The sequence below is a fragment of the Jannaschia seohaensis genome (assembly GCF_900116765.1).
GTDB classification, from domain to species: Bacteria; Pseudomonadota; Alphaproteobacteria; order Rhodobacterales; family Rhodobacteraceae; genus Jannaschia; species Jannaschia seohaensis.
Genome location: NZ_UETC01000002.1, coordinates 108643 through 164633 on the forward strand (window position 1 = coordinate 108643; position 55991 = coordinate 164633).

Below are 55991 nucleotides of genomic sequence, written 5' to 3' on the forward strand. Positions count from 1 at the left end.
CGACCAGGATCGAGGTGCCGGTGATCATCGCGCTGGCATCCGAGGCGAGGAAGACCACGGCGCCCATGATATCCTCCACCTCGCCCACGCGGGGCAGCTTGATCTTCTCGTCAATCCAGGCGCGACGCACCGGATCGTCGAAGGTCGCCTGGGTCAGAGGCGTCAGGATGAAGGTCGGGCAGATCGTGTTGACGCGGATATTCTTCGGCCCCCACTCGATCGCCATCGCCTTGGTCATGCCCTCGACGCCGTGCTTGGTCGCGCAATAGACGGCCCGGTCGATCCCGCCGACATGCCCCATCTGGCTGCTGATCTGGATGATCGAGCCCCCGCCCTCCATCCGCCGCGCCACGCGCTGCGCCATGAAATAGGCGGCGCGCAAGTTGAGGCTGACGACGGCGTCGAAATCTTCGGGCTCGGTCTCGATCGAGGGCCCGTGCCGCGCCATTCCGGCGGAGTTGCACAGAATGTCGAAGGGCGCGCGCGCCTCCAGCGCGGCGTCCAGCGCGTCCAGGTCGGAGACGTCCAGCGCCAGCCCGTCGGCAGCATATCCGGCCTCGCGCAAAGCGGCCACGGCCGTCTCCACCCCGGCTTCGCTGCGCGCGGCGACGGTCACTTCGGCCCCCGCCTCGGCGAGCGCCGCGGCACAGCCCAGACCGATGCCGCGCGTGCCGCCGGGGACGAAAGCCCGGCGTCCCTCGAGCCGGAAAGAAGGCGTGCGGGGAAGGGTCATGGCGGGTCTCCGAACGAGGTGATGTGCAAGCGTATGCAATCACCGCCGGACTACGGGTTCAAGAGGTTTCAAAGAACTGGAGCATGGTTTGGCGCGTTGCGTTTCGTGTTTCGGCCCCAACCGCGGAACGGATATGACCAAACCGACCGAGATCATCGAGACCCTGGAGGAGAGCGCGACGGCCACCGAAGAGGTCAGCGCGGACCGGGTCGCCGGCCAACTCGGGCGCCGGTCGATCGGCGCGCTGCTCGCCATCCCGGCCGCATTTGAGCTGACACCGATCGGAGGCCTTCCCGGCGTGCCGACGCTTCTGGCCTCGATCGTGGCGGTCGTCGCGATGCAGATCCTGATCGGGCGTCGGAACCTTTGGCTGCCGGATATTCTGGCCCGGAGATCGGTCGGGGCCAGCCGCCTGGCGCAAGCCACCGACCGGCTGCGTCCTGCCGCCGAATGGGCCGACCGGCATCTTGGCGGCCATCTCCCATGTCTCGTGGCGCCACCCGCGCCGCGCTTCGCGGCGGCGGCGATCCTGGCGCTCTGCGCCACGGTGCCGGGGCTGGAGCTTGTGCCCTTCGCCTCCTCGATCCCGATGGGAACGATCGTGCTGTTTGGTCTGGCCCTCCTCGCCCGCGACGGGCGCGTCATGGCGCTGGCCTGGGCCTGCACGGCGGCCGCCTTCGGCACGATCTGGTGGCTCTGGCCCTGACGGTCAGAGCAGCTGCCGCATCCGCGCCAGCACATCCACGCCGAGCTGCGCCCAGATATCCAAGAGGTCCACCGTGACCCAGTTCTCCCGGATCAGCGCACCCTCGACCCGCCAGAAATCCAGCGACCGCATGGTGAGCGTCTGGCCGGCGGGCGCGATCCCCAGCCACCCATCCCCGGTCAATGTCATGCGCATCCCGGGCCACGCCGTGAAGGCGACGTAGTTGCCCTGAGCGAACAGGTGCCCCTGTTCCATCAAAGCGGCCCGGTCCGGCATCGCCGACAGGAAGGGGATCTGGTGATGATCGCGAAAGCCCCGGATCCCCCGCAGGTTCCCGATCCCGCCCGGCCCGTACCAGGAGCAGCGCGGATGCCAGAAGTCCGGGAGACGCATCGCCTCTTCGCCCTGCGGCGAGAGGTGCAGATGCGCCAGCATGTCCTCGACCACCGCGAGCGCGGCCGCCCCGTCCCCTTCGATGCGCAGGCCGTCCTGCGTCGGGGGCGCGGGGACCCTCCCGCGGGCGCCCAAAGGAGGACCCATCGGCCAGAGACCGGCCTGCGCCATCAGATCCGGCAAGTCCCAGATCGCCTGCACCTCCACCGCCCGGCCGTCCTCGATCCGAAAGAACTCGTGGTAGCGCAGCGCGGCCAGGCGGCCCGTCGGCCGGATACCCAGGAACGGCGCGGCGAACCGCCCCTGATAATGGCCCGCTTGCCCGATCCAATCCTGCCCGTGCCCGCAGATCCCCCGAACCGAAATATCGACCCGCCGCTCCACATCCGGCATCGCCGCCCAAAGCGGCGCGAGCGCCGCCTCGACAAGGCCGGCCCCACCGATGACATCCCCGAACGGATGAGACAGATGCACCACCGCATCGGGCGCGACCGCCGCCTCCACCGCCCCACGCATCTCACGCGCGGAGCAATCGCCAAGCGCCTCCAGCATGGATCCTCATCTTGCCAAAAATACCTCAGAGAGCGCGAGAGACAGCGTCTCTCGCAGGCCGTGCCGGGGCTCGATGCCCCGGCGCGGCCTCCCGCTACTCGGCCGCCTCGCGATAGGGCGCGCCCGCGCCATAGGGCACGTTCACACCGCCATAGCGCCGGACCCGCACGTTGCACTGCTCGGCATGGCCCACGAAGCCCTCCAACATGCAAAGCCGCGAGCCGTACTCCCCGATCAGCGTGGCCGCTTCGTCTGTGGTGATCTTCTGATAACTATGGGTCTTGATGAACTTGCCGACCCAGAGCCCGCCCGTATACCGCCCGGCCTTCTTGGTCGGCAGCGTGTGGTTGGTGCCGATCACCTTGTCGCCATTGGACACGTTCGTGCGCGGCCCGAGAAACAGCGCCCCGTAGGAGTGCATGTTCTCCAGATACCAATCGTCCCGGTCGGTCATGACCTGCACATGTTCGGACGCGATGTCATTGGCCAGGGCCAACATCTCGTCATGGTCCTCACAGAGGATCACCTCGCCATATTCCTCCCAGCTCACCCGCGCCGTCTCGGCGGTCGGCAGGATGCCCAGGAGGCGGTCGATCTCGGCCTGGGTCGCCTCGGCCAGCTTGCGCGACGTGGTCAGCATCACGGCCGGCGAGTTATAGCCATGCTCCGCCTGCCCCAGCAGGTCGGTCGCGCAGATCTCGGCGTCGACGGTGTGGTCGGCGATCACCATGGTCTCGGTCGGGCCCGCGAAGAGGTCGATACCGACCCGGCCGAAGAGCTGCCGCTTGGCCTCCGCGACATAGGCGTTGCCGGGGCCGACCAGCATATGGACCGGCTCGATCGTCTCGGTGCCGATCGCCATGGCGCCCACGGCCTGGATGCCGCCCAGAACGTGGATCTCATGGGCGCCGCCCAGATGCATGGCGGCAATGACGGCGGGGTTGGGCTTGCCTTTGAAGGGCGGGGTGCAGGCGACGATGCGCGGCACGCCCGCGACGCTGGCCGTGGCGACGGACATATGCGCCGAGGCGACCATCGGAAACTTGCCCCCTGGCACGTAGCATCCCACAGACTGCACCGGGATGTTGCGATGGCCCAGGATGACGCCGGGCATGGTCTCGACCTCGACATCCTTCATCGAGTCGCGCTGGATGCGCGCGAAATTGCGGACCTGCTCCTGGGCGAATTTGATATCGGCCAACTCCCGGTCCGACAGCTCGCCGATCAGCGCGTCGATCTCGGCCTGGCTCAGGCGGAAGCTCTCGGGCTCGTAATTGTCGAACTTGGCCGCCATCTCGCGGACGGCCACGTCACCGCGCGCCTCGATGTCCTTGAGCGCGGCCTCGACCGACGCACGCACTTTCGCGTCGTCCTCGGCGCGGTCGGCTTCGGATTTGGCGGTCTTGAGATGCTCGGCCATGCACTGTCCTCCCATTGCTGCGGCAAGGATAGGCGAGCCGTGCCGGACGCTCAAACAGTTTTTGCAATCGTATGCAAGTCGCCTACCCGCAGCCGCTCGCCGCCCAGCGTCAGAGCCCCTGCAACCAGGCCGTCAGCGTGGCGATGGCGTCCGGGGTGCGGCCCGGAGAGACGATCTCGCCCGCGATCACGTGTTCGGAGGGATCGTCGCCGGGCGACGGCGGCACCCGTTCCACCGTGACCGCTCCGCCCCAGGCGGCGGCGACGGCTTCGGTGGCTGCGGGCATGACGACCTGATCTCGGGGCGAGAAATAAAAGAGCGCCGGCATCCGGGCCGCGCCCCAATCGAGATCCTCCGCGTGATCCACCAGAGCCTGCATCGGCAGCGCCGCGACGGTGGGATAGCGCGTGGTCCAATGCTCCGCCTGCGCCGCGTTGATCGGCTCGAAGCCCCGCTGCTCCCCGGCAAGAACCGGCACCCAATAGCGCGCCGCGGGCCAGGAGAGTAGCTGCGCCGCCGGACCGGCCACCCGAAAGTTCGGCGAGACCAGCGCGACACCGGCCAGCCCCTCCCGCTCCGCAGCAAGCGCCCGATCCGCCGCCAGGATCGCGGCCAGGAGCCCTCCGGTCGAGGTTCCCACCACAACGACCCGGTCGCCCAGACGCCGGCCGATCGCCATCGCCTCGGCCACGTCCTCCAACCAGTCGCCCGCGCGCGGCTCCGCCATCGCCGCCCCGTCCCGCCCGTGGCCCGCGAGGCGCTGATAGAACAGGTTCGCGCCCAGCGCCGCGGCGGCGCGGTCGGCGACGGGGCGGATTTCCCAGAGGTTGGCCGAGAAGCCGTGCAGGTAGACGATGGCCAGATCGGTGCGTTGCCCGGGCGCGCCGGCCCAGATGATGCGCTTGGCGGAGCCGGGCCGCAGGTTGGGCACCTGGCTTTCGGTATCGGCCAGCCACCCGTCCAGATCCTCCGGCAGAGCCCCCGGATCGAAGGCGATCTCGGTATCGACCTCCTCATAGGGACCCACGACCCAGAGGGCAGCGACCGCGATGGCGAGTCCGATGAAGAGAAACAGAATTCCGCGCAGAACCGTGACCATGGCACCCTCTCTTTCCCCCAGGGCACAGGAGGGCGGCGCTCAGGTCAAGGCGCGATGCGGTCCAGCACCTCTTCGACGCTGCGTTCGATCAGCGCGATCTGGTCCGGCTCCGAGAAGCGGTGATCCGCGCCCTTGACCAGTGTCAGCCGGATGTCGGGCCCCTCGGCATGGGCCAGCAGGCGATGGGCCCAGGCCTCGGGCACGTCGGCATCGGCGGTTCCTTGCAGGAACCGTGTCGGCACCGGCAGCGGCAGGGGGCTGCGGAGCACCAGCCGCTCCCGCCCCTCCTCGATCAGGTGCTTGGTGATGACATAGGGCTCGCCATAGTCCGACGGCACCGCTACGCGCCCGGCTTCGAACAGGGCGACGCGCTGCGCCTCGTCGAATGAGGCCCAATAGCCGTCCTCGGTGAAATCCGGAGCCGCCGCGATGGTCACGAGGCCCGCGACGCGCGACGGATGCTCCCGCGCGATCAGCAGCGCGATCCAGCCGCCCATGGACGAGCCGACCAGCACGCAGGGCTGCGTGATCTCATGGGCGATCACCGCCAGCGCGTCCGCATACCAGGCGCCGATGCTCCCCGCCTCGAAGGTGCCCCCGGATTGGCCGTGGCCCGAATAGTCCAGCCGGAGGAAGGCCTGGCCCCGTGCCCGCGCCCAGGCTTCGAGGGCCAGCGCCTTGGTGCCCTGCATGTCCGATTTGAAGCCGCCGAGAAATACGACAGCGGGGGCCTCGCCCGGGGTGAATTCATAGGCGAGCGGGGTTCCGTCTCGGTCGATCATGGGCATGGCGGGTCCTCCTGGCCCGCAGATAGACCGCGAGGGCCGCACATGCAAACAGGTGACCTAGTAGTCACATGTATTGACAGGTGACCAATGAGTCACCTACAAGACCGATAATGGACACGATCTTCAAAGCCCTCGCCGACCCCTCCCGCCGCGATCTACTCGACGCGCTGCGGCAGGCCGACGGCCAGACCCTTTCGGAGTTGGAGGCCACCTTGCCCATCAGCCGCTTCGGCGTGGCCAAGCACCTGAAGATATTGGAGGAAGCAGGGCTGATAACGCGCCTCAAGCGCGGCCGCTACACCCATCACTACCTCAATGCCGTCCCCCTGGCCGAAGCGCTCAACCGCTGGGTTGAGCCGTTCGAGGTCGCGCCCGCGGCGTCCGGACTCCTCGCTCTCAAGGCCCGGCTGGAAGCGGAGGAAGAAGCGCCCGACGTGACCCATCACAGCTTCATCCGCTGCTCCCGGGACGCGCTTTGGCGGGCCCTGCGGATCGGCGCGCGCCGCCCACTGCGCCCCGGCCCGGACAGCGCCGTCATCGCTGCCGAGACGGGCACGCGGCTCGTCACCCGCCTGCCCCCCCTGGGCGCCCTGCCCGAGACCCGCGTGATCTATGACATCGCGTCCGAAGACGGGCATCAGCATCTGACCGTCGGCCATTATGGCCTGCCGCAACCTCTGCGCGCCCAGGTCGCCGAGAACTGGGCGCGCTGGTCCGCCGCGCTCAAGACCTTTTTGGAGACCGGCGAGGCCGTGGCTTTCCCCCGCCCCGGCTGAGGCATCCCGCCAAATCGAAACATGCAAGCCGTCCGCTCTCACGGGACGGCCACCGGATACCTGCGCCCAATCCATTGCAGACCCGAGATGACCCCAAAGCCCGATTATGTGCTACGCACCTTCATCAGGTGCAGTCAGGATGCACTCTGGGAGGCGCTGACCGCGCCCGAGGACGCCGCCTCCTACCACCCTTACACGCCCGAGGCGGTCCGCGATGGCGACGCGCTGGTCTACAAGCTGCCCGACGGCTCGGACATGCTGGTCTGCCGCGAAACCTCGGTGACCCCGAAGACACGGATCGAAGTGGAGTTCGCGCCGAAATGGGCCCCCAACATCCCCGTTTCGCGCTTCGTCTGGTCGATCGCCCCCGAAGGCGCCTTCTGCGCGCTCACGCTGGAGCATTACGACATCCCCGAGGGCGGCGAAGGCTATGCCGACGGCTGGGAGCGGCTGGTTGCCGGGCTCAAGACCTGGCTGGAGACCGGAACGCCGGCCCGCGTCGGAGAAACCGCATGACCGCGAAGCTCTGGTGGATGACCTGGACCGCGCTCCTCGCCGGGTCGCTTTGGATCCCCTACGTCGTCGGCGTGAACACCGCGCCGAAACCCGCGGGCTAGGACGATCCCTTCGTGACGCCGCCCAACCCGCTGGCCCATCGCCCCTGGGTCGCCCGCGCCTGGCGGGCGCATCTGAACCTGCTGGAGCAGTTCCTGCCGATGCTCGCGCTGGTGCTGATCGCGAACGCGGCCGGGGTCTCGACGGCTGTCACGGTCTGGGCGACGGGTCTGTTCTTCGGCCTGCGGCTCATCCATGCGGCGGGCATGATCGGCGGCTGGGCGCGCATGCCGGTGCGGCCGCTGATTTTCCTGGCGGGCTGGGGCTGCCTCCTGGCCGTGGGGCTGTCGGTGATCGCCGCAGGGTAGTCGTCGCGAAACAGTTTCCCGCGCCGATGCGTTGGCGTGGGAACGACAGGAGCGATGCGATGGTGAGAAAGACCCCGACCGGGCACCAGCCGAGGCCCCCTTCCCCCCGTCCGCCGCGCACCGGCAAGGAGACGACGCGGGAGGGCGACAAGACGAAATACGACACCCCGTCACGGGCGGAGGACGACTTTGCCATCGACGAACAGCGCGAGAAGCGGATCCGGGGCGACGAGACCCCGAAAGACGTCCACGTCCCGGATTGAAGGCTAAGCCCGGGCCGCCCGGTCGGGATCGCGCAACACCATCCGCATGATCGTCTCGATGTTGAACGCGAGCCGCTCGGCCAGGGCCTCGGGCGTCATGAAGGGCCGCTCGAAGAGATGCTCGCCCGTGTGCCGGTTGGTCAGGTAATAATAGCCGATCGCCGCGATGGTGATGTTGAGCTGCACCGGGTCGATCCCGTCGCGGAAATCGCCGGAGGCGACGCCGCGCGCCAGGATGCCGCCGATCAGCTCGGTCAGGCCGCGCGACGGCTCATTGAGGCGATCCGATTCGGCGATATGGCGGGCACCGTGCAGGTTCTCGCTGTTGACGAGGCGGATGAATTCCGGGTTTTCGAGGTAGTAATCCCAGGTGAAGCGCACGAGCGCCTCCATCGCGCGGGGCGGGTCGAGATGTTCGAGTTCCAGCGCCCGCTCCGCCGCTCGGATGTCGAGGTAGGCCGCTTCGAGGACGTGCCGGAACAGATCCTCTTTGGATCCGAAGTAGTGATAGATCATGCGCTTGTTGGCCTCGGCGCGCTCCGCGATTACGTCCACGCGGGCGCCGGCGAGACCAAGGCGGGCGAATTCCTCCTTTGCGGCCTGAAGGATGCGGGCCTGCGTCGCTTCCGCGTCGCGCACCCTCGGCTGGGCCGTTCCGTCCATCGCATCCCCTTTCCGGGCCTTCCGCCGCCCGACCATGCACCTGCTTACGATAGCGCCTCTAGCCCGGGCTTGACAGCGTGGCAAATTAGTAAGTAACCAGTTAGTGTATTTGGCAGCCGACGCGCTCGGGAGGCGAGCGGAGCCGCGCATTTGGGAGGAAGACATGTCGTTCATCAAATCGCTCATCGAGCGTGAGACGGTCACCCGTTGCAACATCCTGCTGGCGGGGGCCTATGGCATCCCGGCCGTGGCCGCGGCGCGCATGTTCGGCCCCTCGGCCGCGCAGGCCCAGACCTATGGCGACCCGACCATCGCCTGGTCCTACCGCAACCGCACCAACCCTACTGGAACGAGATCGTGTCCGGCGGCGAGGCCTTCGTCCGCTCGCTGGGGAAAGCTCCACTCCCAACCCAGCGAGACCACCGCGCGCATCTGCACAGGCGCGGCGTTCTTGAGCCCATCGACCAGCGACAGGACCAGCAGGCCATGGGCCACCCCACCGCGGACGCCCATCGCGCCGGCCGCCGCGTCGTCCATATGGATCGCGAAGCGGTCGCCCGAGAAATCGGCGAAGGCGTCGATATCCGCCGCCGTCACGATGCGGCGCCCGCTCCGCCACCAGGCGCCGACGGGCAGATCGTCCCAGGCATCGTCTCCGGGGGCCAGCTTCACGGGGTGGGCGCGTCCTCGCGCAGCAGCCCCTTCGCCTTGAGGTCGGACCAGAATTCGGCCGGGATCGGGTGATCGAACCAAGCGAGGTTCTGATTGAGTTGCTCGACCGTCCGGGTTCCGGCGATGAAGCTCGGGATCGCCGGATGGGCGACGACGAATTGCAGCGCGGCGGCGGGCAGCGGCACGTCGTACTCGGCGCAGACGGCCTCGATGCCGCGGACGCGCTCCATGATCTCGGCGGGCGCGGGGGCGTAATTGTATTTGGCCCCCTCCTTCGCCCCCGTCGCCAGGATGCCGGAGTTGAAACCGCCGCCCACGACCACCGCCGCGCCGCGTTCCTCGCAGAGCGGCAGGAACTCGTTCAGCGCGTCTTGCTCCAACAAGGTGTAGCGGCCCGCCAGCAGGAAGCAGTCGAAGTCGCGCTGCTTGAGTGCCTCGTGGCAGACCTCCCATTCGTTGACGCCCACGCCGATGGCCTTGACCACGCCCTCGTCGCGCAGGCGAGAGAGCGCCTTCCACGACCCGTCCATCGCCTGCTTGAACACCTCGGGCTGTTCGTCGCCCCGGGTGAAGACGTCGATATCGTGGATGAAGCAGATATCCATCCGCTCCAGCGCGAGGCGCTGGAGGCTGTCTTCGAAGGCGCGCATCGTGCCGTCATAGGTGTAGTCGAACTCCATCACGAAGGGCGCGGCGTTGGTCCAGGGCGCGAAGTCGATCTCCGACCGTTTCGCCGGGACCAGACGGCGCCCGACCTTGGAGGACAGCACGAACGAGTCGCGGTCCTTCCAGCGCAGGCTTTGCCCGGTCCGAAGCTCGGACAACCCGTGCCCATACATCGGCGCCGTATCGTAGTAGCGCACGCCGGCGTCCCAAGCCGACTGGAACATCGCGTCCGAGATCGCCTCGTCGATCTCGCGAAAGATGTTGCCCACCGGCGCGGTGCCGAATCCGAAGGCCGTGACCTCCAGATCGGTGCGGCCGAACTTGACCTTCTCGGACGGTTTCATGGCGTGCCCCTAAGTAACCACTTGGATACTTATGGAAGCACGCCGCGCCTGTCCAGCCCTTTCGGCGGCTTGACGGGAAGCGAAGCAGAGCGCGTGAGTAACGATATAGTTACTCAGGGGAGAGCCATGAATCTGACCGATATCCATCTCCAGGTCCGGGATATGGCGCGCGATTTCGCCGAGGGCGCGATCCGCCCCATCGCCGAGGCGCTGGATGCGGAGGAGCGGTTCCCGGCGGAGCTTTATGCCCAGATGCGAGAGCTCGGGCTGTTCGGCATCGGCGTCCCGGAGGAGATGGGCGGCCCCGGCTTCGACACGCTGACCTACGCGCTGGTGATGGAGGAGCTGTCGCGCGGCTATGCCTCTGTCGCCGATCAATGCGGGTTGGTGGAGCTGATCACCACCCTGCTGGTGCGTCACGGCACCGACGCGCAAAGGAACCGCTGGATGGCCGATGTGATGACGGCCAAGACCCGCGTCGCCTATTGCATCACCGAGCCCGAAGCCGGCACCGACGTCTCCGGCATCCGCACCGAGGCGGTGCGGGACGGCGACGGCTGGATCCTGAACGGCGGCAAGATCTGGATCCATAACGCACCGGTCGCCGATCTGGGCTTCGTCCTGGCCCGCACCGACCGGGAGGCGGGCCATCGCGGCATGTCGATCTTCGTCGTCGATCTGCACGCGTCGGGCCTGGAGCGCGGCCCCAAGGAGCACAAGGTGGGCCAGCGCGCCTAGCAGGTCGGCGCGCTGACCTTCACGGATGTGCGGCTGCCCGCCGATGCGCTGCTGGGGGACGAGGGGCGCGGCTTCCACATGATGATGAGCGTGCTCGACAAGGGCCGCGTCGGAATCGCCGCCCTGGCCGTCGGCATCGGCCAGGCCGGGCTGGAGGCAGCCGTGGACTACGCCGCGCAGCGCAAGCAATTCAAGCGACCCATAGCCGAATTCCAGGGCGTGCAATGGCTGCTCGCCGACATGGCCGTCGATGTCGAGGCGGCCCGGCTGCTGGTGCATTCGGCGGCCACCAAGATCGACCGGGGCGAGGACGCGACCCGCGCCTGCTCGATGGCCAAGCGCTTCGCGGGCGACATGGCGGTGGCGCGCTCGGCGGACGCGGTGCAGGTCTTCGGCGGCTCCGGCTATATCCGGGGCTTCGAGGTGGAACGGCTCTATCGCGACGCGAAGATCACCCAGATCTACGAGGGCACCAACCAGATCCAGCGCATGATCATCGCGCGGGAGCTGATCAAGAACGGGGCGCGGGCGGCGTGACGGGGGGCGCTCTGGTCACCGGCGCGGGCCGGGGCATCGGGCTGGCCTGCGCGCGCGCTCGCCGCGAAGGGCTTCGCGGTCGCCGTCAACGGGCTGACCGAGACGGATGTGGCCGATGCGGTCGCGACACTTCGGGCGGAGGGCGCCCGCGCCATGGCTCTGCCCTTCGACGTGGCCGAGCTTGCGGCGCATGAGGCCGCGCTCGACCAGCTGGAGGCGGAACTCGGGCCCCTCACGACCCTCGTCAACAATGCGGGCGTGGGCGTGATGGAACGGGGCGACCCGCTGAACGCCTCCGAAGCGTCCTGGGACCGCTGCCTGAAGGTCAACGCCAAGGCCCTGTTCTTTCTGACCCAGGCGGTCGCGAAGCGCCTGATCGGGCGGGAGGGATTGCGCGTGATCGTCTCGATCACCTCGTCCAACGCGAGCGCCGTGGCGGTGCCGCGCTCCGAATATTGCGCCTCCAAGGCCGCCGCCGCGATGGCCACCGCCGCCTGGGCCGCGCGGCTCGGCCCCGAGGGCGTGCAGGTCTACGACGTGCGCCCCGGCCTGATCGCCACCGACATGACCGCCCCCGTCATCGCGCAATACGAACAGCGCGCGAAGGACGGCCTGACCCTCATCCCCCGCGTGGGCCAGCCCGAGGAGGTAGGCGAGATCGTCGCCACCCTCGCTACGGGCGGCCTGCCCGACACGACCGGCGCCCTCGACTACATCCTGACCGGCACGCCCCTGACGGCCACGCCGCTCGGTCCCGACCCAGTCCGCGTCTGCTTTTCGGCGGCGCATGTCGTGGCCGATCCCTTCGCCGACGACATCCATGCCATCGACTGGGAGGCGACGATGGCCTTTCGCCGCCATCTGGACGGGCTGAGCCTGGGTATCGCCGAGGCGATGGACACCGCGCAGCGCGGCATGGGCCTGGGCTGGCCTCAAGCGCTGGAACTGGTCCGCCGCACCCGCGCCGAACTACCCGACGCGCTGGTCTTCAACGGCTGCGGGACGGACCATCTGGGCCCGGCGGAGGCGCGCGGCCTCGATGACGTCCGCCGCGCCTATCTCGAGCAGGTCGCGGCCATCCAGGCCGCCGACGCCCGGATCATCCTCATGGCCTCCCGCGCGCTGGCGAAGCTGGCCCAAGGCCCGGACGATTATGTGCGCATCTACAGCGAGGTGCTCGCCGCCTGCGACAAGCCAGTGATCCTCCACTGGCTGGGCGAGATGTTCGACCCGGCGCTTGCGGGCTATTGGGGCACGGAGGGTTTCGCCCCCGCGCTCGACACCGTGGCCGGGATCATCGAGGCCAATGCCGCCAAGGTGGACGGGATCAAGATCTCGCTGCTCGACGCCGAGAAGGAGATCGCCCTCCGCAACCGCCTGCCCGAGGGCGTGAAGATGTATACAGGCGACGACTTCAACTATCCCAAGCTGATCCAGGGCGATGTCGAAAGGTTTTCCCGCGCGCTGCTCGGCATCTTCGACCCGCTCGCCGTCGCCGTGGGCCGCGCCGTGGGACAGTTGGGCGAGGGCGACGTCGCGGGCTTCCGCGCGACGCTTGACCCCATCGTGCCGCTGGCGCGCCACATCTTCCGAGCGCCGACGCAGTTCTACAAGACCGGGGTCGTGTGACTCGCATGGCTCAACGGCCACCAGGACCATTTCGCCATGATCGACGGAGCCCAGGCCAAGCGCCCCCTGCACTACTTCGTCGATTGCTTCCGTCTCGCCGATCGCTGCGGCGTCCTGGCCGACCCGGACCTGGCCATCGACCGCATGACCCGCCTCATCCGGACCTACATGTGATTACCCGCGACCGCCTCGCCCTGAACACCGCGACGCTCGGCGCCAATCTGGGCCAGGGCGCCGGTTGGTCGCCGGAGCGCACCGTCGATGCCTGCGCCGCGCGGGGCTTTGGCGGCATCGTCTTCTGGCGGCAGGAGCTGAAGGGCCGCGCCCAGGCCATCGGAGAGTACGCCCGCGCCGCCGGGCTGCGAGTCGATGGGCTGTGCCGCACGCCCTATCTGACGGGGCCGGATGCGAGCACCGATGACGAACTGGCCGCCTCGCTCGACGAGGCCGCGGCCCTCGGCGCGCCGGTCCTGACCATCGTAACCGGCGGCACCGAGCCCGGTACGACCGGTTTGGAGGACAGCCGCAAGCGCCTCGCCGACCGCCTGCGCCCCGCTTGCGCACGGGCCGAAGCCCAAGGCGTCCGCCTCGCGCTGGAGCCGCTCAACCCGATGTTCGGCGGCAACCGGACCGTCATCTTCACCGTCGCCGACGCCGTGGAGCTGGCCGAGGCGTGCCACCCCGCCCTCGCCATCGCCGTCGATGTCTACCACGTCTGGTGGGACCGCACGCTCGCCCCCGCCTGCGCCCGCGCCGGGGACCGGATCGCCGGGCTGCATCTCTGCGACTGGCTGCGCGACACCTCGGATATATTGCTCGATCGCGGCATGATGGGGGACGGCGTGGCCGACATCCCCGCCATCCGGCGCGCCGTCGAGGCGGCGGGTTATACCGGCCCGTGCGAGGTCGAGATCTTCTCCCGCGACTGGTGGTCCCGGGATCCGGGCGACGTCCTCGATACCATCCTCGACCACCTACCGGAGTGCTGACATGGACCTGACCCGAACGCCGCCCGTCGTTACCTACGATGCCGCCGCCGCCCTGCTCGCCGCCGCGCTGGCCCATGCGCGGGCGAATGGCTGGACGGTCGCCGCCTGCGTGGTCGACACGGCGGGCGTCGTGGTCTCCGCCGGACGGCTCGACGGCGCCCCGCCTCCGGTGCTGGAGATGGCGACCGACAAGGCGGTGACCACGATCCTGGGCAAAACCACCAAACCTGGGCAAAACCACCAAAGCCTTCATGGGGCGGATGCAGGACCCGGCCCTGGCGGGCGGCCTCGCCAGCCGCACGAAGCTCCCGGCCTGGGAGGGCGGGCAGCCGATCCGCCTGAACGGCGCGCTCGTCGGCGGCATGGGCGTGTCGGGGGCGTCCGGGCATCAGGATTCGGATTGCGTGGCGGTCGCGCTCGCGACGCTGGGCTTCGACCCCGCCTGAGCGCGGCGCAGCGCTGAGTCCTCAGGCCTCCCCCCCTCAGGCCTCCCCGGTACCGCGGAAGCCTTGCGCCACGACGAATTTCTCCGAGCTGTCCGACCGGCTCGCCCCGGGCTTCACATTGGCGACCTTGGTGAAGCGGCGCTTCAACTCGGCCTGAAGCTCCCCTTCGGCGCCCCCGGCCAGAACCTTGGCCACGAAAGTGCCGCCGGGCGAGAGCACATCGAAGGCCAGCGCCGCCGCCGCCTCGCAGAGCGCGATGATCCGCAGGTGATCCGTCTGCTTGTGTCCCGAAGAGGCCGCCGCCATGTCGGACATGACCACATCCGCCGGGCCGCCCAGCCATGCCTTCACCTTGTCGTCGGCGCCGTCCTCCATGAAGTCGAGCACATGGATCTCGGCCCCCGCGACCGGATCGACCTCCTGCAGGTCGACGCCGATGATCTTGCCCTGGGGCTTACCCGGCCGCGACCCATCCGCGTTGATGCGCGGCACCGCCACCTGCAACCAGCCGCCGGGCGCGCAGCCCAGATCGACCACCCGCGCGCCAGGCACGAGAAAGTGGTATTTGTCGTCCAGTTCCATGATCTTGAACGCCGCCCGGCCGCGATAGCCCTCGGCCCGCGCGCGCTGGACATAGGGGTCATTGAGCTGCCGCTCCAGCCAGAGCTTGGAGCTGAGCTTGCGCCCGCGCGCGGTCTTGACCTTGACGGTGAGGTCACGACGGCCGCGGCCGGAGGTGTTCTTGGGAGCCTTCGCCATGATGAGCGAAATAATGCGCATCGCATCAAATCGGAAGCCTTCGACACGGCTCGGCTGCGCATATGCCCTATTTTCCGCAAGCGACGGGCGTATATGGGGGCCAGTTCAACTCTCCAGAGTCGCCTCATGGCCCAGCCTAGCCCATCCGCCCCCGCCCGACCCACGCCGATCGTTCCCAAGGATGCGCCCCCCTCGGAGCAAAGCGCATTCGCGCGCCCAGCCCCCGCAGCCTGCGGCCGCGTCTACGAGTAGGAGTAAACCTCCAGGCGAGCGCGGCTTCGGCGGCATGCGGCGCGTGCGCCCATTGCCGCCAGGCGCAGGGTCTCAGGTCGACCGGCGCGCCGCGCGAAGGGCCGCGAACGCGCCCAGCCCGGCAAGCAGCAAGGGCAACCCGGCCGGCAACGGAACCGCCGAGAGGTCGGCCGCCGCCGGGGTGATGGCATCGGCGGCCTCCTCAAAGCCGCTCGAGGATGGCGTGCAGTCGTCACAGGTCAATACGTCGATGCTTTCCGTCAGGAAACCTGCCCCCCGCCCCGGGGATCGAGACGAGGATATCGAAGTCGAACGGGGCCGTGAATGGCGCGCCGGGAATGTCGCTGATCGCGAAGACGCCTGCCGCCAAGCCGCCGACAAAGTTCGGCACGAGCATCCCTCCGACCGAGCTAGAAAGAAGCGACGCGCCGGAGAAATCTAATGTGTTCAGCGTGTTGCCCCAATCGAAGACGAGCTCGTTGAAGGAACTATTGACCGACGATATCGACGCCGCGATGCGAAGCAGGTCGTCGGCATCGTCGAATTGCGCTTCGATAGCGGAGAATGTCAGCGCAGACGCGGTCGAGGCAGACATGAGCCCCGCGACAGCCACAAGCGAGAGCCGCTTCATCATCGGACGTCGTTTCCTTATTCATAAACGGCAACGCATCTCGGTCCCGGTGTTCCCAGGGCGAGCAAGCCAGTGGAGCGAACACTGCCCTTCGCCCCATAATGTGATCAACCCTCAGAGCGGCCCGTCGTCCAGAACCCCATCCGCCGACATCTGCGCATAGAGCAACCCCTCGCGCAGGCCCCGATCCGCCACCGACAGCCGATCGGTCGGCCAGACGCGCAGCAGCGCCTGGAGGATCGCCGCCCCCGACATGATGAGCGCGTGGCGCCCACGCCCGATCCTCGGATCGTTCCGCCGCCCCTCGGGCCCCATGCTCAGATAGCTGCGGATCACGCGGTCGATCTGCTCGGTCGTCATGCGCAGCCCGTCGACCTTATTGCGGTCGTAGCGGCGCAGGTTGAGATGGGTCGCCGCGACCGTCGTGACGGTGCCCGAAGTGCCCACGATCTGAAACCCCGGATCACTGTCGCCCGCCGCGTCCGCATAGGGTGAGAACTCGGCCAGGCATTCCTCGAAATGCCACGACATCAACGCAAAGCGCGCGGCATCGTCGGTCACGTCGCGGAACTGGTCCTTGAGCGTCGCCACGCCCAGCGGGATCGAGATCCAGTCGACCACCTTGGCGCCGGGGAAGGGGTCGTTCTCTCCGGCCTGGAAACCGGTATGCAGCCGCATGATGGCCCGCGCCCGGTCGTGGCTGGGCACCCGGGTCAGGTCGATCCAGACCAGCTCGGTCGAGCCGCCGCCGATATCCACCACCAGGAGCTGCTCAGTCTTGCGCGAGACCAGCGGCGCGCAGGAGACGACGGCGAGGCGCGCCTCCTCCTCCGGCTTGATGATCTCCAGCGGAAGGCCGGTCTCCCGCTCGACCAGACGGATGAACTCTTCGGCGTTGGTGGCGCGGCGGCAGGCTTCGGTCGCGACGAGGCGCATGCGCTTGACGTCATGCGTCTCCAGCTTGCGCCGACAGATCTTGAGCGCGCCGATGGTGCGCGCCATCGAGGCGCGGCTGAGCCGGCCGGACTGCTCCAACCCGTTGCCCAGTTGCACCGACTTGGAAAAGCTGTCGACCACGTGCAGTTGCGCGCCTTTGGGCTGCGCGATCAGCATGCGACAGGAATTCGTGCCCAGATCGAGCGCGGCATAGAGCTCAGCCGGATCCGGGCGGTCATGGGTCGGCGAAATCGGGGCCGGACCCCGTAGATCGTGCCGTGGCGCGCGCGGGGCCCGGCTGATTTTCGCCGGGTCTTCCGGTGGCATCAGGGCCTCCGATCGTTTCGTTTTGTCTTATGTTATCCCGCGCGTCGGCCGCGCGGCAAGAAACTTCATCATGGACATGAAGAATTCGACGGCCCGCGCCCCTTCCGCCCCCTGCCCCGACCTGTCAATCAGACCGCGTGTCGTCATCGGACGAATGGAGGTCGGTCGGCGGCACACTTGAGCCCGCGCGCATCCGTAAGGGGCGAGTAAGCTCGTGCAGGGAAGGGTTGGCACATGGCGCAAATCACCGTCGTTTACTGGAGAGACATCCCCGCGCAGGTTCTGGCGGGCAAAGGCCGCCGCGCGGCCAAGGTTCAGTTGAGCCCCCGGTTCGAGCACGCCATCGACCGCGCCGCCATGCGGGCTGGCGCGGCCGAGACCGACGCCTATCTCGCCGACTGGCGCAAGGTGTCCGAAGGCGAGCGCGAGGGCACCGACGCGGAGGCCGCCGCCGCCCGCGCCGCCGAGTTGGAGGCCGAATGGATTCCCGAGAGACTGCGCGACGCGGCCTTGGCCGGTGGCATCGAGACGCGGGGCGCCGCCTGATGGCCGTGCTCGGCTTCGCGCGCCGCGCGCCCGCGCCCGCCCCGACCGACGCGACCCTGGCGCACTTCCTGCAAGGCGCCTCGATCGAGGTGATGCCCCGCACCGCCGAGAAGGTCGACGACTTCCGCACGATCCTGCCCCGCGGCACGCGCGTCTACATCGCCCATATCGACGGCACCCCGATCGAGGACATGGTCGCCACCGCCGCGCGCCTTCGGGCCGAGGGGATGAACCCGATGCCCCATTTCCCCGCCCGCATCATCCGCGACCGGACGACTCTGGCCGACTGGGTCGCCCGCTACCGCGGCGAGGCCGACGTGGACCAGGGCTTGATCCTGGCGGGCGGCGTGGCCGAGCCGGTGGGCGATTTCACGACCTCCATGCAGCTGCTGGAGTCGGGCGCCTTCGACGGCTTCCGCCGCTTGCACGTGGCGGGCCACCCCGAGGGCAATCGCGACATCGACCCCGATGGCAGCATGAAGAACGTCTCCGAGGCGCTTCTTTGGAAACAGAAATTCTCGGAGCGGACAGATGCGGAGATGGCAATCGCGACGCAGTTTTGCTTCGAGGCCGATCCCGTGATCGCCTGGGCCGAGGGCATCCGCGCCGCGGGCGTCCACCTGCCCATCCATATCGGCGTGGCGGGGCCGGCCAAGCTCCAGACGCTCATCAAATTCGCCATCGCCTGTGGCGTAGGCCCGTCCCTGCGCGTGCTGCAACGGCGGGCGGCGGATGTGACCAAGCTGCTTCTGCCCTTCGAGCCGACGGAGTTCCTCTCGGCCATCGCCGCCCACAAGGCCGCGAATCCCGACTTCCCGATCCACGCCGCCCACATTTTCCCGCTGGGCGGGATCAAGACCTCCGCCACCTGGCTCGACACCCACTCCAAGGATCAAGAATGACCCGTACCGTCCTGGAATCGAAGACGAAGACTGTTGTCATCGGCTTCGATGAACCGTTCTGCGTGATCGGCGAGCGGATCAACCCGACCGGCCGCAAGAAGCTCGCCGCCGAGTTGGAGCAAGGCGACTTCTCCACCGTCGAGAAGGACGCTCTGGAGCAGGTCGCCTGCGGCGCGATGGTGCTCGACGTCAATTCGGGGGCCGTCTTCACCAACAAGATGGCCGAGGATCCGCGCTACGCCGACAACAACTTCGTCGAGCCGCCCCTGATGAAGGCGCTGATCGAAAGGGTGCAGGCCATCGTCGACGTGCCGCTCTGCATCGACAGCTCCGTGCCCGGCGCGCTGGAGAACGGGCTGGAGGCGGCCGAGGGGCGGCCCCTGCTGAACTCCGTCACCGGCGAGGAGGAGCGGCTGGAACTCGTCCTGCCGCTGGTCAAGAAATACAACGTGCCGGTCGTGGCGATCTCCAACGACGACACCGGCATCAGCGAGGACCCGGAAGTCCGCTTCGCGGTCGCCAAGAAGATCGTGGAGCGCGCCGCCGATCACGGCATCCCCGCCCATGACATCGTCGTCGATCCGCTGGTCATGCCGATCGGCGCGATGGCCACGGCGGGGCAACAGGTCTTCACCCTGGTCCGCCGTCTGCGCGAGGAGCTGGGCGTCAACACCACCTGCGGGGCATCGAATGTCAGCTTTGGCCTGCCCAACCGGCACGGCGTCAACGCGGCCTTCCTGCCCATGGCCATCGGCGCGGGAATGACCAGCGCGATCATGAACCCGGTCCGCGCGCAGGAGATGGAGGCGATCCACGCCGCCAACATGCTGATGAACCACGACCCAAATGGCGGCGCCTGGATCGGCTTCACCCGCGTGCAGGAGGCGATGAAGGACGGGCTGACCTTCGCCGAGGCGGCGACGGCGGCCCGGGCCTCGGGCGCGCGCTCGGGCGGGCGGCGCGGCGGACGGCGGCGGGCGTGAGCCCGAGCATTAAGGGAAACTTAACACTGATGCTCCTAGTCTTGGCTCATGAGCTATGTCGGACATGTGGGCGCCACCGACGAGACGTGGCTCCGCGGGCATCTTCATGGGCCCGCGGCGCAGGTGGGAGGCGTGCTCTGCCTCACCGCCGCCGAGGTCGAGGAGAAGATCGGCCGCAAACAGCTGGAGCGGGAGGTGCGTCAACGCCGCTTCCGCATGGTGCAAGCGGGTCATCAGATCCTGATCGTCTGCTCTCCCGTGCCGGTGCGTTTGCTGGTCTGACCGGTCAGAGCAGCCGGGTCGCGCCATGACCGACCCGCTCGTCGTCTTCACGCCCTCGGGCAAGCGCGGGCGCGTGCCGGCGGGAACGTCTGTCCTGGACGCGGCGCGCCGCCTGGGCGTCGATCTCGATTCGGTCTGTGGCGGACGCGGGATCTGCTCCAAGTGCCAGGTCGCACCCGGCGAGGGCGCCTTTCCCAAACATGGGGTCACGGTCGCGCCAGACGCGCTGAGCGAATTCAACGCGGTTGAGCGCCGCTACGACGAAAAGCGCGGCCTCAAGCCCGGGCGGCGCCTGGGCTGCCAAGCCTGCATTCAGGGGGATGTCGTCATCGACGTGCCGCCCGAAAGCCAGGTGCATAAGCAGGTCGTGCGCAAGGCCGCCTCGGACCGCGCGATCACGCTGGACCCGGCGACACGGCTGCATTTCGTCACCGTGGAAGAGCCGGACATGGACGCGCCCTCCGGCGATCTGGAGCGGCTGCGCGCCGCGCTGAAGGCGCAATGGGATCTCGACGGCCTGTCGGTCCCCCTGCCCGTGCTGCAAGGGCTGCAACCGGCCCTACGAAAGGGCGGCTGGGAGGTGACGGTCGCGGTCAATCACGACACCGGTTCCATCGCCGCGATCTGGCCCGGGCTGCGCACCGCCGCGCCGCTGGGTCTGGCCGTCGACCTGGGCTCGACCACCATCGCCGCGCATCTCTGCGACTTGGGCACCGGCGCGGTGCTCGCCTCGGGCGGCATCATGAACCCGCAGATCCGCTTCGGCGAAGACCTGATGAGCCGGGTCAGCTACGCGATGATGAACGCGAATGGCGCCACCGAGATGACGGCCGCCGTGCGCACCGCCTTGGGCGCCTTGGCGGCCGAACTCGCCGCCGAGGCCGGAATCGCCCCCGCCGACATCGTCGAGACGGTGATCGTCTGCAATCCGGTCATGCACCACCTGCTGATCGGCGTGGACCCGGTCGAACTGGGTCAGGCGCCCTTCGCGCTGGCCACGTCCGACGCGCTGCCTTTGGAGGCAAGCGATCTGGGCCTCGACGCGCTGGCCCCCGGCGCGCGCGCCTATCTCCTGCCCTGCATCGCGGGCCATGTCGGCGCCGACGCCGCCGCCGTCGCCCTCTCCGAGGCGCCCGACCAAGCCGACGAGATGACCCTGATCGTCGATGTCGGCACCAATGCCGAAATCCTTTTGGGCAACCGCGACGGCCTGCTCGCCTGTTCGTCGCCGACCGGCCCCGCCTTCGAGGGCGCGCAGATCAGCAGCGGCCAGCGCGCCGCGCCCGGCGCCATCGAGCGGGTGGAGATCGACCCCGTCACCAAGACACCCCGCTTCCGCGTGATCGGCTCGGATATCTGGTCGGACGACCCGGCCTTCGACGCCGAGGTCACGGGCATCTGCGGCTCGGGCATCATCGAGGCGGTGGCCGAGATGCGGCTTGCGGGTCTGCTGGACGCGGGCGGCCTGATCGGCTCGGCCGAGCAGACCGGGACGGAGCGCTGCATCGCCGAGGGGCGCACCCATTCCTACCTGCTCTGGGAGGACGGGGACCGCCGCATCCTGGTCACGCAGGGCGATGTCCGGGCGATCCAGCTGGCGAAATCCGCGCTCTATGCGGGCGCGCGGCTGCTGATGGACGAGGCGGGGGTCGACAGCGTCGATCGCGTGACGCTGGCCGGGGCCTTCGGCGCGCATATCTCGCCCAAACACGCGATGGTGTTGGGCATGATCCCGGATGCGGACCTGACCAAGGTCGGCAGCGCGGGGAACGCGGCGGGGCATGGCGCGCGGATGGCGCTCTGCGACCGGGGGCTCAGGACGCGGATCGAGGGGCTGGTGCGGCGGATCCAAAAGGTCGAAACCGCCGTGGCCCCCCGCTTTCAGGAGCATTTCGTGGCCGCCAACGCCATCCCCCACGCGACCGCGCCCTTCCCGCATCTGGGGCCCCTGCCCCAGGTGAGCTTCAACCAGGCGAGCGGCGGACGGCGGCGGCGGCGCGGCTGAGGCCGGCTCACAGCCGGATCACGGGGCCGCCCGCGGCCTCCGCATCCGCCTCGTCATGGGTGACCAGCAGCACCGGGATGCCCGCCGCGCGGGCCCGGCCGAAGACGAGATCGCGGATCTGGCGGCGCAGGCCCGTGTCCAGCTTCGAGAAAGGCTCGTCGAGCAGCAGGGCGCGCGGCGCCGAGAGCAGCACGCGCATCAGCGCCACCCGCGCCGCCTGCCCGCCCGAAAGCGTGGCTGGGTCGCGGGGACCGAAGCCGCTGAGCGAAATGTCGGCGAGGGCGCGGTCGACAGCCGCGCGGCGCTCCGCCCGGGGGCTGCCGGGCGGCAAGCCGAAGGCCAGGTTCGCCGCCACGTCGAGATGCGGGAAGAGCAGCGGATCCTGATAGAGGATCCCTACCCGCCGCGCCTCGGGAGCAAGGCCGCCCAAGTCCCGCCCATCCAGCGTCACGCGCCCTTCGGCGTGAAAACCGGGGGCGAGATCGCCCATCACATAGGAAAGGAGCGTCGATTTGCCCGATCCGCTGGGCCCCATCAGCGTCACCACCGTGCCGGGGAGGACGGTCGCATCGACCTCCAAAAGGCGGCGTCGGCCCTGAAAGACACGGACCCGGTCCAGGCGCAGACCGTCAGCCATGACGCAACCCCCGCCGGTTCCGCCAGACCAGCGCCGGGACCAGAAGCGCCAGAGCGAAGGGCAGGAAGGCCGCCCCCGTCTGCCCAAGCCCCCAGACCCCGATGGCCCGCCGGTCGCCCCCTGCGGCGAGCGCCACCGCCTCGGTCGCCAGCGTCACCACGCGCCCGCCGCCCAGCAGCAAAGTCGGCAGGTATTGCCCGACGCTGACGGCCATGCCCACCGCCGCGGCCGTCAGGACGGGCGCCAGCAGCATCGGCAGCCGCAGCCGCCAGAGCACCGCGTCCGGCGACGCGCCCAGCCCCGCCCCCACTCGCGCCAAGCGCCCGTCCCAAGCCCGGAACGGGCCCGCGAGCGAGAGAAACACGTAAGGCAGCACGAAGACGACATGGCCCAGCGCCACCAGAGTCCAGCTCGGCCCCAGGCCAAACGCGGCCGCGGCGGTGACCAGCCCCGGCAGGAACGCGACCTGCGGGATCAGGAGCGGCAGGTAAAGCAGCCAGAGCGCCCGCTGACCCACGGTCAGGCCAAAGCGGTGCTCCGCCTCCAGGCATCCCACGACCAGCAGCAGCGACAGGGCGGTCGCGGCCGCGGCCAGGGTCAGCGTGTCGCCCGCGACCGACAGCATTTCCGGGCCGAAGCGCATCCAGCTGCGCGCCGTCAGGGCATCCGGCCCGAGTTCAGGAAAGCGCCAGCCCGCCGCCACCGACCAGAGCGCGAGCGCCGCGATCCCCAAAAGCACCGCCAGGGCCGAAACGACGCCCAAGACCAGCCCCGCGGCGCGGGCGGACCGCTCCGGCAGGCCGCGCCCCGCCCAGACCCAGGCACAGCCCAGCCGCGCCACGGCCCGCTCGCCCCCCCACCAGACCGCCAATGCGCCCAGCACCAGCGCGAACTGGATCGCCGCGCCCGCCGCGGCGACTGCCCGCTGCGACAGGTCCGGCTCGGCCATCCAGCGCGTGACCTGCACCGACAGCGTGGGCGGCACGTTCGGCCCGAGGATCAGCGCGACATCCACATTGGTCATCGCATAGACCAGCACCACCAGTACCGGCAGGCGCACCTGGGCATAGAGCGCGGGGAAGACCGTCTTGAGCCAGCCCGCGATGCGCCCCTGGCCGAGACTGCGCGCCACGGCCATGCGGCGCCGCTGGTCGGTCTGGCCGAGAGCCGCGAGCATCATCAGCAGCAGGAACGGCAGTTCTTTGGCGATCAGGCCCGCCGTCAGCGAAAGCCCCCAGGGGTCCTGGAGGATCAGCAGGTCCGGTGGCCTGTCCCACCCCAGGACCAGCGCCGGCACCCGTGCGATCCAACCCGACGGCGCGATCAGAAAGGCGAGGCCCAGCGCCGCCGCGGCATGGGGCACGGCGAGCAGCGGGGAGAGCATCCGTTCCAGCCAGACGAAGGCCCGCGTGCCCTGCCAGCCCGCCAGGATCAGCGTCGCCACCAGCAGCGCGCCCAGCGTCGAGAGCAGACCCGACGAGACCGAGACCGCCATCGCGCGCGTCAGGCCCGGCCAGTCCAGCACCGCGCGAAACGGCTCGGCCGAGAGCCCGGTCCCGACCGCCCCCAAGCCGATGGCCGGCAGCACCGTGCCCAGCAGGCCGACCGCGACCGGCAGCGAGAGGACCGCCGCCGTCAGCAGGGGAAGGGGACGCAGCATGGGCGTGGTCCTAACGGCGCGCGGGGGCCGGCGGGGTCAACCCCGCCCTACGAGGGACGCAGCGGCTGTCAGGTAGGGCGGGGATTCCCCCGCCATGCCCCCGCACGCCCACCCGCTGCTCAGTTCGCCACGCCGTAGCGCGCGACCCAGTCGGCGGCCAGCCGCTCGGCCCAGCTCGGATGCGGCTCCGGCAGGGCCTGGCCCAGCTCCTCGGGACTCAGGGTCGCCACGCCCAGATCGAGGGCCTCGAAGGCGGCGCGGTCGGCCGGATCCAGAGCGTCCATGTCCAGGACCGTGCCATAGCCCAGAACATCCGGCATCTGGGCGCGCAACTGCGCCTCGGGCGAGAGCAGCGTGTCGGCCACCACCATCGCGCCGGCCTTGGCGTTGGCGTTGAACGGGATCGCCACGAAGGAGGCGTTGCCGAGCGTCCCGTCCTCCAGCACGTAGGTGCGCGCCGTGGACGGTAGTTCGTAATTCGCGATGGCGGCGGTGGCCTCGCCGGGCGAAAAGCTGATGGCGATATCGACCTCGCCATCATTCATCAGCTGCAATTGCCGCGGACCCGTCTGCGGATAGGCGCGGCCCTGGCGCCAGAGCACCGGCGTCAGCGCATCCATGAAGTCCCAGAGCGGCGCGGAGATCTCGGCGTAATCCGCGCCCACCGGCCCTTGCAGGACGCCCGGATCCTCGACCAGTTCGATCAGCATCTGCTTGAGGAAGGTCGTGCCGAGGAAGTCGGGCGGCTGCGGAAAGGTGAAGCGGCCCGGATTGGCCTGGGCCCAGTCCAGCAGGGCCTCGGCCGAGGCGGGGGGCTCTTCCAGGCGCGCGCTGTCATGGATGAACACGACCTGCGCCATGGCCCAGGGGCTCTCGTAGCCGTCGGTGGGGATGGTGAAATCGGTGGTGACGGTCTTGCCCTCGACATCCACGAAGCGCCAGTTCGGCAGGTCCTCGGCGAAGGGGCCGAAGAGCAGCTCTTCGCGCTTCATCGATGCGAAATTGGCGCCGTTGATCCAGATAAGATCGACCGACCCGCCCTCGGTCTTGCCGGCCTGCCGCTCCGACAGGACCAGGCTGACCGCATCGGCGGTATCTGCCAGCTTCACATGCTCCAGCGTGACGCCCTGCTCGGCCACCTGCTCCCCGACCCAGGCGATGAAATCGTTGGTCGTGGTCGATCCGCCCCAGGCATGCCAGTAGACGGTCTGGCCCTCGGCCTCGGCCAGGACGGCCTCCCAGTTGGCGGGGTCCGGCTCGGCGAAAGCGGGGGTCGCGGCGAGGGCGGCGATCAGGGGCAGGCGCATGATGGCGTCTCCTAGTCGGTGAAGACCGCGCGGGCGGCAAGCACACGGGCGGTGGCGGTGAAGAAGCAGAGGGTGCCGAAGGTCCAGGCCAGCGGCGCGAACCACGTGGGCAGGAGGCAGAGCAGGACGAAGAACAGGATCGTCTCCGTCCCTTCCAAGAGGCCATTGGAATAGTAGAGCGATTTGGAGCCTTGGGCCGAGGTCTCCAGACCCCGCTTCTCGGCCATGGTGGCGTAGCCCAGGAAGGACGTGCCGTTGACGTAGAAGCTGAGCAGCAGGAACGCGGCGGGCAGCGCGTTGGCCGAGTCCAGGACGGCGAAGGCAAAGGGGATCGCGCCGTAGAACAGGAAGTCGGACCAGATATCGAGATAGCCGCCGAAATCGGTCTTGCGGGTGGCGCGGGCGATCGCCCCGTCCAGCCCATCGGCCAGGCGCGACGCCAAAAGCGGGATCAGCGCCCAGCCCGGCGCGCCCAGGGCGACGGTTGCGGCGGCGACGAGGCCAAGCGCCAGTCCCGTCAACGTCACCGCGTCGGCCGTCGCCCCCCGCGCCGCCAGGGCGCGGCCCAGCCGGTTGAGCGGCGGATCGATCAGACGGCGGGCGGTGGCGTCGAGCATAAGGCGGCTCCAACATCGTGACGGGTTCCCCCCTGCCCCAGGTCGAGCCGCCCGCGCAACCGCCCCCACGGGAACGTGACGGGTCAAGCGGGGAGCGGGCGCTCCGGGATGCGCGTCAGCGCCAGGGCCGAGATCAGGACCATCGCCGCCGACACGCCAAGCGACAGGCCCAGCCCGCCCAACTGAAAGCACAACCCCGACAGGACCGTGCCCATCAACCGCCCGGCGGCATTCGCCATGTAGTAGAACCCCACATCCATCGTCACCCGCTTCGCCCCCGCGAAGTGCAGGATGAGATAGGAATGCAGCGCCGAGTTCACCGCGAAGGCCAGCCCGAAGGCCATCAGCCCGACCAGCACCGGCCAGGCCTGCCCCGGTATGGCCGCATGCGCCGCCGCCGTGCCCGCGACCAGCGCGGCCAGGATCCCGGCCCAGGCCAGGGCCTTGCCGACCGAGCCCTTCCCCAGCAGACGCGGCGTCGACGCCTGCATCGCCCCATAGCCAATCACCCAGAGCGCCATGAAGCTGCCGGTGACGAGGAAGGCGGCGCGCTCCGCCCCGTCCTCGGCCAGAGTCGCCGACAGCCAGATCGGCAGAGCCACAACGAACCACACGTCGCGCGCGCCGAACAGGAAGGTGCGCGCCGCCGACAGCCAGTTGATCCGGGGATCGGAGGACAAAACCTCCCGGAACTTGGTGCCCTTGACGCCGCCCGACAGGCCCGCCGGCAAAAAGGCCAGCACCGCTATGAGCACCGCCATCAGCACGCCCGCCATCGTCCCAAGCGCCGCCTCAAAGCCCAGCCCGGCCAGGAGCCCCGCGCCCACGAAGAACCCCAGCCCCTTGATCGCGTTCTTGGAGCCGGTCAGTGCGGCCACCCATTTGAACAGGCCGCCCTCGGGCACCAGAAGCTTGACGGCGGATTTGGACGCGGTCTTGGCCAGATCCTTGGCCACGCCCGACGCGCCCTGCACCAGCATCACATAGAGAACCGACGTCCCCACCGCCCAGGCCGGGTCCAGCCGGGTCAGCGCCACCAGCGCCACCACCTGCAATCCCAGCCCGAGATGCAAAGTCAGCGCGAGCCCGAACCGCGCCGCGAGCCAGCCCGCGCTCAAGTTCGTCACGATGCCCGCGATCTCATAGAGGACGAACAGCCAGGCCAGTTGCAGGGGCGAAAAGCCCAGCGTGTAGAAATGCAGCAGCACCAGCATCCGCAGCGCGCCATCGGTCAGCATGAAGGCCCAATAGGCCCCCGTGACCGCCGCATATCCCTTCATCGAGGTCACGCGCTGTCCTTCTGCGCCAGCATCCGCACGATATCGGCCATCCGGACCGCATAGCCGAACTCGTTGTCATACCAGACATAGAGCTTGAGATGCGTGCCCTGGATCACGACGGTCGAGGGCGCGTCCACGATGGCGGAGCGCCGGTCGTTGAGGAAGTCGGACGAGACCAGCGGCCGGTCCTCGACACCCAGGATTCCTGCCATCTCGCCCGCCTCAGCCGCGCGGAAGGCGGCATGGACCTCGTCCACCGTGACCTCCCGCGCCATCTCGAAGGCGCAATCGGTCAGCGAGGCGTTCAGCAGCGGAACACGCACGGCATGGCCCATCAGGCGGCCCTCCAGATCGGGGAAGATCTGCATGATCGCCTTGGCGGAGCCTGTGGTCGTCGGGATCAGGTTGCTCAGAGCGGAGCGCGCGCGGCGCGGATCCTTATGGGGCCGGTCCACGATCGTCTGCGTATTGGTCACGTCGTGGATCGTCGTGAAGCTGCCATGGCGGATGCCGAACGCCGCCCGCAGGACCGCGACAACGGGCGCGAGGCAATTGGTCGTGCAAGAGGCCGCCGTCAGCAGCCGTTGCGAGCCGTCATAGAGCCCATGGTTCACGCCATAGACGAGGTTCAGCGCATCGCCATCCTTGACCGGCGCGCTGACGACGACGCGGGGGATGCCGGCGTCGAAATAGGGTTGCAGCCTGGCGCCGGTCTTGAACACGCCCGTGCAGTCCAAAACGGCGTCGACGCCCGCGAGGGGCAGATCCTCGATGCGGCGGTGGGCGGTCAGCGGCAGGCGGGTCTCTCCTGCGATCAGCGCGTCCCCCTCGGCCCGCACCGGACGGGTCCACCGGCCGTGGACGCTGTCGAACTCCAGCAGGAGCGCGTGCTGAGCGGCATCGCCCGCCGCATCGTTCACCCCCACGATCTCGACACCCTGCGGCCGGTCCAGCAGGTCGCGCAAAACCAGCTTTCCGATCCGGCCCAGCCCGTTGAGATACACTTTCATGCCGCACTCCCTCGCTCACGTCGGGGGCGCGCTAGCCGCGTCGTGTAACGGTTTTGCGACGCCACCCCGCCGCCCGACCCGGCCCAGCGGCACGAGGCGAGCCGTGTCCCTCTATCCGAACGCTTGCGCCAGCGCGAGGCCGCAGCCGTTGCTTGAATGTCGGACATTCGAACCGCGCTGGACTCCGCCAGGCTGCCTCAGATCCGCGACGGCAGGGTCATTTGTCAGACATTCGATGGCCCGCCCGATAGGTGCGAAACACGGACCGGTCGCGCAATAATCATATGCGAAATTAAATCAATGGACCCAAACCGAAGAAATTCGTCAATCCTACGTTATTTCAATATATTGGGGATAGCCCCTCATCTGACCCCACCCCCCTTTGCTCGTTGACCGGTGCGGGGCACAGCACCTCCACTCGGCATTAACGGGACATGCGACCGCGCTGCGACGGGTTTCGGCAAGGGGCCGGGCCGAGCGGGACGCATCGGGGGGCGATGAACATGACGCAAAGCGATACCATGCAGGCGGACACGGTGCTCAGGGGCGGCACCATCTGGTGCGGGCTGGGCCTGCCCCGGGTCGAGGCCGTCGCCATGGCCGATGGCGTGATCCTCGCCACCGGCACCGACGCGGAGATCGCCGCCCATATCGGCCCCGACACCCGTGTGATCGATCTGGAGGGCCGCCTCGCCACGCCCGGGCTCAACGACGCGCATATGCACCTCATCCCCTACGGCACCGCCATGGCCGAGGTCGATCTGCGCCCCACCACCGTCGCCACGCTCGACGGGCTGCTGGGCGCGCTCCGCGACCGGGCGGCGACGCTCGCGCCCGGCGAGTGGGTGATCGGGCGGGGCTACGACCATTTCCGTCTCGACACCGGCCGCCACCCCTACCGGGAAGAGCTGGACCAGGCCTGCCCCGACCATCCTGTCTACATCGTCCGAACCGACGGGCATCTGGCCGTCGCCAATTCCCGCGCGCTGGCCCTGGCCGGGATCGACGAGGACACGCCCTCGCCCCCCGGCGGGCTGATCGAGCGGCAGAACGGCAAGCTCACCGGCCTCGTGGCCGAGACCGGGCGCGAGCCGCTGATGAACGTCCTGCCCCGCGCCTCGGTCGAAGCCCTGGTCGAGAGCATCGAGCGCGGCGGCGCGGACCTGCTGTCCCGCGGGATCACCTCGGTCATGGAGGCCGCCGTCGGCATTCGCGACGGCTGGACCGAAATGGAAGCCTATCAGGAGGCCCATGCGACCGGCCGCCTGCCCGTCCGTGTCTACGCCACGCTGATGGGAGATAAGACCCGGTCGATCCTGCCCGAGTGCATGGCGGCGGGACATGTCTCGGGCACTGGCGACGACCGGCTGCGGATCGGGCCGGTGAAGATCTTCACCGACGGCTCGGCCGGGGGCCGGACAGCCGCCATGACGAAGCCCTATCTCGGCGGCGATCCGGACGATCTGGGCCTGCTCTGCCTCTCCGACGAGGAACTCGACCGGATGGTCATGGAGGGCCACGAAGCAGGCTACCGCTTCGCCATCCACGCCATCGGCGACGCGGCGATCGAGCAAGTGTTGAACGCCTACGAGAAGGCCCTCGCCACCCATCCCGACCCCGACCGCCGCCACCGGATCGAGCATTGCGGCTGGCTGCGCCCCGACCAGATGGCGCGGATGCAGGCGATGCATGTCCTGCCCGCGCCCCAGCCCGCCTTTCTATACTATTTCGGCGATCTCTACCTGACCCTGATCGAGCGCGAGCGCGTCACCGCCAGCCACCCGATGCGCACCTGGATCGATGCCGGGCTCAAGCCCTCCGCCTCGACCGACTGCCCGGTGGTGGAGATCGACCCCTTCGCCAATCTCTACACCATGGTCACGCGCAAGACCTCCCAGGGCACCGAACTCGGCCCCGAGCATTGTCTGACCATCGAGGAAGCGCTCGACGCCTACACCCACGCCTCCGCCTACGCGGCCCATGAAGAGCAAATCAAAGGACGGCTCGTGCCCGGCCAACTGGCCGACATCGCCGTCTTCGACACCAACCTCCTGACCTGCGCCCCCGAGGAGATCCTGACCGCGCGGTGCGACCTGACCGTGCTGGGCGGCGCGGTGGTCTACGAGCGGCAGGCCGCGCAATGACACGGCCTGTCCCCCTCCAAGCCCCCCCGCCGACTTGCCTCGAGGCGCACCAGGCTCCTCTTCTTCCCTGTTCAAATATCCCGGGGGTCCGGGGGCTGGCCCCCGGCCCCGTCCTCTCAACCGGCGCCAACGGTTCCAAGAATGGAGAACCGGCCCGATGCTGACCCAGATCGTAAATCGCTTGCTGATCTCGATCCCGGTGCTGTTCGGAGTTCTGCTTCTCGGCTTCGGCCTGCTGATCCTGGTGCCCGGCGATCCGGCCATCGTGATGGCCGGCCCGACCGCCACCCCTGACGTTGTCGACAAGATCCGCGCTGAGATGGGCCTGGACGAGCCGGTCTATGTCCAGTTCTTCAGCTATCTCGGGCGCGTTCTGCAAGGCGATCTGGGCCGCTCGCTGATCTCCAACAAGACCGTCGTCTCGGAACTGCTCGCCGCCATCGGCCCCACGGCGGAGCTGATGGTCGCCTGTCTGATCTGGTCGGTGCCCCTAGGCATCGCGCTGGGCACGCTGGCCGCCGTGTTCCGAGGCGGGCTGATCGACCGGACGATCATGGCGATCTCGGTGGCGGGCGTGTCGCTCCCGATCTTCTTCATCTGCCTGATGATGATCCAGTTCGTCGGCGTGAAATGGCAGCTTCTGCCCTTCATCGGCCGGGGCGGTCCGCTCTGGACGGTGGATGGGCTGCGCCATATCGCGCTCCCCGCGCTGTCGCTGGGCGCGATCTTCATCGGGCCTGTCGCGCGGATGACACGCTCCTCGGTGCTGGAGGTGCTCAAGCTTGACCATGTCCGCACCGCCCGCGCCAAGGGGCTCAGCGAGACCCGGGTGATCCTGCGCCACGGGCTCAGGAACGCGCTAATCCCGGTGGTGACGCTGATCGGCCTTCAGGCGGGCTATCTGGTGGGCGGCGCCGTCGTGACCGAGAGCATCTTCTCCTATCCCGGCATCGGGCGGCTCGCGGTGGGCGCGATCCTGAGCTCGGATTTCCCGCTGGCGCAGGGGGCAATCCTGATCCTGGCGCTGGGCTTCATCCTGATCAACATGATCGTGGACATCCTCTACGCACTGCTCGACCCGCGGGTGCAGACATGACGGCAGCGACGGAGCAGACCGAAGCGCAGGTCCTCGACGCGCCGATGCCCGTGCAGCCCTGGTGGCAGAGGCTGCTGCGCGATCCGGCGGCGCTGGCCGCGGCGCTGGTCTTTCTGGCCATCGTGCTCTGCGCGCTTGCCGCGCCGCTCATCTCGCCGCACGACCCCTTCGCCAGTTCCCGCGCGGTGATGCAGCCGCCGGTCTGGGCCGAAGCGGGCAATTGGACCCATCCGCTGGGCACCGATGGCCAGGGGCGCGACATGCTCTCGCGGCTGTTCTACGGCACCCGGCTGACGCTGATTATCGGTGTGGTTTCCGTGGCGGTCGGCGGGATGCTGGGCTCGCTTCTGGGCCTGCTCGCCGCATTCAAGCCGGGACTGGACCCCTGGGTGATGCGGCTGGTGGACGTGATGCTGTCCTTCCCGGCGATCCTGCTGGGTCTCGCGCTGGTCGCGGTGCTGGGTCCCGGCGCGGGACCGGTCATCGTGGCGCTGGCGATTGCGACGATCCCCGACTGCGCCCGCATCGCCCGCTCCATCGCGGTCTCGGTGATGAAGCAGGAATATATCGAGGCGGGCCGCGCGCTGGGCCTCTCGGACATGGCGCTCTTCACCCGCTATCTGCTGCGCAACTGCATCTCGTCGATCATGATCTTCATCTCGCTGCGCTTCGGCCAGATCATCCTGATCGGCGCGGCGCTGTCCTTTCTGGGCCTGGGCGCGCGCCCACCCACGGCGGAGCTCGGCATGATGGCCGCGCAGGGCCGCGATTTTCTTCTCTTCGCGCCGCATATCGCGGTGATCCCCTCGGTGCTGATCTTCGTGATCGTGCTCTCCGCCAACATCCTGGGCGACGCGCTGCGCGACGTGCTCGACCCCCGTCTCAGATCCTGACCCAAGAACCGGCAAACCGGCGCCCCATCCACAAATCAATAGGGAAGACCAAGACCATGAATAAATTGATGACGACAACGGCGGTCCTGCTCATGGCCGGAAGCGTCGCGGCCCAAGAGATCACCATCGTCCGCGAGGTCGACAGCAACAATTACGACCCGCACAAGACGACCTCGCGCGCGGCCTCCGAGGTGCTGTTCATGATGGGGGACACGCTGGTGTCGCTCGCCCCCGACATGCAGACCATCCAGTCTGGCGTGGCTGAGAGCTGGGAGATCAGCGAGGACGCCACCACCTACACCTTCAAGCTGCGCGAAGACGTGCAGTTCTGCGACGGCAAGCCCCTGACCGCCGCCGATGTCGTCTATTCGATCAACCGCTGGATCGACCCCGACACCAACTCTCCGGTCGCCTGGCGCGCGGGCGAGGTCGAGAGCGTCACCGCGCTCGACGACTACACCGTCGAGTACAAGCTCAAGGCGCCTTTCTCGGAACTGCTCTACCAGCTCACCCAAAGCTTCGGGACGATCATCGACCAGGCCAATGTCGAGGCGCTGGGCGAGGATTTCGGCATCACCGGCTTCAACGGCACGGGCCCGTTCTGCTGGGCCGAGTGGACGCCGCGCGACAAGATGGTGATCACCCGGCATGAGGCCTATACTTGGGGCGCGCCGTTCCATTCCAATACCGGCCCCGCCTCGATGGCGCAGATCACCTGGCAGATCGTGCCCGAGGAGAACACGCGCACCGTCGCCATGCTGACCGGTCAGAGCGACGTGACCCAATACATCCCCGATATCGCGCTGGAGCAGCTGCGCGGCGCGCCGACCGTCGATGTGGTGCAGTCCGACCTCGCCTTCTGGACCTATTTCATGGGCTTCAAGATCGACAAGGAGACGGTCAGCGACCAGGCCGTGCGCGAGGCGATCAACCTCGCCGTCAACCAGGAGGCGATGGCCGAGGATCTGTTCTTCGGCGCCGTGCAGCCCGCCTATTCCTATGTCAGCCAGGAGGCGCTGGACTGGAACAGCGACGTCGACGACATCCTGCTGAAATACGACCCGGAGCGGGCCAACGCGATCCTCGACGAGGCCGGCTGGGTGCGCGGCGATGACGGCATCCGGTCGAAGGACGGCGTGCGGCTGGCGCCGACCGCTTACGTCTTCGCCGGCTCCACCTGGTCCAAGATCTCCGAGGCGGTGCAGGCCTATCTGCGCGAGATCGGCGTAGACATGCAGATCCAGGCCTTCGACGCCACAGTGGCCTGGGGCAAGCTCGCCACGCAGGAGTTCGACATGTTCGGCATGTCCTTCCCCTACGTGTCCTCGGGCGATGCGCTGAACCTCTATTTCCGGTCGCAGAACATGCCCTCGCCCAACCGCATGAACTGGGACGATCCGAAGACGGACCAACTGCTTCTGGCGGGCGCCACGGCGACCTCCGATGCGGACCGGGCCGCGGCCTATGGCGAGGTCTTGCAGATGGTGCACGAGGCCGCCGTCTGGCTGCCGCTCTATCACGAGCCGATGGTGATCGCGCAGTCCTCCAAGCTGGAGCCGGTCGTGCCACACAACATCTACGGCGCCGGGCTCTACAAGGGCCTCGACCTCAAGTTCGCCGAGTAATCCCCTCGTAGGGCGGGGATATCCCCGCCCTACCTCAAAATTCGAGAGCCGCCACCATGCCCGCCACCGTCATCCGAAACGCCGCCTGGATCGTCGCATACGACGCCGAGGGCGACTGCCACACCTACCTGAAAGACGGCGATGTCGCCTTCGACGAGACCGGCATCCTCCAGGTCGGCGGCACCTATGCGGGCGAGGCCGCGACCGAGATCGACGGGCGGGACCGGCTCGTCTCTCCGGGCCTCGTCAACATCCATTCGCACCCCTCGTCCGAGGCCATGAACAAGGGCTTCCTGGACGAGTTGGGCTCCAAGCGCCTGGGCATGTCCTCGCTCTATGAGTTCATGCCCCTCTTCCGCTGCGACGACGAAGGCCGCGAGGCCTGCGTCAACGTCACCTATTCCGAGCTTCTGAAATCCGGCGTCACCACGCTGGTCGACCTCTCGGTCGCCTGGGACGGCTGGATCGACGCCTTCGCCAATTCGGGCCTGCGCGGCATCGTCAGCCCGATGTATCGCTCCGCCTCCTGGGGCACCAAGACCGGCCGCTTCGTCGAATACGACTGGTCCGAGGACGGGGGCCGCGCCGCGATGGAGCAGGCCGTGGCCACCGTCGAAGCCGCCATCGCGCACCCCTCTGGCCGCCTGTCGGGCATGATCTCCCCCAGCCAGATCGACACCTGCACGCCCGACCTGATCCGCGACAGCTTCGCGCTCGCGCAGGAAAAGGGCCTGCCCTTCCAGATCCACGCCGCGCAATCCGTGGTGGAGTTCAACGAGATTACCCGCCGCCACGGCGTCACCCCGCTGGAATGGCTCGACAGCCTTGGCGTGCTGAAGCCCGGCGCGATCATCGGCCACGGCATCTTCCTCAACGATTACGGCCATGTCTTCTGGCCCGAGGCGGACGATTTCGGCCTGCTACAACGCTCCGGCGCGGCGGTCGCCCACTGCCCGACCGTGTTCCAGCGGCGCGGGATAACGATGAACACGGTGGGCCGCTACATCCGCGGCGGCATCCCGGTCGGCATCGGCACCGACACCTACCCGCACAACATGCTGGAGGAGCTTCGGACCGCGCTCTATCTCAGCCGGGTCATCTCCAGGAACCCCTACGACATCCGCACCTCGGACATCTTCGACGCGGCCACGCTGGGCGGCGCGAAGATCCTGGGGCGGGACGATATCGGGCGGCTGGCGGTGGGGGCCAAGGCCGACCTGTTCCTGGCCGACCTGAAGGATCCGCAGATGATGCCGGTCCGCGACCCACTGCGCTCGCTGATCTACGTGGCCGCCGAGCGGGCGGTGCGCGACGTCTTCGTCGATGGTGCCCATGTCGTGCAGGACGGCGAGACGCCGCAGATCGACCTCGCCTCCGCGCTGGAGCGGCTGGAGGCCGCGCAGCGCCGCGCCGAGGCCGCGTTCCAAGGGCTCGACTATGCCGACCGGCGGCATGACGAGGCCTCCCCTTACACCTACGCGAAGAAGGGCTGAGCCGTGACCGACGCACCCCTCCTGGACGTCGAGGATCTGGCCGTCGAGTTCCATGTCGGCGGCACCGTGCAGCGCGCGGTGCAGGGCGTGTCGCTGAGCCTCGCGCGGGGCCGCACCCTGGGCGTGGTGGGCGAGTCGGGCTGCGGCAAGTCGGTGACCTCGCTGTCGATCATGCGTCTCGTGCCGCAGCCGCCGGGCGTTTACGCCGGCGGCGCGATCCGCTTCGACGGGCGCGACCTGCTGACCCTGCCCGAGGCGGAGATGCGCGCCCTGCGCGGCGGCCGCATCGGCATGATCTTCCAGGAGCCGATGACCTCGCTGAACCCGGTCTATACCTGCGGCGCGCAGATAGAGGAGAGCCTTTCGGTCCATTCCAACCTCTCGCCCAAGGCCGCGCGGGAGCGCGCGATCGAAATGCTGGACCTCGTCGGCCTGCCCTCGCCCCGGCAGCGCGCGGACGACTATCCGCATCAGCTCTCCGGCGGGCAGCGGCAGCGGGTGATGATCGCCCTGGCCCTGGCCAACGAGCCCGACCTGCTGATCGCGGATGAGCCAACCACGGCGCTCGACGTGACCATCCAGGCGCAGATTCTCGACCTGATGGGCGACCTTCGCGGACGCACCGGGGCCGCCGTGATGCTGGTCACCCATGATCTGGGCGTGGTGGCGCAGACCTGCGATGACGTGGTCGTGATGTATGCGGGCCGGGTGGTGGAAAAGGCCCCGACAGCCGCCCTCTTCGCCGATCCGCAGCACCCCTACACGGTCGGTCTGATGGCCGCGGTCCCGCGCATCGACACGGCCGTGGACCGCCTGACCACGATCCCAGGCAGCGTTCCGCCGCCCTGGTCCAAGATCACCGGATGCCGCTTCGCCTCCCGCTGCCCGCTGGCCAGCGAGAAATGCCGCACCCAGGATCCGCCGCTGCGCGACCTCTCGCCCGGCCACGGCGTGGCCTGCTGGCACGCGCCGATCGAGGCCGCGGCATGAGCGCGATGCTGCAGGTCGAGGGGCTGACCAAGCACTTCCCCATCCGCCGCGGCGTCCTGCGCCGGGTCGCGGGCACGGTTCAGGCGGTCAACGACGTGAGCTTCACCGTCGGCGAGGGCGAGACGCTCGCCGTGGTGGGCGAGTCGGGCTGCGGCAAGTCCACCATCGGCCGCGCGCTGCTGCGCCTGCTGGAGCCCACGGCGGGGCGCGTGACGCTGGACGGGACCACGGTCACGGACCTCGCGCCCGACGCGATGCGGGCGATGCGGCGCAAGATGCAGATCATCTTCCAGGACCCGTTCGGATCGTTGAACCCTCGCATGACCGTGGCGGAAACCCTGGCGGAGCCGCTCCTGCTGCACGAATTGGCCACGCCGGGCGACGTGCAGGACAAGGTGGGCGCGCTGCTCAGCACCTGCGGGCTGCAGCCCTGGCACGCGGGCCGCTTCCCGCACGAATTCTCGGGCGGGCAGCGGCAGCGCGTCGGCATCGCCCGCGCGCTCGCCACGAGGCCCCGGCTGATCGTCTGCGACGAGCCGGTCTCGGCGCTCGACGTCTCGGTGCAGGCGCAGATCGTGAACCTACTCAAGGATTTGCAGGCGGAGTTCGGGATCGGCTACGTGTTCATCAGCCACGACCTCGCCGTGGTGCGCCACATGGCCGACCGGGTGGCGGTCGTCTATCTCGGCCGCATCGTCGAGGAGGCGCGGGCCGACGCGCTCTTCGCCCATCCGCGCCATCCCTACACCCGATCGCTGATCGCCGCCGCGCCGCGCCCCGATCCGACCCAGCGCAATGTCAGCGCGCCGGTCGAAGGCGATCTGCCCTCGGCGCTGAACCCGCCGTCCGGCTGCGCCTTCCACCCGCGCTGCCCGCTGGCTCAGGATCGCTGCCGCACGGAGCGGCCCGCGCTGCGCCAGGTCGGCACCAGCCGGGTCGCCTGCCATTTCGCCGAAACCTCCGAGGCGGGGGACAGCCGCCCCGAGGCCGCGCCCTCCGAGGCGCTGCGCCGCCGCCTCGCCATCCTCGACGCCGCCAGAGCCAAGGAGACCGCATGAGCCCCAAGGACGCCCCGACCCAGATGAACGGCGCCGAGAGCGTCGTGCGCAGCCTGCATGGGGCGGGCGTCGATGTGTGCTTCGCCAACCCGGGCACCTCCGAGATGCAGTTCGTCGATGCGCTCGACCGCACCGGCCTGATGCGCTGCGTGCTGGGCCTGTTCGAGGGCGTGACCACGGGCGCGGCCGACGGCTATGCGCGCATGGCCCGCAAACCCGCTGTCACTCTGCTGCATCTCGCGCCTGGTCTCGCGAATGCGGGGGCTAATATGCACAACGCCCGCAAGGCGCGGGCGCCGATGGTGAACCTGGTGGGCGACCACGCCATCCGCCACCGCGGCTATGACGCGCCACTGACGGCGGATGTCGAGGGCGCGGCGGCGCCCTTCTCGGACTGGGTTCGCACGGCGCAGGACGCGGGCAGCTTCGCCGCCGACGCGATGGACGCGCTGGGTGCGGCCATGTCCCGGCCCAACAAGGTCGCCACCCTGATCGCCCCCGCCGATATCGGCTGGGATCCGGGCGGACGGCTCGCCGCCCCGCCCCCTGCCCCGGTCTATGCGCCGCTGGAGGAGGGCGCCGTCGCCCGGGCCGCCGGGATGCTCGGCCCCGATTGCGTGATCCTCGCCTCCGGCACCGTGCTGGAGACGCCAGAGGCCGTTGCCCAGCTCCAGGGCATCGCCGCGGCCACCGGCGCCACGCTGCGCGCGCCCACGTCTAACCGCCGGTTTGACCGGGGCGCGGGCCGGGCGCCGATCCAGCGCGTGCCCTACCCGATCAACATGGCGCTGGAGGCGCTGGCCCCGTTCCGCCGCGCCATCCTGATTGAGGCCGTCCCGCCCGTGGCCTTCTTCGCCTATCCCGGGCGACCCAGCCTGCTGCTCCCGGAGGGCTGCGAGGTCCACACGCTGACGGGCCGCGACGGCGACGGTCCTGCCGCCGTGGCGGCCTTGGCGGACCGGCTGGGTGCCGCGCCGCTCGTGCAGGACACGCCCCTGCCACCCGCGCCGCAGGCCGGCCCCATCACCGCCCCCGCCATCGCCGCCGCCATCGCCAATGCCCTGCCGGAGGGCGCCATCGTGGTCGATGAGAGCATCTCCGGCGGCCGCGACATCTGGGGCGCCACCCTGGGCGCGGCGCCGCATTCCTGGATCGGGCTGACCGGCGGCGCGATCGGCGACGGCATCCCGATGGCGCTCGGCGCCTCGGTCGCCTGCCCCGACCGGCCGGTGGTGGCGCTCCAGGCGGACGGCTCGGCGATGTACACGATCCAGGGCCTCTGGAGCCAGGCGCGCGAGGGCTGCAACGTCACCACCGTGGTCTTCGCCAACCGCACCTACGAGATCCTCAAGACCGAGCTTGCCGCCGTCGGCGCCAATCCGGGGCCGTCGGCCTTGAACATGCTGGACCTGGACCGGCCGGGGCTCGATTTCGTGTCGCTTGCCCGCGGCATGGGCGTGCCCGGCCAGCGGGTCGAGGACGTGGCCGAGCTGATGCGCGTCCTGCGCGCCGCCGTGGCGGAGCCCGGCCCCTACGTGATCGAGGCTGCGATGTGACCCGACGCCGCCTCCCCCACCCAAAGGGTCAGACAACCGACAGGAGACCGACAATGACGATCAGACTGACAGCCGCGCTCGCCGCCTGCACCCTGGCCGCGCCCGCCCTGGCGCAGGACAGCTACACCGTCGCGCTCGACGGCACCTTCGCGCCCCACGCGATGCCGTCCATGTCCGGAGGCGTCGAGGGCTTCAACGTCGATCTCGCCAACATCATCGGCGAACGGCTGGGCGTCGAGATGGACATCGTCGCCACCCAGTTCTCCGGCATCCTGCCGGGCCTCGCGGCGGGCACCTACGATTTCGTCGTGGCGCCGACCACCATCACCGAGGAGCGGGCCGGGAACGTGCTCTTCTCCGAGGGCTATCTCAACACCGACTTCCAGTTCGTCGTCGCCGCGGGCACCGATCCCGTCGAGACGCTGGAGGGCTTCGCGGGCCAGACGATCGCGGTGAACCGAGGCTCGGTCTATGACAGCTGGGCGCGCGACCTCGCCGACGAGATCGGCTGGACGGTCGAGAGCTATGGCACTAACACCGACGCCGTGCAGGCGGTAGTCTCGGGCCGGGCCTTCGCCAACGTGGCGGGCAACACGGTCTCGGCCTGGGCCGCCAAGCAGAACCCGGCGATCGAGCTCTCCTATCTCTATTCCACCGGCCTCGTCTGGGGGATGCCGTTCCAGAAGGGCGACGAGGAGCTGCGGGCCACCGTCGAGGCGGTAATCGAGTGCCTGAAGGTCGATGGCACCATGACCATGCTCAGCGAGAAATGGTTCGGGGTGACGCCGGCCGAAGGCTCGGCCGCGGTCACGCCCCTGCCCGGCTGGGGCCAGCCCGGCTTCGAGGGCTTCGTCGAGGACGACCACGAGCCCGGCTGCTGATCATGGCGCGATCCCCCGAAACCACACCGACCCTGGAGGTCCGGGCATTGCACAAGGCCTTCGGGTCCGAGCCGGTCCTTCGGGGGATCGATCTGAGCGTGGCGCGCAGCGAGATGGTCTTCGTGCTCGGGCCCTCGGGCTCGGGCAAGTCGACCATGCTGCGCTGCTGCAACCGCCTGGAGGAGCCGACCTCCGGCGAGATCTTCATCGAGGGCGACCGGCTGACCGGCCCCGGCGTGAACCTCAACGCCATGCGCCAGCGGGTCGGCATGGTGTTCCAGTCGTTCAACCTCTACCCGCATCTGACGGCGATGGGGAACGTCACGCTGGCGCTGCGCCGCGTCCAGAAGAAGTCGCGTGCCGAGGCCGAGGCCATCGCCGCCGAGGCGCTGGACAAGGTCGGACTGTCGGACCGGGCGCGCCACCATCCCGGCCAGCTGTCGGGCGGGCAGCAGCAGCGCGTGGCCATCGCCCGCGCGCTGGCGCTGAAACCGACGGTGATGCTCTTCGACGAGCCGACCTCGGCGCTGGACCCGGAGCTGGTGGGCGACGTGCTGGCGGTGATGCGCGACGTCAAGGCGGCGGGCATGACCATGCTGGTGGTCAGCCACGAGATGGGCTTCGCCCGCGAGGCCGCCGACCGCGTGATCTTCATGGACGGAGGCCGTATCGTCGAACAGGGTCCGCCCGACCAAGTGCTCGGCGCCCCGACCCATGACCGGACCCGCGCCTTCCTGCGCCGGTTCCACGCCTGAGGCTGCCCGGATGGACCGCTTCCTCGATACCTTCTTCAACGCCGAGGTCCTGGCGCGCTATGCCCCCTCGATCCTGGACGGGGCCCTGGTGACGGTGGTGCTCTCGGTCCTGATCGTGCTGAGCGGCATCGGCCTGGGCACCTTGCTCGCCTGCCTGCGCGCCTACCGCATCCGCCCGATCTCCTTCCTGATCGTGATCTATGCCGACATCCTGCGCGCCCTGCCGCCGCTGGTGGTGATCCTGGTGGCCTATTTCGGCCTGCCCAATGTCGGCGTCGTCCTGTCGGCTTCGGTCGTGCTCTATCTCGTGCTCACCCTCGTCCTGGCCGCATTCGCCGAGGAAATCGTCTGGGCCGGGATCACCTCGACGCCCCAAGGTCAATGGGAAGCCGCCCGCTCGACGGGGCTGGGTTTCACCCAGGCGCTGGTCTGGGTGGTGCTGCCGCAGGCGGTGCGGATGGTGATCCCGCCGCTGACCAACCGCGCCATCGCCATCACCAAGATGACGGCGCTGGGCCTCGTCATCGGCGTGCCCGACATCCTTGGGAATGCCTCCACGGCGCAGAGTTTCTCGGCCAATGCCTCCCCGCTGACGCTGGCGGCCATCGCCTATGTCATCCTGTTCCTGCCCTTCGTGATCGGCTCGCGCTGGCTCGAAGCGCGTTTCGCGCGGCCGGGGGCGTAGACGATGGACGCGATCCTCCAGCAATTCTTCAACTGGGGCGTGATGGCGCAGGCGCTGCCGCTGCTGCTCAAGGGCCTCGGCATGACGCTGCTGATCTGCGCGGTGGTCATTCCGCTCGGGGCGCTCGGGGGGCTTCTGGCGGCCCTGGCCTCGACCGCGCAGGCGCGCGCCTTGCGTTGGAGCGCCATCGCCTTCGTTGACCTGTTCCGCGCGCTGCCGCCGCTGGTCCTGTTGATCTTCATCTATGCGGGCCTGCCCTTTGCCGGGCTGCGGCTGTCGCCCTTCGCGGCGGTCACGATCGCGTTCTTCCTCAACAACTCCGCCTATTTCGCCGAGATCTTCCGGGCGGGCCTGCTATCGGTCCCCAAGGGCCAGGCCGAGGCCGCCCTGTCGACCGGTCTGACCCCGGCCCAGACCCTGATCTGGGTGCGCCTGCCGCAGGCCACCCGCAACGTCCTGCCCGACCTGCTGTCCAACGTGGTCGAGATCGTGAAGCTGACGTCCCTGGCGTCGGTCGTCTCGCTGGGCGAAATGCTGCACGCCGCCGACCTCGTCCGGTCGGTCACCTACAACGCTTCGCCGCTCATCCTGGCGGCGGGGCTCTACTTGCTGCTGCTGTGGCCGCTGGTACGGCTGATCGGCCGTTTCGAGCGGCGCATCGCCGGATAGAGGAGGATCCCCCATGCGCGAGATCGTGATCGGTGGGGCCCAGATGGGCCCGATCCAAAAGGCGGAGCCGCGCACAGCGGTGGTGGAGCGAATGCTCGCCCTGCTGGAGCAGGCCGTGGCCGAAAAATGCGACCTAGTCGTCTTTCCCGAACTGGCGCTGACGACCTTCTTCCCGCGCTGGTGGATGGAGGATCAGGCCGAGATCGACGCCTGGTTCGAGACCGAGATGCCCAACGCGGCGACCCAGCCGCTCTTCGACCGCGCCCGCGAGACCGGCACGGCAATCACCTTCGGCTATGCCGAGAAGACGCCGGAGGGGCGGCATTTCAACACGTCGATCCTGACCGACAAGCAGGGCGCGATCATCGGCAAATACCGAAAGGTTCACCTGCCCGGCCATTCCGAATACGACACCGAGCGCGCCTTCCAGCATCTGGAGAAGAAGTATTTCGAGCCCGGCGACCTGGGCTTTCCGGTCTGGCGCAATCTGGACGCCTGGATGGGCATGTGCATCTGCAACGACCGCCGCTGGCCCGAAGTCTATCGCGAGATGGGGCTGCAAGGGGTGGAGCTGATCACGCTGGGCTACAACACGCCCTCGGTGAACAGCCAGCTGAGCGACGAGGGGCTGGAGAAGCGGCTCTACCACTCGGAACTCTCGATGACGGCGGGCGCCTATCAGAATGCCTGCTGGGTCGTGGGCGTGGCCAAGGCGGGCGACGAGGACGGGCATCCGCTGATGGGCGGCTCGATCATCGTGGACCCGGATGGCTTCGTCGTGGCCCGCGCGCAGACCGAGGGGGATGAGCTGATTGTCCATGCCTGCGACATGGATGCGTGCAATTTCGGCAAGACCACCATCTTCGACTTCGCGCGCCATCGCCGGATCGAGCATTATTCCCGCATCACCTCCCAGACGGGCGTGGTGACGCCGGAATGACGGTGCATGTCGACTTCGGCGACCTGGACCCCGCGATCCGCTACAAGCTGCTGACGGCGCTGGTCATTCCGCGCCCGGTGGCCTGGATCACCACGCGGGGCGCCCAGGGCCAGGTCAACGCCGCGCCCTATTCCTTCTTCAACGTCTTCGGACAGGATCCGCCCCTGGTGGTGCTGGGGCTGGAGCATCGCACCGATGGCAGCCCAAAGGACACCACCGCCAATATCGCGCGAGATGGGGAATTCGTGGTCAACATCGCGACCCCCGACCTCGTGGAGGAGATGGTCGCGACGGCCAGCGCCTACCCGACCGAGCGGTCCGAGCCCGAAGCCTTGGGCCTGCCGCTCGCCGCCTCGTCGCGCGTGGCGCCGCCGCGCCTCGCCCGCGCGCCCGTCGCGCTGGAGTGCCGGCGGCTGGTGGCCCTGAAATTCTCGGCCGAGCGCGATCTGCTGGTCGGCGAGGTGTTGGGGATTGCAGCCCGCGACGGCTTGATCGACCCTGAGACCTGGCGCGTGGAGTGGGCGGGCGCCTATCCTGTCGCCCGGCTCTTCGGCGACAAATATGCCCGGCTGGAGGAGATCGCCCCCGCGCGCATCCCTCCGGTCCCAAACCAATAGGGAGGACGCGATGGCGGCCCTGATAGACAGACAGTCGAGCGGCGTGTTCATCATCGCCGCCACGCCCTTTACCGACGACGGAGCGCTCGATCTCGAAAGCGCCGACCGCATGGTCGATTTCTACCTCGAATGCGGGGTGTCGGGGATGACGATCCTGGGCATCATGGGCGAAGCGCCCAAGCTCGCCCCCGATGAGTCGATGACCTTCGCCCGCCACGTGCTGGACCGGGTTGCGGGACGCGTGCCGGTGATCGTGGGCGTCTCGGCTGCCGGCTTGGACAACATGGCGCGACTGACGGGCGCGGTGATGGAGGCGGGCGCGGGCGGCGTGATGGTCGCGCCCCAGCCCGGGCTGCTCACCGACCCGAAGCTGAAGGGCTATATCGCGCAGGTCTGCGCCGCCCTGGGCCCCGATGTCCCGATCTGCTTCCAGGACTATCCGCAGACGACCGGGGTGCAGGTCTCGGTCGAGACGATCATCGACCTGACCGTAAAGCACCCGCAGATCGTGATGCTCAAGCATGAGGATTGGCCCGGCCTGACCAAGCTCAGCCGCGTGCGCGCCGAGACCGGGGTGGGCGACGTGCCGCGCATGTCGATCCTGACCGGCAACTCGGCCTTGTTCCTGGCGCAGGAGATGCAGCGGGGGGCCGATGGCGCCATGACCGGCTTCGCCTATCCGGAGATGCTGGTGCAGGTCGTGGCCCGCCATCGGGCGGGCGATGTGGACGGGGCCGAGGATCTGTTCGACGCCTATCTGCCCATGGTCCGCTACGAACAGCAGTTGGGCCTGGGCCTCGCCATCCGTAAAGAAGTGCTGCGGCGCCGGGGTGTGCTGGCCTCGGCCAAGGTGCGGGCCCCGGGCCCGTCGCTGACCGACCGCGATCACGAAGAACTGTCGCGCCTGATGGCGCGGCTCGACAAACGTCTGGGGGAGCTGAGCTGATGGATCTGGGACTGAAGGATAAGCGCGCGCTGGTGATGTCGTCGTCGCGCGGGCTGGGGCTGGCTTGCGCCACCGCGCTGGTGGCGGAGGGCGCGCATGTCCTGCTGACAGGGCGCTCGGAGGACGCGCTCAAGGCGGCCGCCGCCGACCTCACCGCCAAGGGGCCGGGGAAGGCCGATTACGTGGTGGCCGACCTCACCGACGCCTCCACCGTCGAGACGCTGGCCTCCACCGCCGAGGAGGTGCTGGGCGGCGTCGACATCCTGGTGAACAACACCGGCGGCCCGCCCCCGGGGCGCATGGCGGATGCGGATCTGTCGGTGATGGCGGCGCAATTCGACGTGATGGTGATGCGCGTGGCCGAGATCACCGCCCGCCTGCTGCCCGCCATGCGCGAACGCGGCTGGGGCCGGATCGTGACCATCGCCTCCTCGGGCGTGATCCAGCCGATCCCCAATCTGGGCCTGTCGAACGCGCTGCGCTCCGCGCTGGTGGGCTGGTCGAAATCGCTGGCGAACGATGTCGCCGCCGATGGCGTGACGGTGAACATGCTTTTGCCCGGCCGCATTCACACCGCCCGCGTCGACCAGCTCGACGAGGCGGCGTCCAAGCGCACCGGCAAGACGCTGGAGGAAACGCGCGCGGCCTCCCGCGCGACGATCCCGGCCGGTCGCTACGGCGCCCCGGAGGAGTTCGGCGCCGTCGCCGCCTTCCTGTGCAGCGCGCCCGCGAGCTACGTCACCGGCGGGCTGATCCGCTGCGATGGCGGCGCCATCAAGTCGGTCTGAGGGAGGCCCCATGTTCGATCTCGTCATCACCGGCGGCACCGTCGTCACGGCTGCCGACACGTTCCGTGCCGATATCGGCATCTCGGAAGGCCGCATCGCCGCGCTCGGCCTCGGGCTGGAGGGCGCCGACCGGATCGACGCGACCGGCAAGCTGGTCCTGCCCGGCGGCATCGAGGCGCATTGCCATATCGCCCAGGAGTCGGCGACGGGTGGCATGACCTCGGACGATTACACCTCCGGCTCGATCAGCGCGGCCTTCGGGGGCAATTCCTGCTTCGTCCCCTTTGCCGCGCAGCATCGCGGCATGGGGGTGACAGAGACGCTGGACCTCTACGACTCGCGCGCGCAGGGGGCATCGGTCATCGATTACGGCTATCATCTCATCGTGGCCGACCCGACGGAGAAGGTTCTGGCCGAAGAGCTTCCCGCGGCCTTCGAGCGGGGGGTCACATCGTTCAAGGTCTTCATGACCTACGATCTGATGAAGATCGACGACAAGCAGTTCCTCGACATCCTCACCGTCGCCAAGACCCATGGCGCGCTGACCATGGTCCATGCCGAGAATTCCGGCATGATCGCCTGGATGACCGAGCGGCTGATGGCGGGCGGCCATACCGCGCCACGCTACCACGCGCCGAGCCACCCTGCCCTGGCCGAGAGCGAGGCGATGAACCGCGCCATCTCGCTGGCCAAGCTGGTGGATGCGCCGCTTCTGATCGTCCATGTGTCGACGCCCGAGGGCGCGGCGCTGGTGTCGCAAGCCCGGCTGGAGGGCGCAAAGATCTTCGGCGAGACCTGCTCCCAATACCTGTTCCTGACCCGCGACGACCTGGACCGCCCCGGCATGGAGGGCGCCAAGTTCATGTGCTCGCCCCCGCTGCGCGACGTGGCCACGCAGGAGGCGCTCTGGCGGCATCTCCAGGCGGGGACGTTCAGCCTGTTCTCCTCGGACCACGCGCCCTACCGCTATGACGAGACCGGCAAGCTCTCGAACGGGCCGGACGCGACGTTCAAGCAGATCGCCAATGGGATGCCCGGGATCGGGGTCCGGTTGCCGCTGCTCTTCTCGGAAGGGGTGAACAAGGGGCGGATCACGCTCCAGCAATTCGCGGCGCTGTCGGCGACCAATGCGGCGCGGCTCTACGGGCTGGAAAGGAAGGGCTCGATCGCCGTGGGCATGGACGCGGATATCGCGATCTGGGACCCGGAGGAGACCCGGATCGTCTCCGCCGAGAACCAGCACGACAACATGGACTATTCCGCCTTCGAGGGCTGGGAGGTGACGGGCTGGCCCGTCGTCACGCTCTCGCGCGGCCAGCGCGTCATCGCCGATGGCAAGCTGGTGGCGGAGCCGGGCCACGGGCAATATGTCCACCGCGCGCGTCCCGACCTGACGGGCCATCCCGGCCACCGCGCGCCCGAGCTGGACCCGGCCACGAATTTCGGCGCGGAGATCGCCCCGTGAGCGGCTCCATCGTCGTCATCAATCCGAACTCCAACCAGGCGGTCACCGACGGGCTGGACGCGGCGCTGGCCCCCTTCCGCCTGGAGGGGGCCCCGGCCATCGAATGCGTGACGCTGACCGAGGGGCCGTTCGGCATCGAGAGCCAGCTGCATTCCGACCAGGTCGTGCTGCCGCTCGCCCGTCTGGTGGAGGCGCGAAGCGACGCCGCGGCTTTCGTCATCGCCTGCTACTCCGACCCCGGCATCGACGCTTGCCGCGCGATCAGCCCGGTCCCCGTCTTCGGCATCCAGGAGAGCGGCGTGCTGGCCGCGCTGGCCCGCGCCGACCGGATCGGGATCGTCGCCATCTCCGACGCGTCGGAGCGGCGCCATCGCCTCTATATGCGGCGGATGGGCGTCTCGGCCCGCATCGCCGGGGAGCGCGCGCTCAACATGAGCGTCGACGAGAGCGCGCGCGGCGCGGGCACGTTCGACCGGCTGTTGGAGGTCGGCGGCGCGCTGATCGGCGACGGGGCCGAGGCGCTCGTGCTGGGCTGCGCGGGGCTTGCCACCCATCGCACGCGGCTGGAGGCGGCGCTGGGCCTGCCGGTGATCGACCCGACCCAGGCGGCGGTCGCCGATGCTCTCGGAGCGGTGCTGGCGGCGCGTCTCTAGCCGGGCTAGCGTCGCGGCATGAAAATCGACCGCCGCAACGACCTCTCCCTTCGCCTCCTCGAAGTCTTCGGGACGCTGATGCTGCACCAAACCACGGTGGCGGCGGCGGAGGAGCTGGGCATCTCGCAACCCTCCGTCTCGGTGGCGATCAAGCAGCTGGAAGGCCAGGTCGGCTTCACGCTGTTCGAGCGGGAGAAGAAGCGGCTCATCCCCACCGACGACGCGCGCATCCTGTTCCAGGAGATCGCGCCGCTCTTCGATCAGCTTCGCTCGGTCGAGGCGCGGGTGCGCGATCTGCGCGGCGGCGCGGCGGGCATCATCCGCATCATGGCGACCCCGCCGCTCGGGCATTCGGTGGCGCCCCAGGCGCTGTCGGCCTTCATGGCCGCGCGACCGGGCGTCACGATCCAATACGACGTGCGGCGGATGGAAAACGTGGTCGACGCCGTGGCCGTCGGCGCGGCCGATATCGGCCTTTGCCTCGGGCTGGAGGCGCATCCGGGACTGGACGTCCAGGTTCTGCGCAACGACCGGATGGTGGCGCTGATGCCGGCGGATCACCCGCTTGCGCGCCTCAGCGTGGTGACGCCGGGCGACCTAGCCGAGCATCGCTTGGTCGGTCTGGATCGCGCCTCGCGACTGGGTCTCGTCGTCCAGACAGCGTTCGAGCGGGCCCGCGCGCCCTATCGGCCTCAAGTAGAGGTCCGTTACTGCCACACGGCGGCGGTGCTCACCCAGGCCTGCCGGGGGGTCACCGTTGTGGACCGCTACACGGCATCCTTCCTGCCGCACATGACGCTGGCCAGCCGGCCCTTCGATCCCGCCATCTCAATTCCGGCCTGTCTGGTCTCGCGGAAGGGCCGGCAGTTGTCGCGCCTCGCGACCGAGTTCCTGGCCCATTTCGGCGACGCGCTCGAATCGGGGGCGACCGGCTGACATCTGATTCGATCCGGGCGCTTCGGTGGTCGTCTGAGGCGCTGACACGGGACGCGCCCTGACCGGGATCGGCACTGAACTGACCCGTCGCGCCGCATTGGTCTGAGCGGCCTCACTGCATGCGAACGCATGCAAAGGTATACCGCGAGGTCTATGTAGCGCCACCTTGCGATACATCAAGGTGCGGAAACAGAACGAAGAATATCGCTAACGAAAATAATTTTACTGATTTTCAAGCGATCATGTTCATTCGTTTACAAACTTTCCGCGACACAAGAGAAGCTTACGCCTTGCCTCAGCAGGAGGTGTATTTTGACCGCGACAGACTGATCGATCCGACGATCCGTTCCGGCAAACTCTGAGGGAGGGGCGCCATGCCGAAAGACCACCACACACCCAGCTCCGGATTCGACGCCAGCACGGCCCATGTCGATGCCGACGGCTATGCCCGGATGTATCAGGCCTCGGTCCAGGATCCCGACGCCTTCTGGGGCGAGCAGGGCAAGCGGCTGGACTGGATGACGCCCTACACGAAGGTCAAGAATACCTCCTTCGCGCCCGGCAATATCGATATCCGCTGGTTCGAGGACGGCACGCTGAACGTCGCCGCCAACTGCATCGACCGCCACTTGGAGACCCGCGGCGACCAGACCGCCATCATCTGGGAGCCGGACGATCTCGGCACGGACGCGCCCCAGCACATCACCTACCGCCAGCTGCACGACAAGGTCTGCCGCATGGCCAACGTCCTTCTGGACCTGGGCGTGGAGAAGGGCGACCGCGTCGTCATCTACCTGCCGATGATCCCCGAGGCCGCCTATGCGATGCTGGCCTGCGCGCGGATCGGGGCGATCCACTCCATCGTCTTCGCGGGCTTCTCGCCCGACGCGCTGGCCGCCCGCATCCAGGGCTGCGATGCCAAGCTGGTCATCACCGCCGACGAGGCGCCGCGCGGCGGCCGCAAGACCCCGCTGAAGTCGAACGCCGATCAGGCGCTGCTGCACTGCAAGGACGACGTCTCCTGCCTTGTGGTCAAGCGCACCGGCGGCCAGACCACCTGGACCGCGCGCGACCGCGACTGTCTGGCGCTGATGGAAGAGGCGTCCGACGAGTGCCCGCCCGAGGAGATGGGCGCCGAGGATCCGCTCTTCATCCTCTACACCTCCGGCTCGACCGGCCAGCCAAAGGGCGTCGTCCACACCACAGGCGGCTATCTCGTCTATGCCTCGCTGACCCATGAGATCGTTTTCGACTACCACGAGGGCGATGTGTTCTGGTGCACCGCCGATGTCGGCTGGGTCACCGGGCACAGCTACATCGTCTACGGCCCCCTGGCGAACGGCGCGACCACGGTCATGTTCGAGGGCGTCCCGACCTACCCGGACGCGGGCCGTTTCTGGGAGACCTGCGAACGCCACGGCGTGACGCAGTTCTACACCGCGCCCACCGCGATCCGCGCGCTGATGGGCGCGGGCGACGACTGGGTGAAGAAATATGACCTGTCCGCTCTGCGCGTCCTGGGCTCGGTCGGGGAGCCGATCAACCCCGAGGCCTGGAACTGGTACAACGAGGTCGTGGGCGGCGGCCGCTGCCCGATCGTCGACACCTTCTGGCAGACCGAGACGGGCGGCCACATGCTGACCCCCCTGCCCGGCGCCACCAAGCTCAAGCCCGGCGCGGCGCAACAGCCCTTCTTCGGCGTGCAGCCGGTCGTGCTGGAGCCCACCTCGGGCAAAGTGATCGAGGGCAACGACGTCGAGGGCGTGCTCTGCATCGCGGATAGCTGGCCCGGCCAGATGCGCACCGTCTGGGGCGACCATGCCCGCTTCGAGAAGACCTATTTCGGCGATTATGCCGGCTACTACTTCTCGGGCGATGGCTGCCGCCGGGACGCCGATGGCGACTACTGGATCACGGGCCGCGTGGACGACGTCATCAACGTCTCGGGCCACCGCATGGGCACCGCCGAGGTCGAAAGCGCTCTGGTCGCCCATGAGAAGGTCGCCGAGGCCGCGGTCGTGGGCTACCCCCATGACGTCAAGGGCCAGGGCATCTACGCCTATGTCACCCTGATGGACGGTCAGGAGCCCTCGGACGCGCTGCGCAAGGAGTTGTCGGACTGGGTTCGCGCCGAGATCGGGCCGATCGCCAAGCCGGACCTGGTCCAATGGGCCCCCGGCCTGCCCAAGACCCGCTCAGGCAAGATCATGCGCCGCATCCTGCGCAAGATCGCCGAGGACGATTTCGGCGCGCTGGGCGACACTTCGACCCTGGCCGACCCGTCGGTCGTGGACGATCTGATCGCCAACCGCATGAACCGGACGCGCTCAAGCAGCGAAGCGGTCGCGCAGAAAGGGGACCAGTAATGGACGGCATGACGGTCGAGACCGGCGCGCCGGTCCTGATCCTGCTCGGGCCTCCGGGCGCGGGCAAAGGCACCCAGGCGCGGATGCTGGAGGAGGCCCACGGCCTTGTGCAGCTCTCCACCGGCGACCTGCTGCGCGCCGCGGTCACGGCAGGCACCCCGGCGGGCCAAGCCGCCAAGGCGGTGATGGAGGCCGGCGGGCTGGTCAGCGACGAGATCGTCATCGAGATCCTGCGCGACCGCCTGGCCCAGCCCGATTGCGCGCGCGGCGTCATCCTCGATGGCTTCCCGCGCACCGCCGTGCAGGCCAGCGCGCTCGACGGCCTCCTGGCCGAGCGGGGGCAGCGCATCGACGCGGCGATCAGCCTGGAGGTTGATGACGCCGCCATGGTCGAGCGCATCTCGGGCCGCTTCACCTGCGGCGGCTGCGGCGAGGGCTATCACGACAGCTTCAAGGCGCCCGCCATCCCGGGCACCTGCGACCGCTGCGGCGGCACCAAGATGAAGCGGCGCGCCGATGACCGCGCGGAGACCGTGATGCAGCGCCTCGCGGCCTATCACGCCGAGACCGCGCCGCTCATCGCCTATTACGAGGAAGCGGGCAGCCTGACCCGCATTCCCGCGATGGGCGCTATCGAAGAAATCGCGGCCGAGCTTTCGGCCGTGGTGCGACAGACGGCCCGGCTCGGGCCGATCCGGGGCTCCTGGGAGGGGGCCGAACGATCACAGGAAAGGGAGGGGCCCACAATGCCCTATGACAAGGCGTCCTCCACCGGCGCGCAGCCGTCGGCGGAAGAGGCGAAAGACAACGCAAGCTACTGGAGCGCCAATGTGCGCCTGATCCTGATCAGCCTCGCCATCTGGGCGGTGGTCTCGTTCGGGTTCGGGATCGTGCTCAGGCCGCTTCTCTCGGGCATCTCCGTGGGCGGGGCCGATCTCGGCTTCTGGTTCGCGCAGCAAGGCTCGATCCTGGTCTTCCTGGCGCTGATTTTCTTCTACGCCTGGCGGATGAACAAGCTCGACCGTGACCACGGCGTGGAAGAGGAGTAAGGACCGATGGATCAGTTTACCATCAACCTGCTGTTCGTAGGCGCGAGTTTCGCGCTCTACATCGGCATCGCGGTCTGGGCCCGGGCGGGCTCCACCAGCGAGTTCTACGCCGCCGGGCGCGGCGTGCACCCGGTCACCAACGGGATGGCCACGGCGGCCGACTGGATGTCGGCGGCCTCGTTCATCTCGATGGCCGGCCTGATCGCCTTCACCGGCTATGACAACAGCTCCTACCTGATGGGCTGGACCGGCGGCTACGTGCTGCTGGCGCTGCTGCTCGCGCCCTACCTGCGCAAGTTCGGCAAGTTCACCGTCTCCGAGTTCATCGGCGACCGCTTCTACTCCAAGACCGCGCGCCTGGTGGCCGTGATTTGCCTGCTGGTGGCCTCGATCACTTACGTCATTGGCCAGATGCAGGGTGTGGGCATCGCCTTCGGCCGCTTCCTGGAGATCGACGCGACCTGGGGTCTGCTGCTGGGGTCCTGCGTGGTCTTCGCCTATGCCGTGTTCGGCGGCATGAAGGGCGTGACCTACACGCAGGTGGCGCAATACTGCGTGCTGATCACCGCCTATACCATCCCAGCGGTCTTCATCTCGCTGCAGCTGACGGGCAATCCGATCCCGGCGCTGGGCCTCTTCGGTGAGCACACCGCCTCGGGCGAGCCGCTCCTGGCCAAGCTCGACCAGATCGTCCGCGACCTGGGCTTTGCCGAGTACACCGCCGCCCATGGCTCGACCATCAACATGGTGCTCTTCACCCTGTCGCTGATGATCGGCACGGCGGGTCTGCCCCACGTTATCATGCGCTTCTTCACCGTTCCTAAGGTGTCCGACGCGCGCTGGTCGGCGGGCTGGACCCTGGTCTTCATCGCCCTGCTTTACCTGACGGCCCCGGCCGTGGGCGCGATGGCGCGGCTCAACATCTCCGAGCTGATGTGGCCCAACGGGACCGATGCCGCCGCCGTGAGCGTCGAGCAGATCGAGACCGACCCCGAGTACGCCTGGATGGCCACCTGGCAGCAGACCGGCCTTCTGGACTGGGAAGACAAGAACGGCGACGGCCTGATCCAGTACTACAACGACGGTAATGCCGAGCTGCAGGAGAAGGCCGCGGCCAACGGATGGGCCGGCAACGAGCTGACCAACTTCAACCGCGACATCCTGGTGTTGGCAAACCCCGAGATCGCGTCTCTTCCGGGCTGGGTCATCGGCCTGGTGGCGGCGGGCGGCCTCGCGGCGGCGCTGTCGACGGCGGCGGGTCTGCTGCTGGCGATCTCCTCGGCGGTCTCCCATGACCTGCTGAAAGGCCAGCTGACGCCCAACATGTCGGAGAAGTCGGAACTGCTGGCGGCGCGCGTGTCGATGGCGGCGGCGATCGTGGTGGCGGTCATCCTGGGTCTCAACCCGCCGGGCTTCGCGGCGCAGACAGTGGCCTTGGCCTTCGGTCTAGCGGCGGCGTCGATCTTCCCGGCTCTGATGATGGGTATCTTCTCGACCCGCATCAACAACGCGGGCGCCGTGGCGGGGATGCTGGCCGGTCTGATCGTGACCCTGGTCTACATCTTCCTGCACAAGGGCTGGTTCTTCATCCCGGGGACCAACAGCTTCACGGACGCGGATCCTCTGCTGGGCCCGATCAAGTCGACCTCCTTCGGGGCGATCGGCGCGGCGGTGAACTTCGCGGTGGCCTACTTCGTGGCCGGCCGCACCAAGGAGACGCCGCCCGAGATCGTTGCCCTGGTCGAGAGTGTGCGCATCCCCCGCGGGGCTGGCGGCGCGGTCGAAGGCCACTAAACGAAACGCCCGGGCGCGCCGCGGCGCGCGCCCGATGGCCCCCGTCCCGTCCGTCTCCCTGCGGGCGGGACACTTCATTTCCGGAAGGTCCGCGCCGATGCCTCTCGCTCCCGTTCACGCGCAGTTCCTCGCCTCGGTGCATCCCTACGACACCCTGTCCGAGGGCGACCTGGCGGCCCTCGCCGCGGCCTGCGCCGCCCGCAGGCTCCTCCCCGGCGAGACGGCCTTTGCCGCGGGCGACATCGCGGCCGAACTCTTCGTCATCGTCTCCGGCCAGATCGAGGTGGTGGATGCGGACGGAAACCCGATCTCCATCCTGGGCGTGCGCAACTCCTTCGGAGAGCGGGCGCTGCTGCGGGGCGAGGCCCATACCCGCACCGCCACCGCGACCGAAGACGCGACCCTGATCGCCATGCCCGCCGCCACGCTCCGGGCGCTGATCGAGGCGCATCCCCCGGTCGCCCGCTTCTTCGACCGCCGCCCCGCGCCAAGGCCCCGTGACGACCTGGCCACCCTGGATGTAGCCAGCCTGATGACCCGCACGCCCGAGACCTGCACCCCCGAGGACACGATCCGCCACGCGGCCGAGCGGATGCAGGCGCGCCGGATCTCCTCGATCTGCGTGGCGGACGCGACGGGCCTGCGCGGCATCGTCACCCTGCGCGATATGAACGCCCGCGTCGTCGTCGAGGGGCGCGACCCCCAGGCCCCCGTCGCCTCGATCATGACCGAAGCGCCGCTGACCCTGCCGCCCCGCGCGCTGGTCACGGACGTGCTGCATCTGATGGTGGAGCGCGGCATCGGCCATGTCCCCATTACCGAGAACGGCAAGCTGCTGGGCATCGTCACCCAGACCGACCTGACCCGGGCGCAGGCGCTTTCCTCCGCCGATCTGGTGCGCCGGGTGGCCCGCGCCGCCGACACCGCCGAGATGGCGCGCGCCACCGCCGAGATCCCGCAGCTGCTGGTCCAGCTCATCGACGGGGGCAACCGCCACGAGGTCGTCACCCGCCTCATCACCGACATCGCCGACACCGCGACCCGCCGCCTGCTCGCGCTGGCCGAGGCGGAACTGGGCCCGCCCCCCGTCCCCTATCTCTGGCTCGCCTGCGGCAGTCAGGGCCGGCAGGAGCAGACCGGCGTCTCGGACCAGGACAATTGCATGATCCTGTCGGACGCCGCGACCGAGGCCCATACCCCCTATTTCGAGGCGCTCGCCCGCATTGTCTGCGACGGGCTGAACGCCATCGGCTATGTCTACTGCCCCGGCGACATGATGGCCTCCAACCCGCGCTGGCGGCAGCCGCTTTCGGTCTGGCGCGACTATTTCCGTCGCTGGATCGCCAAACCGGACCCGGAGGCGCAGATGCTGGCTTCGGTCATGTTCGACCTACGCCCGATCGGCGGCGATGCGCGCCTGTTCTCGGACCTGCAGGCCGACACCCTGGCCCGCGCCTCGGCCAACTCGATCTTCGTGGCGCATATGGTGTCGAACTCGCTCAAGCATCACCCGCCCCTGGGCCTGCTGCGCGGCCTCGCCACGATCCGCGCGGGCGAACATCGCAACCGCCTGGACCTCAAGCATAACGGCGTCGTGCCCGTGGTGGATCTGGGCCGCATCTATGCGCTGACCGGACAGCTGGAGCCCGTGAACACCCGCGCCCGCCTGGAGGCGGCCATGGCCAAGGGCGTGCTGTCGCGGTCCGGCGGGGCGGACCTGCTGGACGCCTACGATCTGATCGCGACGGCCCGGTTGGAGCACCAATCGACCCAGATCAAAGACGGCGACGCGCCGACAAATTACCTCGATCCTGCCGAATTGTCGGATTTCGAGCGCAGCCACCTGCGCGATGCGTTCGTGGTGGTAAAGACAATGCAATCCGCCATCGGATCGGGAAAGGGAGCCCTGGGATAACGTCATGTTCTTGGAATTGATCGCAACGATCTTCGCGGGCATCGCCTGCGCGGGCCTCGCCCTGCTGCTGAACCTGGTCCTGGGGAAGCGGCTGCCCAAATGGATCACGCCGGTCGCGGCGGGGGCAGGCATGATCGCCATGACCGTCTCGAACGAATACACTTGGTTCGACCGCACCGCCGAGCGCCTGCCCGAAGGCGTTACCA

At 68.7% G+C, this 55991-nt stretch carries 56 protein-coding genes and 3 pseudogenes (2 of these 59 only partly in view); 41 read left to right on the plus strand and 18 right to left on the minus strand.

Annotated features, from left to right (window positions below; all coding sequences use genetic code 11):
* On the minus strand, positions 1-733 hold the 5' portion of the coding sequence (locus DTQ71_RS05245; RefSeq protein ID WP_109563243.1) for an SDR family NAD(P)-dependent oxidoreductase. The gene continues 23 nt to the left of window position 1, outside the view; the window shows 733 of its 756 coding nt (coding positions 1-733); its start codon is at positions 731-733; its stop codon lies off the left edge, out of view.
* Positions 734-866: 133 nt separating this feature from the next.
* Between DTQ71_RS05245 and DTQ71_RS05250 the strand changes: the two genes are divergently transcribed.
* Positions 867-1439 (plus strand): exopolysaccharide biosynthesis protein, encoded by a 573-nt coding sequence (locus DTQ71_RS05250; protein ID WP_109563244.1) that lies wholly within the window; start codon positions 867-869, stop codon positions 1437-1439.
* Between the two features lie 3 nt (positions 1440-1442).
* Here the strand turns inward: DTQ71_RS05250 and DTQ71_RS05255 are convergent, their stop codons facing one another.
* The 4 genes from DTQ71_RS05255 to DTQ71_RS05270 all read right to left on the minus strand — a co-directional run bounded on the left by DTQ71_RS05255 (position 1443) and on the right by DTQ71_RS05270 (position 5691).
* Positions 1443-2384 (minus strand): ester cyclase, encoded by a 942-nt coding sequence (locus DTQ71_RS05255; protein WP_109563245.1) that lies wholly within the window; start codon positions 2382-2384, stop codon positions 1443-1445.
* Between the two features lie 94 nt (positions 2385-2478).
* Positions 2479-3804, minus strand: coding sequence for a histidinol dehydrogenase (gene hisD, locus DTQ71_RS05260; protein WP_109563246.1), 1326 nt, complete (start codon positions 3802-3804; stop codon positions 2479-2481).
* Between the two features lie 109 nt (positions 3805-3913).
* Positions 3914-4903: an alpha/beta hydrolase gene (locus DTQ71_RS05265; RefSeq protein WP_109563247.1), complete on the minus strand. Its 990-nt coding sequence runs from the start codon at positions 4901-4903 to the stop codon at positions 3914-3916.
* 44 nt (positions 4904-4947) lie between these two features.
* Positions 4948-5691 carry an alpha/beta fold hydrolase gene (locus DTQ71_RS05270; RefSeq protein WP_109563248.1) on the minus strand — a complete coding sequence of 248 codons (744 nt, stop codon included), beginning with the start codon at positions 5689-5691 and terminating at the stop codon, positions 4948-4950.
* Positions 5692-5801: 110 nt separating this feature from the next.
* On the opposite strand from DTQ71_RS05270, the gene DTQ71_RS05275 reads away from it, so the two are divergent.
* The 4 genes from DTQ71_RS05275 (at position 5802) to DTQ71_RS05290 (ending at position 7653) form a co-directional block, all read left to right on the plus strand.
* The gene (locus tag DTQ71_RS05275) at positions 5802-6467 is read left to right on the plus strand and encodes an ArsR/SmtB family transcription factor (protein ID WP_109563249.1); all 666 of its coding nucleotides are present in this window, start codon (positions 5802-5804) and stop codon (positions 6465-6467) included.
* An 87-nt stretch (positions 6468-6554) separates the two neighbouring features.
* Complete coding sequence (locus DTQ71_RS05280; RefSeq protein ID WP_170125302.1) at positions 6555-6983, plus strand: SRPBCC domain-containing protein; 429 nt, start codon at positions 6555-6557, stop codon at positions 6981-6983.
* A gap of 113 nt (positions 6984-7096) precedes the next feature.
* Positions 7097-7390 (plus strand): MAPEG family protein, encoded by a 294-nt coding sequence (locus DTQ71_RS05285; protein WP_245947257.1) that lies wholly within the window; start codon positions 7097-7099, stop codon positions 7388-7390.
* Between the two features lie 59 nt (positions 7391-7449).
* Positions 7450-7653 carry a hypothetical protein gene (locus DTQ71_RS05290; protein WP_109563251.1) on the plus strand — a complete coding sequence of 68 codons (204 nt, stop codon included), beginning with the start codon at positions 7450-7452 and terminating at the stop codon, positions 7651-7653.
* Positions 7654-7656: 3 nt separating this feature from the next.
* Here DTQ71_RS05290 and DTQ71_RS05295 read toward each other — a convergent pair whose 3' ends face one another.
* The 3 genes from DTQ71_RS05295 to DTQ71_RS05305 all read right to left on the minus strand — a co-directional run bounded on the left by DTQ71_RS05295 (position 7657) and on the right by DTQ71_RS05305 (position 9998).
* Entirely contained in the window at positions 7657-8292 is a 636-nt protein-coding gene (locus DTQ71_RS05295) for a TetR/AcrR family transcriptional regulator (protein WP_245947259.1), read from the minus strand.
* 345 nt (positions 8293-8637) lie between these two features.
* Entirely contained in the window at positions 8638-8988 is a 351-nt protein-coding gene (locus DTQ71_RS05300) for a MaoC family dehydratase (protein ID WP_170125303.1), read from the minus strand.
* Positions 8985-9998: an aldo/keto reductase gene (locus DTQ71_RS05305; protein ID WP_109563254.1), complete on the minus strand. Its 1014-nt coding sequence runs from the start codon at positions 9996-9998 to the stop codon at positions 8985-8987. The genes DTQ71_RS05300 and DTQ71_RS05305 overlap by 4 nt, the downstream gene beginning before the upstream one ends.
* A gap of 126 nt (positions 9999-10124) precedes the next feature.
* Here DTQ71_RS05305 and DTQ71_RS24065 point away from each other — a divergent pair, with 126 nt between their 5' ends.
* The 6 genes and pseudogenes from DTQ71_RS24065 to DTQ71_RS24555 all read left to right on the plus strand — a co-directional run bounded on the left by DTQ71_RS24065 (position 10125) and on the right by DTQ71_RS24555 (position 14337).
* On the plus strand, positions 10125-10736 hold the full coding sequence (locus DTQ71_RS24065) for an acyl-CoA dehydrogenase family protein (RefSeq protein ID WP_245947260.1): 612 nt from the start codon (positions 10125-10127) through the stop codon (positions 10734-10736).
* A gap of 27 nt (positions 10737-10763) precedes the next feature.
* On the plus strand, positions 10764-11273 hold the full coding sequence (locus DTQ71_RS24070; protein ID WP_245947263.1) for an acyl-CoA dehydrogenase family protein: 510 nt from the start codon (positions 10764-10766) through the stop codon (positions 11271-11273).
* 108 nt (positions 11274-11381) lie between these two features.
* Positions 11382-13076: pseudogene (locus DTQ71_RS05315) on the plus strand (SDR family NAD(P)-dependent oxidoreductase).
* Positions 13073-13891 (plus strand): sugar phosphate isomerase/epimerase family protein, encoded by an 819-nt coding sequence (locus tag DTQ71_RS05320; protein WP_109563255.1) that lies wholly within the window; start codon positions 13073-13075, stop codon positions 13889-13891. Before DTQ71_RS05315 ends, DTQ71_RS05320 begins: the two are co-directional and overlap by 4 nt.
* A 1-nt stretch (position 13892) precedes the next feature.
* Positions 13893-14090, plus strand: a pseudogene (locus DTQ71_RS24825) (heme-binding protein); the annotation flags it as partial.
* 28 nt (positions 14091-14118) lie between these two features.
* On the plus strand, positions 14119-14337 hold the full coding sequence (locus DTQ71_RS24555) for a heme-binding protein (protein WP_281271228.1): 219 nt from the start codon (positions 14119-14121) through the stop codon (positions 14335-14337).
* 36 nt (positions 14338-14373) lie between these two features.
* Here the strand turns inward: DTQ71_RS24555 and DTQ71_RS05335 are convergent, their stop codons facing one another.
* The 4 genes from DTQ71_RS05335 to DTQ71_RS05345 form a co-directional block, all read right to left on the minus strand.
* Positions 14374-15096: an RlmE family RNA methyltransferase gene (locus tag DTQ71_RS05335; RefSeq protein ID WP_109563749.1), complete on the minus strand. Its 723-nt coding sequence runs from the start codon at positions 15094-15096 to the stop codon at positions 14374-14376.
* A gap of 324 nt (positions 15097-15420) precedes the next feature.
* A complete protein-coding gene (locus DTQ71_RS24830) occupies positions 15421-15591 on the minus strand; it encodes a VPLPA-CTERM sorting domain-containing protein (protein WP_170125305.1) in 171 nt (56 codons plus the stop codon).
* Positions 15581-15982: a hypothetical protein gene (locus tag DTQ71_RS23375; protein WP_170125306.1), complete on the minus strand. Its 402-nt coding sequence runs from the start codon at positions 15980-15982 to the stop codon at positions 15581-15583. The genes DTQ71_RS24830 and DTQ71_RS23375 overlap by 11 nt, the downstream gene beginning before the upstream one ends.
* Positions 15983-16093: 111 nt before the next feature.
* Complete coding sequence (locus DTQ71_RS05345; protein ID WP_109563258.1) at positions 16094-17242, minus strand: Ppx/GppA phosphatase family protein; 1149 nt, start codon at positions 17240-17242, stop codon at positions 16094-16096.
* A 234-nt stretch (positions 17243-17476) separates the two neighbouring features.
* Between DTQ71_RS05345 and DTQ71_RS05350 the strand changes: the two genes are divergently transcribed.
* Genes DTQ71_RS05350 through DTQ71_RS05370 form a run of 5 tightly spaced genes read left to right on the plus strand, consistent with a single transcriptional unit; the run spans position 17477 to position 21960 of the window.
* Positions 17477-17788: a virulence factor gene (locus DTQ71_RS05350; protein WP_109563259.1), complete on the plus strand. Its 312-nt coding sequence runs from the start codon at positions 17477-17479 to the stop codon at positions 17786-17788.
* Complete coding sequence (locus tag DTQ71_RS05355) at positions 17788-18690, plus strand: methylenetetrahydrofolate reductase (protein WP_109563260.1); 903 nt, start codon at positions 17788-17790, stop codon at positions 18688-18690. Before DTQ71_RS05350 ends, DTQ71_RS05355 begins: the two co-directional genes overlap by 1 nt.
* The gene (locus DTQ71_RS05360; RefSeq protein ID WP_109563261.1) at positions 18687-19673 is read left to right on the plus strand and encodes a methyltetrahydrofolate cobalamin methyltransferase; all 987 of its coding nucleotides are present in this window, start codon (positions 18687-18689) and stop codon (positions 19671-19673) included. The genes DTQ71_RS05355 and DTQ71_RS05360 overlap by 4 nt, the downstream gene beginning before the upstream one ends.
* Positions 19674-19721: 48 nt before the next feature.
* Complete coding sequence (locus DTQ71_RS05365; RefSeq protein WP_109563262.1) at positions 19722-19955, plus strand: hypothetical protein; 234 nt, start codon at positions 19722-19724, stop codon at positions 19953-19955.
* 25 nt (positions 19956-19980) lie between these two features.
* Complete coding sequence (locus DTQ71_RS05370) at positions 19981-21960, plus strand: ASKHA domain-containing protein (RefSeq protein WP_109563263.1); 1980 nt, start codon at positions 19981-19983, stop codon at positions 21958-21960.
* Positions 21961-21967: 7 nt separating this feature from the next.
* Here DTQ71_RS05370 and DTQ71_RS05375 read toward each other — a convergent pair whose 3' ends face one another.
* The 6 genes from DTQ71_RS05375 to DTQ71_RS05400 all read right to left on the minus strand — a co-directional run bounded on the left by DTQ71_RS05375 (position 21968) and on the right by DTQ71_RS05400 (position 28471).
* Positions 21968-22597 (minus strand): ATP-binding cassette domain-containing protein, encoded by a 630-nt coding sequence (locus DTQ71_RS05375; RefSeq protein WP_109563264.1) that lies wholly within the window; start codon positions 22595-22597, stop codon positions 21968-21970.
* Positions 22590-24257: an ABC transporter permease gene (locus tag DTQ71_RS05380; protein WP_109563265.1), complete on the minus strand. Its 1668-nt coding sequence runs from the start codon at positions 24255-24257 to the stop codon at positions 22590-22592. The genes DTQ71_RS05375 and DTQ71_RS05380 overlap by 8 nt, the downstream gene beginning before the upstream one ends.
* 119 nt (positions 24258-24376) lie before the next feature.
* A complete protein-coding gene (locus DTQ71_RS05385; protein ID WP_109563266.1) occupies positions 24377-25564 on the minus strand; it encodes an ABC transporter substrate-binding protein in 1188 nt (395 codons plus the stop codon).
* A gap of 11 nt (positions 25565-25575) precedes the next feature.
* Entirely contained in the window at positions 25576-26181 is a 606-nt protein-coding gene (locus DTQ71_RS05390; RefSeq protein ID WP_109563267.1) for a CDP-alcohol phosphatidyltransferase family protein, read from the minus strand.
* Positions 26182-26264: 83 nt separating this feature from the next.
* Positions 26265-27461, minus strand: a complete 1197-nt coding sequence (gene arsJ, locus DTQ71_RS05395; protein WP_109563750.1) for an organoarsenical effux MFS transporter ArsJ — start codon at positions 27459-27461, stop codon at positions 26265-26267.
* Between the two features lie 5 nt (positions 27462-27466).
* A complete protein-coding gene (locus tag DTQ71_RS05400; RefSeq protein WP_109563268.1) occupies positions 27467-28471 on the minus strand; it encodes an ArsJ-associated glyceraldehyde-3-phosphate dehydrogenase in 1005 nt (334 codons plus the stop codon).
* A gap of 503 nt (positions 28472-28974) precedes the next feature.
* Between DTQ71_RS05400 and DTQ71_RS05405 the strand changes: the two genes are divergently transcribed.
* From DTQ71_RS05405 to DTQ71_RS05520, 25 genes and pseudogenes are all read left to right on the plus strand, one after another.
* Positions 28975-30615: an amidohydrolase gene (locus tag DTQ71_RS05405; protein ID WP_245947265.1), complete on the plus strand. Its 1641-nt coding sequence runs from the start codon at positions 28975-28977 to the stop codon at positions 30613-30615.
* A gap of 157 nt (positions 30616-30772) precedes the next feature.
* Positions 30773-31711: an ABC transporter permease gene (locus tag DTQ71_RS05410; RefSeq protein ID WP_109563269.1), complete on the plus strand. Its 939-nt coding sequence runs from the start codon at positions 30773-30775 to the stop codon at positions 31709-31711.
* Complete coding sequence (locus tag DTQ71_RS05415; protein ID WP_109563270.1) at positions 31708-32604, plus strand: ABC transporter permease; 897 nt, start codon at positions 31708-31710, stop codon at positions 32602-32604. Before DTQ71_RS05410 ends, DTQ71_RS05415 begins: the two co-directional genes overlap by 4 nt.
* A 56-nt stretch (positions 32605-32660) precedes the next feature.
* Entirely contained in the window at positions 32661-34229 is a 1569-nt protein-coding gene (locus tag DTQ71_RS05420) for an ABC transporter substrate-binding protein (RefSeq protein WP_109563271.1), read from the plus strand.
* Between the two features lie 56 nt (positions 34230-34285).
* Positions 34286-35722, plus strand: coding sequence for an amidohydrolase family protein (locus tag DTQ71_RS05425; RefSeq protein ID WP_109563272.1), 1437 nt, complete (start codon positions 34286-34288; stop codon positions 35720-35722).
* A gap of 3 nt (positions 35723-35725) precedes the next feature.
* The gene (locus DTQ71_RS05430; protein ID WP_109563273.1) at positions 35726-36712 is read left to right on the plus strand and encodes an ABC transporter ATP-binding protein; all 987 of its coding nucleotides are present in this window, start codon (positions 35726-35728) and stop codon (positions 36710-36712) included.
* Positions 36709-37770 carry an ABC transporter ATP-binding protein gene (locus DTQ71_RS05435; protein ID WP_109563274.1) on the plus strand — a complete coding sequence of 354 codons (1062 nt, stop codon included), beginning with the start codon at positions 36709-36711 and terminating at the stop codon, positions 37768-37770. The genes DTQ71_RS05430 and DTQ71_RS05435 overlap by 4 nt, the downstream gene beginning before the upstream one ends.
* A complete protein-coding gene (locus DTQ71_RS05440) occupies positions 37767-39326 on the plus strand; it encodes an acetolactate synthase large subunit (RefSeq protein WP_245947266.1) in 1560 nt (519 codons plus the stop codon). The genes DTQ71_RS05435 and DTQ71_RS05440 overlap by 4 nt, the downstream gene beginning before the upstream one ends.
* A gap of 53 nt (positions 39327-39379) precedes the next feature.
* Positions 39380-40207, plus strand: a complete 828-nt coding sequence (locus DTQ71_RS05445; protein WP_109563275.1) for a transporter substrate-binding domain-containing protein — start codon at positions 39380-39382, stop codon at positions 40205-40207.
* Between the two features lie 2 nt (positions 40208-40209).
* Positions 40210-40962 (plus strand): amino acid ABC transporter ATP-binding protein, encoded by a 753-nt coding sequence (locus DTQ71_RS05450; protein WP_109563276.1) that lies wholly within the window; start codon positions 40210-40212, stop codon positions 40960-40962.
* A gap of 10 nt (positions 40963-40972) precedes the next feature.
* A complete protein-coding gene (locus tag DTQ71_RS05455; RefSeq protein WP_109563277.1) occupies positions 40973-41647 on the plus strand; it encodes an amino acid ABC transporter permease in 675 nt (224 codons plus the stop codon).
* A gap of 3 nt (positions 41648-41650) precedes the next feature.
* Positions 41651-42316: an amino acid ABC transporter permease gene (locus DTQ71_RS05460; protein WP_109563278.1), complete on the plus strand. Its 666-nt coding sequence runs from the start codon at positions 41651-41653 to the stop codon at positions 42314-42316.
* Positions 42317-42329: 13 nt separating this feature from the next.
* Positions 42330-43256, plus strand: coding sequence for an N-carbamoyl-D-amino-acid hydrolase (locus DTQ71_RS05465; protein ID WP_109563279.1), 927 nt, complete (start codon positions 42330-42332; stop codon positions 43254-43256).
* A complete protein-coding gene (locus DTQ71_RS05470; RefSeq protein WP_245947267.1) occupies positions 43253-43873 on the plus strand; it encodes a flavin reductase family protein in 621 nt (206 codons plus the stop codon). The genes DTQ71_RS05465 and DTQ71_RS05470 overlap by 4 nt, the downstream gene beginning before the upstream one ends.
* Positions 43874-43883: 10 nt before the next feature.
* Complete coding sequence (locus DTQ71_RS05475) at positions 43884-44819, plus strand: dihydrodipicolinate synthase family protein (RefSeq protein ID WP_109563280.1); 936 nt, start codon at positions 43884-43886, stop codon at positions 44817-44819.
* Positions 44819-45607 carry an SDR family oxidoreductase gene (locus DTQ71_RS05480; RefSeq protein ID WP_109563281.1) on the plus strand — a complete coding sequence of 263 codons (789 nt, stop codon included), beginning with the start codon at positions 44819-44821 and terminating at the stop codon, positions 45605-45607. The genes DTQ71_RS05475 and DTQ71_RS05480 overlap by 1 nt, the downstream gene beginning before the upstream one ends.
* 10 nt (positions 45608-45617) lie before the next feature.
* Positions 45618-47072 carry a dihydropyrimidinase gene (gene hydA, locus DTQ71_RS05485; RefSeq protein WP_109563282.1) on the plus strand — a complete coding sequence of 485 codons (1455 nt, stop codon included), beginning with the start codon at positions 45618-45620 and terminating at the stop codon, positions 47070-47072.
* Positions 47069-47725, plus strand: coding sequence for an aspartate/glutamate racemase family protein (locus tag DTQ71_RS05490; RefSeq protein WP_109563283.1), 657 nt, complete (start codon positions 47069-47071; stop codon positions 47723-47725). The genes hydA and DTQ71_RS05490 overlap by 4 nt, the downstream gene beginning before the upstream one ends.
* Positions 47726-47743: 18 nt before the next feature.
* Complete coding sequence (locus DTQ71_RS05495; RefSeq protein WP_109563284.1) at positions 47744-48661, plus strand: LysR family transcriptional regulator; 918 nt, start codon at positions 47744-47746, stop codon at positions 48659-48661.
* A 374-nt stretch (positions 48662-49035) separates the two neighbouring features.
* Complete coding sequence (acs, locus tag DTQ71_RS05500; protein ID WP_109563285.1) at positions 49036-51027, plus strand: acetate--CoA ligase; 1992 nt, start codon at positions 49036-49038, stop codon at positions 51025-51027.
* Positions 51027-51710, plus strand: a pseudogene (locus DTQ71_RS24080) (adenylate kinase); the annotation flags it as partial. The gene acs and the pseudogene DTQ71_RS24080, both read left to right, overlap by 1 nt.
* 63 nt (positions 51711-51773) lie before the next feature.
* The gene (locus tag DTQ71_RS24085) at positions 51774-52076 is read left to right on the plus strand and encodes a DUF4212 domain-containing protein (protein WP_170125345.1); all 303 of its coding nucleotides are present in this window, start codon (positions 51774-51776) and stop codon (positions 52074-52076) included.
* Between the two features lie 6 nt (positions 52077-52082).
* Positions 52083-53870, plus strand: a complete 1788-nt coding sequence (locus DTQ71_RS05510; protein ID WP_109563286.1) for a sodium:solute symporter family protein — start codon at positions 52083-52085, stop codon at positions 53868-53870.
* 97 nt (positions 53871-53967) lie between these two features.
* Positions 53968-55785 carry a DUF294 nucleotidyltransferase-like domain-containing protein gene (locus tag DTQ71_RS05515; RefSeq protein WP_109563287.1) on the plus strand — a complete coding sequence of 606 codons (1818 nt, stop codon included), beginning with the start codon at positions 53968-53970 and terminating at the stop codon, positions 55783-55785.
* Positions 55786-55789: 4 nt separating this feature from the next.
* A protein-coding gene (locus DTQ71_RS05520; protein ID WP_109563288.1) for a hypothetical protein crosses the window boundary here: on the plus strand, positions 55790-55991 show its beginning. The gene runs 317 nt beyond the window's last position; only the first 202 of its 519 coding nucleotides appear in the window; it begins with the start codon at positions 55790-55792; the stop codon falls past the right edge of the window.

Excerpts from the sequence above, each read along its gene's own strand:
- DTQ71_RS05450 (WP_109563276.1), top strand. The coding sequence starts at position 40,210 with ATGGCGCGATCCCCCGAAACCACACCGACCCTGGAGGTCCGGGCATTG.
- DTQ71_RS05405 (WP_245947265.1), top strand. The coding sequence starts at position 28,975 with ATGACGCAAAGCGATACCATGCAGGCGGACACGGTGCTCAGGGGCGGC.
- DTQ71_RS05350 (WP_109563259.1), top strand. The coding sequence starts at position 17,477 with ATGGCGCAAATCACCGTCGTTTACTGGAGAGACATCCCCGCGCAGGTT.
- DTQ71_RS05270 (WP_109563248.1), bottom strand. The coding sequence starts at position 5,691 with ATGCCCATGATCGACCGAGACGGAACCCCGCTCGCCTATGAATTCACC.
- DTQ71_RS05510 (WP_109563286.1), top strand. The coding sequence starts at position 52,083 with ATGGATCAGTTTACCATCAACCTGCTGTTCGTAGGCGCGAGTTTCGCG.
- DTQ71_RS05410 (WP_109563269.1), top strand. The coding sequence starts at position 30,773 with ATGCTGACCCAGATCGTAAATCGCTTGCTGATCTCGATCCCGGTGCTG.
- DTQ71_RS05475 (WP_109563280.1), top strand. The coding sequence starts at position 43,884 with ATGGCGGCCCTGATAGACAGACAGTCGAGCGGCGTGTTCATCATCGCC.
- DTQ71_RS05385 (WP_109563266.1), bottom strand. The coding sequence starts at position 25,564 with ATGCGCCTGCCCCTGATCGCCGCCCTCGCCGCGACCCCCGCTTTCGCC.
- DTQ71_RS05445 (WP_109563275.1), top strand. The coding sequence starts at position 39,380 with ATGACGATCAGACTGACAGCCGCGCTCGCCGCCTGCACCCTGGCCGCG.
- DTQ71_RS05480 (WP_109563281.1), top strand. The coding sequence starts at position 44,819 with ATGGATCTGGGACTGAAGGATAAGCGCGCGCTGGTGATGTCGTCGTCG.
- DTQ71_RS05455 (WP_109563277.1), top strand. The coding sequence starts at position 40,973 with ATGGACCGCTTCCTCGATACCTTCTTCAACGCCGAGGTCCTGGCGCGC.
- DTQ71_RS05415 (WP_109563270.1), top strand. The coding sequence starts at position 31,708 with ATGACGGCAGCGACGGAGCAGACCGAAGCGCAGGTCCTCGACGCGCCG.
- acs (WP_109563285.1), top strand. The coding sequence starts at position 49,036 with ATGCCGAAAGACCACCACACACCCAGCTCCGGATTCGACGCCAGCACG.
- DTQ71_RS05290 (WP_109563251.1), top strand. The coding sequence starts at position 7,450 with ATGGTGAGAAAGACCCCGACCGGGCACCAGCCGAGGCCCCCTTCCCCC.
- DTQ71_RS05265 (WP_109563247.1), bottom strand. The coding sequence starts at position 4,903 with ATGGTCACGGTTCTGCGCGGAATTCTGTTTCTCTTCATCGGACTCGCC.
- DTQ71_RS05355 (WP_109563260.1), top strand. The coding sequence starts at position 17,788 with ATGGCCGTGCTCGGCTTCGCGCGCCGCGCGCCCGCGCCCGCCCCGACC.
- DTQ71_RS05250 (WP_109563244.1), top strand. The coding sequence starts at position 867 with ATGACCAAACCGACCGAGATCATCGAGACCCTGGAGGAGAGCGCGACG.
- DTQ71_RS24065 (WP_245947260.1), top strand. The coding sequence starts at position 10,125 with ATGAATCTGACCGATATCCATCTCCAGGTCCGGGATATGGCGCGCGAT.
- DTQ71_RS05305 (WP_109563254.1), bottom strand. The coding sequence starts at position 9,998 with ATGAAACCGTCCGAGAAGGTCAAGTTCGGCCGCACCGATCTGGAGGTC.
- DTQ71_RS05440 (WP_245947266.1), top strand. The coding sequence starts at position 37,767 with ATGAGCCCCAAGGACGCCCCGACCCAGATGAACGGCGCCGAGAGCGTC.
- DTQ71_RS05460 (WP_109563278.1), top strand. The coding sequence starts at position 41,651 with ATGGACGCGATCCTCCAGCAATTCTTCAACTGGGGCGTGATGGCGCAG.
- DTQ71_RS05345 (WP_109563258.1), bottom strand. The coding sequence starts at position 17,242 with ATGCCACCGGAAGACCCGGCGAAAATCAGCCGGGCCCCGCGCGCGCCA.
- DTQ71_RS05425 (WP_109563272.1), top strand. The coding sequence starts at position 34,286 with ATGCCCGCCACCGTCATCCGAAACGCCGCCTGGATCGTCGCATACGAC.
- DTQ71_RS05495 (WP_109563284.1), top strand. The coding sequence starts at position 47,744 with ATGAAAATCGACCGCCGCAACGACCTCTCCCTTCGCCTCCTCGAAGTC.
- DTQ71_RS05435 (WP_109563274.1), top strand. The coding sequence starts at position 36,709 with ATGAGCGCGATGCTGCAGGTCGAGGGGCTGACCAAGCACTTCCCCATC.
- hisD (WP_109563246.1), bottom strand. The coding sequence starts at position 3,804 with ATGGCCGAGCATCTCAAGACCGCCAAATCCGAAGCCGACCGCGCCGAG.
- DTQ71_RS05365 (WP_109563262.1), top strand. The coding sequence starts at position 19,722 with ATGAGCTATGTCGGACATGTGGGCGCCACCGACGAGACGTGGCTCCGC.
- DTQ71_RS24085 (WP_170125345.1), top strand. The coding sequence starts at position 51,774 with ATGCCCTATGACAAGGCGTCCTCCACCGGCGCGCAGCCGTCGGCGGAA.
- DTQ71_RS05420 (WP_109563271.1), top strand. The coding sequence starts at position 32,661 with ATGAATAAATTGATGACGACAACGGCGGTCCTGCTCATGGCCGGAAGC.
- DTQ71_RS05280 (WP_170125302.1), top strand. The coding sequence starts at position 6,555 with ATGACCCCAAAGCCCGATTATGTGCTACGCACCTTCATCAGGTGCAGT.
- DTQ71_RS05400 (WP_109563268.1), bottom strand. The coding sequence starts at position 28,471 with ATGAAAGTGTATCTCAACGGGCTGGGCCGGATCGGAAAGCTGGTTTTG.
- DTQ71_RS05335 (WP_109563749.1), bottom strand. The coding sequence starts at position 15,096 with ATGGCGAAGGCTCCCAAGAACACCTCCGGCCGCGGCCGTCGTGACCTC.
- DTQ71_RS05375 (WP_109563264.1), bottom strand. The coding sequence starts at position 22,597 with ATGGCTGACGGTCTGCGCCTGGACCGGGTCCGTGTCTTTCAGGGCCGA.
- DTQ71_RS05380 (WP_109563265.1), bottom strand. The coding sequence starts at position 24,257 with ATGCTGCGTCCCCTTCCCCTGCTGACGGCGGCGGTCCTCTCGCTGCCG.
- DTQ71_RS05255 (WP_109563245.1), bottom strand. The coding sequence starts at position 2,384 with ATGCTGGAGGCGCTTGGCGATTGCTCCGCGCGTGAGATGCGTGGGGCG.
- DTQ71_RS05515 (WP_109563287.1), top strand. The coding sequence starts at position 53,968 with ATGCCTCTCGCTCCCGTTCACGCGCAGTTCCTCGCCTCGGTGCATCCC.
- hydA (WP_109563282.1), top strand. The coding sequence starts at position 45,618 with ATGTTCGATCTCGTCATCACCGGCGGCACCGTCGTCACGGCTGCCGAC.
- DTQ71_RS05360 (WP_109563261.1), top strand. The coding sequence starts at position 18,687 with ATGACCCGTACCGTCCTGGAATCGAAGACGAAGACTGTTGTCATCGGC.
- DTQ71_RS05275 (WP_109563249.1), top strand. The coding sequence starts at position 5,802 with ATGGACACGATCTTCAAAGCCCTCGCCGACCCCTCCCGCCGCGATCTA.
- DTQ71_RS05465 (WP_109563279.1), top strand. The coding sequence starts at position 42,330 with ATGCGCGAGATCGTGATCGGTGGGGCCCAGATGGGCCCGATCCAAAAG.
- DTQ71_RS05370 (WP_109563263.1), top strand. The coding sequence starts at position 19,981 with ATGACCGACCCGCTCGTCGTCTTCACGCCCTCGGGCAAGCGCGGGCGC.
- DTQ71_RS05390 (WP_109563267.1), bottom strand. The coding sequence starts at position 26,181 with ATGCTCGACGCCACCGCCCGCCGTCTGATCGATCCGCCGCTCAACCGG.
- DTQ71_RS05470 (WP_245947267.1), top strand. The coding sequence starts at position 43,253 with ATGACGGTGCATGTCGACTTCGGCGACCTGGACCCCGCGATCCGCTAC.
- DTQ71_RS23375 (WP_170125306.1), bottom strand. The coding sequence starts at position 15,982 with ATGATGAAGCGGCTCTCGCTTGTGGCTGTCGCGGGGCTCATGTCTGCC.
- arsJ (WP_109563750.1), bottom strand. The coding sequence starts at position 27,461 with ATGAAGGGATATGCGGCGGTCACGGGGGCCTATTGGGCCTTCATGCTG.